Consider the following 57671-nt stretch of genomic DNA (forward strand, 5'->3'; position numbering starts at 1 on the left):
GCTGAACAATTGGCTGACGATGCAGCAGAAAAGTTTCGTAGTGCCCAAGCACAGCAAGTAGAAGCAGAAGCAAAATTAGGCCGAGCAAGAGAAGGGGCGCGGTTAGAGCGAGATGGAGCCTTTGCCCTACGACAATGGCAACAGTTTCCAAATGTAGAGTCGCTGCTGGTGGCTATGAAAACTGGGCAAAAGCTCCATGAGGTTGAGAAGCAATTGGATGCTAATGAGACTTACCCCGCCTTTAGTCCAATTCTGGCTTTAGACAGTGCTCTTCGAGAAAATATGCCTGAAATTCATCAACTTTCGGGCCATACAGCCAGTGTCATAAACGCCAGCTTCAGCCACGATGGCCAACGCATCGTCACCGCCAGCGATGACAACACCGCTCGTGTGTGGGATGCCGCCTCGGGAGACCAACTCGCCGAGCTCAAGGGCCATACAGACATTGTCATAAACGCCAGCTTCAGCCACGATGGCCAACGCATCGTCACCGCCAGCGATGACAACACCGCTCGTGTGTGGGATGCCGCCTCGGGAGACCAACTCGCCGAGCTCAAGGGCCATACAGCCTGGGTCATAAACGCCAGCTTCAGCCACGATGGCCAACGCATCGTCACCGCCAGCTATGACAACACCGCTCGTGTGTGGGATGCCGCCTCGGGAGACCAACTCGCCGAGCTCAAGGGCCATACAGACATTGTCATAAACGCCAGCTTCGGCCACGATAGCCAACGCATCGTCACCGCCAGCTCTGACAACACCGCTCGTGTGTGGGATGCCGCCTCGGGAGACCAACTCGCCGAGCTCAAGGGCCATACAGACATTGTCATAAACGCCAGCTTCAGCCACGATGGCCAACGCATCGTCACCGCCAGCGATGACAACACCGCTCGTGTGTGGGATGCCGCCTCGGGAGACCAACTCGCCGAGCTCAAGGGCCATACAGCCAGTGTCAGAAACGCCAGCTTCAGCCACGATGGCCAACGCATCGTCACCGCCAGCGATGACAACACCGCTCGTGTGTGGGATGCCGCCTCGGGAGACCAACTCGCCGAGCTCAAGGGCCATACAGACATTGTCATAAACGCCAGCTTCAGCCACGATAGCCAACGCATCGTCACCGCCAGCTCTGACAACACCGCTCGTGTGTGGGATGCCGCCTCGGGAGACCAACTCGCCGAGCTCAAGGGCCATACAGCCAGTGTCATAAACGCCAGCTTCAGCCACGATGGCCAACGCATCGTCACCGCCAGCGATGACAACACCGCTCGTGTGTGGGATGCCGCCTCGGGAGACCAACTCGCCGAGCTCAAGGGCCATACAGCCTGGGTCAGAAACGCCAGCTTCAGCCACGATGGCCAACGCATCGTCACCGCCAGCGATGACAACACCGCTCGTGTGTGGGATGCCGCCTCGGGAGACCAACTCGCCGAGCTCAAGGGCCATACAGCCTGGGTCATAAACGCCAGCTTCAGCCACGATGGCCAACGCATCGTCACCGCCAGCTATGACAACACCGCTCGTGTGTGGGATGCCGCCTCGGGAGACCAACTCGCCGAGCTCAAGGGCCATACAGACATTGTCATAAACGCCAGCTTCGGCCACGATAGCCAACGCATCGTCACCGCCAGCTCTGACAACACCGCTCGTGTGTGGGATGCCGCCTCGGGAGACCAACTCGCCGAGCTCAAGGGCCATACAGACATTGTCATAAACGCCAGCTTCAGCCACGATGGCCAACGCATCGTCACCGCCAGCGATGACAACACCGCTCGTGTGTGGGATGCCGCCTCGGGAGACCAACTCGCCGAGCTCAAGGGCCATACAGACATTGTCATAAACGCCAGCTTCAGCCACGATAGCCAACGCATCGTCACCGCCAGCTCTGACAACACCGCTCGTGTGTGGGATGCCGCCTCGGGAGACCAACTCGCCGAGCTCAAAGGCCATACAGACATTGTCAGAAACGCCAGCTTCAGCCACGATGGCCAACGCATCGTCACCGCCAGCGATGACAACACCGCTCGTGTGTGGGATGCCGCCTCGGGAGACCAACTCGCCGAGCTCAAGGGCCATACAGCCAGTGTCATAAACGCCAGCTTCAGCCACGATGGCCAACGCATCGTCACCGCCAGCTCTGACAACACCGCTCGTGTGTGGGATGCCGCCTCGGGAGACCAACTCGCCGAGCTCAAGGGCCATACAGACATTGTCATAAACGCCAGCTTCAGCCACGATGGCCAACGCATCGTCACCGCCAGCTCTGACAACACTGCCCGCGTGTGGAAGTTTAATGATTTGGATAGTCTCCTAACCCTCGGCTGCAATCATCTAAATTCTCATTTTGTCAATCATCCTGCGGATTTAGAAACACTTTCCTTCTGCCATACTTCAGCCCGTAGGCTAGCAGCTGCTCCCGCCTTACTCAAAGAAGGTGATAACTTAGCCGTCCAAGGTCAAGTGGTCCTAGCTGTAGAACGCTATCAAACAGCATTGGATTGGAATCCTGATTTACAAATTAATCCCACGCAACGTGCCCAGCGCCTTAATAGTGAAGCTGAAACTAATAGAAGAGGCGGAGGTGTTCGATAACTTCGGCGACATGTTACTGAAGCAACATATCCTATGAGTGAAGCATCCACCTACCAATACACTGTCGGCGGAGCCCTACGCCAGGACGCCCCCACCTACATCTCCCGCCAGGCTGACGAAGACCTCTTCCAAACACTGCTGAAAAGAGAATACTGCCATATCTTTAATGCTCGCCAAATGGGCAAATCCAGCCTACGGGTGCAAACCACCCAGCGCCTAAAAGTCCAAGGCATAGCCTGCGGGGTCATTGAAGTTAGCGCCATAGTCGAACACGGCATGCCCTCCGAAGCCTGGTATCTTGGTGTCATCCGTCGCCTCAGCCGTAGCCTGGGCATCAAGTTAAAAGTTATCCCCTGGTGGCAAGCGCGAGACGGTCTGACACCAATTCAGCGCTTTAGCGAATTCATCGAAGACGTTCTCCTAAAAGAAATTCAGCAGCCCATCGTTATCTTTATCGACGAAATCGATAGCCTGTTTCAGTTCGACTTTAGTGACGATTTCTTTTCCCTCATTCGTTACTTTTACCAAGAACGAGCTGAGCATCCTGACTACCGCCGCCTCACCATCACCCTCATTGGTGTTGCTACACCATCAGAGTTAATTTCAGCTCGCGATCGCACCCCCTTCAACATCGGCACCGCCATCCAACTCAGAGGCTTTACCCTAGAAGAAGCCAAACCCCTCAGCACCGGTCTGGCACACCTATCAGAATATTCAGAAGGACTCATTCAGTGCATCCTCCGCTGGACAGGCGGGCAGCCATTTTTAACCCAAAAACTATGCCAACTCATCGTCAGCGAAGCCGACATTGAACCTCGGGCCTATCCAGCCCCCTACGTTGATAAACTCGTCGAACGAAAAATTATCCAAGACTGGCTACAGCAAGACACCCCTGAACACCTCAAAACCATTCAAGATAGACTTCTCCATAGTTCCCGTGCCCAGAGACTGCTAGAAGTTTATCGAGACATACTACAGTCGCGCATTGTCTTGCTCGACGGCAGCCCAGAACACAACGAATTACAGCTGACGGGTCTTGTCGTCAAAGAAGGAGCCTATCTGAAAGTCGCGAATAAAATCTATGCCGAAATCTTTAGACCCTGGTGGGTTGACCGCCGCCTCACATCCCTATGTCCTTACCAAAAAATGCTAGACAAGTGGCTTTCTTCAAAGTGTGATGCTCGGTGGTTACTCAATGAGCAAACATTACAAGAAGCCAGAACCTGGGCCGGCACCCAGAGCCTAAGCGAAGAGCATCATCAGTTTTTGATGAGCAGCCAGTCCCATATTTATGAACAGACCATTGCCCGACAGGAGGCGATTCGCAAACGAGAGAAAGAACAAATGCTGAAAGAAGCAGATGCGATCGCAACCCGTCGCATAGCCAAACTCAAACAGCAACTCACCCTGAGCCTGATACTCTGTGGCCTTTTAATATTATCCGTAATAATCCTACTTGTGGCCCGCTAAAACGTTAGGAAGCAAAATCAATTAAATTCCAATTTGTAAATGTACAGGAAATGTACAGACGTTCCATGGAACGTCTTTCAATACTATTGCTTTGTCTTAGGCAACTGCCCCTGCGGTCTCAGCCTACGCTCACCCTGGGCAAGAGCCTTTTGCACTTCAAACAACTGTTCCTTATCTATAGCCTCTACAAAGATCCTCAACAAAAACAAACTAGCCCCATCTGATAACGTCTCAATACCGTCGGGATAAATTACCAAAAATTTCTCCTTTTCGCTCTCACTCATCCCCAAGGCAATACTTTTACCATCTACATAAATCTCTTTCCGCCGCCCAACAACCTTCGACTTAATCTCAAACTTTTTATCCCATATCTGCCAGTTAATCCATACTTCTTCCTGTTCCTGCAGACCTGGATCAAAGCCATAACGACCAACAATATAATAAGTCGGCTCCTGAGCAACAGGATCCAAAGCCTGCATTTCAATTTGGCATAACAACATGGTGATTACTCCTCAAAACAAATGGCTAACAAGCCTTGACAGATCTTGACTAATACAAAATCCTGGTTACCTGTCCCCGATATCGAAGGGCAACCATAAGGATATGGCCCTATGAGATTATCCACTTTTAATCGGGGGTAATGCATTCGGATTTGGTATGGGAATGGATAATCCTGTAGGGGCTGTGCCTTGTGCGTTCGACTGAGCGTTCGACTGAGCTCACGCCGAAGTCTCAAGCTGAAGTCTCACGCCGAAGTCCAGCCCAGCCCCCCAAAACCTATTGAGCCGCCTCTTGCAACTCGGCAGGTCGCACGGTCAGATTCTTCATTTGATCACCCCGCATTACCTCGAATTTCAACGCCTGACCAATCTTGCTACCCTCAACAACATCTTGCAACTGTTCGGCATTAGTCACAGCGGCATCATCGATTTTGACAATCACATCACCACGCCGCAGTCCACCTTTCGCCGCAGGGCTATCTGGCACCACCTGCACAATCAACACACCTTCCGTCTCAGGCACCGTCAGCACAGAGTTCGGATCTTCATTGATCTGCTTCGCCTGCTCCACAGTCAAATTGGTCATCTGGATACCAATAAATGGGTGAGGCACCCTCTTACCCTGAGCCAAAAAGCTTTGAATTTCCTTCGCCTTATTGATGGGAATCGCAAAGCCAATCCCTTCTGCATCAGCCCGAATAGCGGTATTAATGCCGATGACCTCTCCCTGTTCATTGAGCAAAGGACCACCGGAATTCCCCGGATTAATGGCCGCATCTGTCTGCACAAAGTCCAGACGCTTATCTGGGATACCCACCTGAGAGCTAGAACGGTTAAGCGTACTAATAATCCCTAAAGTAACTGTATTATCCAGACCTAGCGGGTTGCCCACAGCAATTGCCCAGTCGCCCACCTGTAGCTGGCTAGAATCTCCTTCAGGGGCTACGGGTAAGTTATCGCCTGTAATCTTAACAACTGCTAAATCAGAAGGTTCGTCAGTTCCCTTCACTTCGCCATCAAAGGTACGGCCATCCCGCAGGGTAATGGTGACCTTGTCCGCGCCGTTCACTACATGGGCATTGGTCAGCACCAAACCACTGCCGTCGACAATAAAGCCAGACCCTTGCCCCTGTTGACGATATTCCTGGGGTAACTGAGGAAATGCATCCTCGCCAAAGAAACCACGGAAAAACGGATCGTTAAAAAATGGATCAGGCCCACGGGTAGCAACCGTACGTTCCGTATCCACACGAACAACGGCTGGACCCACACGATCAACCGCCGCTGCAACAAAATTATGGGGGCTATCTGGAATCCTTGAAGCCTCTACTAGCTGCGCTGCAGGCGCTCCCACTTCAGCAATGGTTGGTGGGATGATCCATTTAGAAAATAGCCTCAACGAGGTTAATGTCAATGCCACACTGAGGACAATAACTAACGCGTAGTTCCTGATCTGACGCATGGGACGTGCTCTCAATTCAACGGGGTGCGGTCTGACCGTCCATGGTCAAACCTGGTTTAAGTCTTTCTTCATAGTTTGCAACGTCTTTAAGACTTTGAAAGTCAGGATAACCCTACAAAATAAGGAGTGATGTCTTCCAGATGCAGTCACACGCAATGCTTCCGGAGCGCTGAACTGTCCCTTATGGAGAAAGATCAGAATAAGGCTTTAAATGCAACATTAAGTCAGATGCTCAAACAACAAAAGAGCCAGGCATAGCTATGCCTGGCTCTTTTGTACCTAGAACAGATATAGTATCGAATCCGAATTCATTAAGCTCGATTAAAAATGGACAATCCTGTAGGGGCACCCCCCTTGTGAATGCCCTTCGGTACCGGGCGCTATTAGTCAGGATGTCGTATAAGATCTGCCCTTACGGGATTATTCATACAATCAGGTTTGCTAAATTCGGAGCCTTGGCACCTGAAACCTAAAATCCAGGCGTCAGCAATTGCCTCTTACTCACTACTTCTCAGCATTATTTAACAGCTTCAAAATTTGAGCTGTAACCGCCAAACTCTCCTCAAACAGCACATCTTCACCCCAGCGTTGTAGCTGCTGTTCTAATAACAAATCAGAACGTTGGTCAGAGATAGCTGTTACTTCTTGGATATAGCAAGACTGCGCACCCCCACCAGACTCCATTCGCATACAGCCTGCCGTCTCAGAGCAGAGAATGGTGCAGCAGTTAGCATCAAGATTAGTCGATGACATCCGCAAGCCGGTCAAATCACCCAGCACTTCCCCCACATCAGCCACCGGAATAGCAGCTAATTCCACATCAATGGAGCGGCCATGGTTACCTTTGAGGGTAATGCGTCGTAAATCGTAGTCGCCGCCTTCTAATTGATAATCTTCAGGCTGCCACTGTAGACGACTGGCTAACCAGCCAAGATACAGTAGTGCCTGGGCGGCATTACCTTTCTCGTAGTCGACACCCACCTGGTCCATTTCCAACAATGCCAACCGTCGCTCAGGTGGATCGAAGGAAGCGGCAGATAGTTCTTGCCACGGAGCCAGACGATACCAGTTTAAGTCAGCCACTTTAGTACCGCTGTCCACTAGCTGATGGATCTTTAGTAGCTCTGACTCAGGATTGCCATAGTAGCTGGAGTCTAAAATTATGCAGCTACCGAGAGAGGCCATGGACTGAAAGAGAAGCTGCTCTGGATTAGGGGTAGCTTTCCACCAGATAAATTTAGGCAGATCGTCAATCACTAAAGATTTAACCAGGTTATCCACCCGATCCAGCGCTTTCTTCGTACCTCGCAACGTAATGTACTCACAGCACACTAGACGACTGTTACTGCTTTTCTGAATCGGGCAATAGGCAGACACCTGGGCCGTAACGCCAGTATCTTCATCGCCAAAGGTGGGGCAAAGGGTAATCACCCGACAAGGGTTTTGGGCCGCTAGGGCTTCGTTAAGGCTAAAGCCCCGCAGGTCGGCATTTGTATAGCGACGCAGCTCAGGAGATAGGGCCCGAAACTCATCGCGCAGACGCTGTAAAGTTACTTGATCCACCCGGTTGGTAATGGGTAAGCCATAGGTTTGCTGGGCGATCGCGATCGCACGTCTTGTCTCTGGCCCATGCTGCCCATCAATAGGCTTGGTATAAAAGCCTAGAGTTGCCAACAACTGCTGAATCTCTTCTGGCTCATAAATGATGACATTAAACGTCGTGGCTCGCGTCGCTACACCGGAAGCATCAGCAGCATAGTTATGCCATATCTCCCGAAGCTCGGCTTCAATATCGTCAACTGAAATGTCTTTAGGCTTTTGTAGCGTAACTAGAGAGGTCACCATGGCTTTAACCGCGCAATTGAATAGTAAGGTCAGGGGGTGGAAGTTTTGAGGTTTGAGGTGTTGGGTCCTAGTTATTGGTTATTGATTCTTTGGGTTGAAATGGCTAATAACTAATAACTAATAAACGTATAACTAAAGTCTTCGCCAACGACGACCGACTTTATTCAGCAAGAATTCGGCCTCTACTGGCTCCCATGTACCTGCTTCATATAACGGAATCTGGGCAGGATCGGCTGGGCTATCCCAAGCTTCTAAGACTGGTGTAAGCACCCGCCACGATTCTTCTACTTCGTCTCCTCGGGTAAATAGGGTTTGATCCCCGAGCATGGCATCCACCAACAAGCGGGCATAGGCATCGGTGCTGGGTTTACCAAAAGCTGCATCATAACGGAAGTCCATATCTACTGAGCGTGTCCGCAAAGAACTGCCCGGTGTTTTCACTTCAAACCGCATGGAAATACCTTCATCGGGCTGAATTCGCAAGGCCAGAATATTGTCATTCATCTGCTTTGCCGCCGACTGGAACATTAGGTGAGGCACCTGCTTGAAGTGTACTGAGATTTCCGATACTTTTTTGGGCATCCGTTTACCCGTACGTAGGTAAAATGGCACCCCTTGCCAACGCCAGTTGTCGACGCGCATCTCAATGGCGGCAAAAGTATGGGTCGTCGATTGTTCTAACCCGTCTTCTTCTTGGCGGTAGCCAGGTACAGGCTGTCCTTTCATCCAGCCATTGGTGTATTGCCCCCGCACAACACAACGATCCAGGTTAAGAGGATCGGCCAGTCGTGTTGCCTGCAATACTTTAACTTTCTCGTCCCGCACACTGGAGGCTGCCAGGGAATTGGGCGGTTCCATCGCCGTTAGGCAAAACAACTGCATCAGGTGGTTTTGCACCATATCCCGCAGGGCTCCAGCAGTCTCATAATAGCCAGCACGCCCTTCTAGACCAACGGTTTCTGCCACCGTAATCTGCACATGATCGACAAACTGCCGGTTCCACAATGGCTCAAAAATGGCGTTGGCAAATCGGAAGACCAGTAGATTCTGAACGGTCTCTTTACCGAGATAGTGGTCAATACGATAGACCTGCTCCTCCGGCACCACCGCTCTTACTTTTTGGTTCAAAGATTGAGCCGATGCCAGGTTACGGCCAAAGGGTTTTTCAATAATTAAACGCTGCTTGGTTGGGTCTGTCAGCATGCCCGCAGCCCCCAACTGTTGGGTGGCTTCAGCAAAAAAGCGTGGAGCAACCGACAGATAAAACAGCCGATTGCCTCGCGTATATCGTTTCTCATCCAGCTCAGCTAAAAAGACTTTCAGCTTCTGATAGCTCTCTGGCTTGTCAATATTACCCGGACAGTAAAACAGTCCAGCGGCAAAGTTCTCCCAAAGCATCTGGTTATGAATACCACCACCGTAGTCTTCAATACCCTGTTTTAAATGCTCACGGAAGAATTCGTGGCTCCATTCTCGACGAGATACCCCCACAATTGTTAGCTCTGGTGGTAGCCGACGCTCTTGGCGCATTTTATAGAGAGAGGGCACCAGCTTACGCTGGGTTAAATCTCCCGACGCACCAAAAATAACTAAAATCTGAGGCTCTGGAATACGATCTTGCTGGAGACCAACGCGGAGGGGATTTTCGAGGAGAGAAACCATTTGGGGGTAAAGGGAAAATAAAAATGGTAGGAGCACCGCTTATGGGTGCCCTAGGCTGCGAAGTGGGCACCCACAAGGGGGATGCCTCTACGTTTATTGTTATGCAGGCGACAGCTGCTTAACCTTCATCACCAATGAATCCATCAGCTGGTCAAAGGGTTTAATAAACTTATCGATGCCTTCAGCCAGCAGCTCATCCATCACCTGCTCAAGGTCAATGCCCACGGTGGGAAGAGTTTCAATTACTGCATAGGCAGCATCCACATCACTTTCAAGGCGGCTGTTCACATCACAGTGATCGGCACAGGCTTCAATGGTCTGGGGAGGCAGGGTATTTACAGTATCTGGACCAATCAGCTCATCTACATACATGACATCGCTGTAGGCAGGGTTCTTAGTGCTGGTGCTAGCCCACAGTAGGCGCTGCACGTTTGCACCGTTAGCAACCAGTGCCTGCCAACGATCGCTTTGAATGATCTTTTTGTATTCTTGGTAAGCCAGCTTGGCATTTGCGATCGCAACCTTACCTTTCAAGCCAGCAATCTGATCCCGCTTACTCTTATCGGACTCCGCCAGTTGATCAAGGGTATTGTCAACCTTGCTATCGATGCGGCTCAAGAAGAAACTAGCCACCGATGCCATGGCGCTAATGTCATGGCCATCCGCCAAGCGACCTTCTAGACCCCGAATATAGGCCCAGGCCGTATCGATATAGCTCTGTACTGAGAACAGTAGCGTCACATTGACGTTGATCCCATCGCGGATAGTCTGCTCAACGGCCTTTAGCCCCTCGGGTGTACCTGGGATCTTAATCATCAGGTTGGGACGCCCAATCGCAGCTGCATAGCGACGGGCTTCAGCAAGGGTGCCTTCAGCATCATGGGCTAGATTGGGGGGGACTTCTAGGCTGACATAGCCGTCCAAACCATGGGAGGATTCGTACACTGGCTTAAGCACATCGCAGGCCCGTTGGATGTCATCAAAGACCAAAGTCTCGTAAATTTGATCAACGGACTGACCAGCCCGTACCCCCGCTTCAATTTCTTGATCGTAGATTTCATTACCTGCGATCGCTTTTTCAAAGATCGCCGGGTTAGAGGTAATCCCATGTACATCTCGACTGTCAATTAGCTTGACCAGCTCGCCAGAAACAAGCAAATCTCGGCTCAGATTATCCATCCACACACTTTGACCATGGTCTTTTAGATGCAGAATTGGACTGTCATTCGCTGTAGTCATAGGGTAAATATCCTATATGGGTGTTTCGTGTTTTCAAAAGTTTTGTTTGTACAGAAAAAATTCCGCTGTCGACAGCAAGGAGTTACCAATTAAGCTTGGCCAATGGCAGCGATTTCAGCTTCACGCTCGCGAAATCGATCCTGAATAAACGATTTCACTAACGCCACATCTTCTGTACTGCCCAAAACTAAAGGCGTACGCATATGTAACCGATCGGGAAGCACATCTAAAATTTCCTGGGTTCCCGTTGAGGCCTGTCCCCCCGCCTGCTCTGCCAAAAAGGCCAGTGGAGCCGACTCATAAAGCAAGCGCAATTTACCATCCGGGTTTTTCACAGTGCCTGGATACAGGAAAACTCCGCCCTGGGTCAAAATACGATGAAAATCTCCCACTAACGCACCACTGTAGCGAGCTGAGTATCCCTCATGGCGGTGTACGTAACGAATATAATCTCGGATAGAATCATCCCACTGCCAGAAGTTACCTTCATTTACACTATAAACAGGCCCATGGGCAGGAATTGTAATGTTCTCTTCCGAAAGGATAAACTCTCCCAGGCTGGGATCAAGGGTAAACATATGCACCCCTGTACCGATGGTATATACCAGTACCGTACTTGGGCCATAGAGAATATAGCCTGCCGCTAACTGTTCTCGTCCTGGCTGCAACAGGTCTTTGCCCGTTTGCCCTTCATCATTACCCCGTTGCTGGCGAATGGCAAAAATTGAACCAACATTGAGATTGATATCTACATTGGATGAACCATCAATGGGATCGTATAGCAAGGTATATCGCCCAATGGGACAGTTCTCAGGAATATAGAATGGAGCCTCCATCTCTTCAGAAGCTAAGCGACAGACCAAACCGCTTTGCTTAAAGACATAAATAAAGACGTCGTTGGCGTAGACGTCCATTTTCTTAACCGATTCCCCCTGTACATTTTCACGCCCGGTAAACCCGAGGGCATCTTCGACTAAGCCCGCTCGCGATAAGTGCCGAGCAATCAGCTTGCCAGCCAGGGCAATGCGATTCATCAAAGCGCTTAGATCTTGAGCATCTGGCCCAAAGCTTTGAAGTTGCTGCAATACATGGCGCGACAGCGTCATTGAGTCACGATCTAACGTGGCCTCGTGAGATGGTTGATAGGTTTCAACCATAGAACCTCCATTCCCTCTTGTGATTGAGGTGGGTGAGCGAATGAAGCATCTATTGGCCATCGGGACAACATCCGAGTAATTAAGAAATTATTTGGATCGCTTACCAATGCCATTAGATACTTCTATTGCCCATGTTAGAAACCTGATCTAGGAAATGAAAAAAACTTTTAGATCAGTTACAGAAACACTCCTAAATTTGTCATCCAAGGTGCTTACAAAGTTTTAAATAGCTTTAAACAAATAAGAAATAGATGAGTCTGGCCTGAGTCACATTTCATAGGTCTAACAACATTCACCCCCAGGGATCATTTATTCATTACGAAACGAATAGGGCGATAAGCAAATGTACGTAAAAACAAGTAGGTAATTACATCTACTGCGCCGTTTACTATAAATCTTGTTACTACTGTAAGCATTTACACCGCCATCGCTTTCACAGCAACTTTAGGATAAAAACCCGTGTCATTAGGGTTACATTTCATCGATAAGTTAGCTGTGATTAGAAAGGGGGAGTTGTAATAATTACAACCTTCTTTTGTCAGGCTTCAGCATTATCAACATTATGGGCTATTCGGGATGGCAGCAGCCCGCTAAATATGTCTTACAGTTAGTGGGCTGGTTAGGTATTTTTACCCTAAGTAGCCCTCCTGCCTGGGGGCAACTACAACCTACAGGAACAACAGCTATCACCACGGCAGGGGATCAGATTCAAATCACTGGGGGTACTCAGTCAACAGATGGAACAAATCTCTTTCATCAGTTTGAAGCGTTCAATGTAGCCACTGGCGAAACGGTTACATTTGTTGCTCCTGACTCAGTGGAAAATATCCTAGGGAAGGTTAAGGGAAATCAAGCATCCATTATTGATGGTGGCTTAGCTGTTCCAACCAGTGCTAATCTCTGGTTACTCAACCCAGCTGGCATCCTCTTTGGCCCCAACGTTCATCTCAATCTCAATGGAGATTTCACGGCCACAACGGCTGACACCATCGGATTTGATCAGGGCTGGTTCACCCATGGTGCAGATCCTCAAGCGTTAGTCGGCCATCCTAACAGTTTGGCATTTATCTCTCCCCCCGCTCATCTGATTAATTTAGGAAACCTACAGGTCGATCCTGGGCAACATATCCGTCTATTCGGGGGCAGTCTTACCAATGTAGGGACGATTACGGCTCCTGCAGGCACAGTTACTGTGGCTGCCGTGACAGATAGCAACCGAGTTAGCTTAAGCCAGGCGGATCAAATACTCACCCTGGAGGTTACACCCTGGGCTGAGACAGTTTCTGGTCCTAGCGTCACGCCTACCAGCCTGCCAGCCCTCCTCACCGGCAATAACATCGACAATGCCGATACCCTAACCGTCAACACAGACGGTACGGTCAGCCTCACGCAAACAGAAACCATTACCCCCTCAGCAGGACATGTGGCCATTACTGGCACCATCAGCAGTGCTGGTAATCAGGGTGGGCAAATTGCACTTTTAGGCGACCGGGTCTCCCTGGTCGATGCAGCCATTAATGCCGATGGGATCAACCAAGGCGGCCAGATCTATATTGGCGGTAATTATCAAGGCACAGGTCCTCTACCAAACGCAACGTACACGTGGGTAAACCAGGATTCTGAAATCAATGCCAGTGCCCTACAGCAAGGCCATGGGGGCCAGATAATTGTTTGGGCCGATGACGCCACGGTGTTTAGCGGCGGTGCCTATGCCCAGGGAGGACAGCAAGGGGGTAATGGCGGCTTTATTGAAATTTCTGGGAAAGAGCATCTAGGGTTCGATGGAGAATTTTCCCTCAGCGCTCCCCAGGGTGAATCAGGTACCATCTTATTTGATCCCGACAATATTCGCATTGTCAGCGGTGGTACACCTGCTGAAGTTGCAACAGAATCGCTTTTATTCCCCAATATCAATGCGACTGATAACGACCTCGGTACGTTAACCCTACACGCCAACACGTTAGAAAGCTGGAATGGTAATGACAACATTATTCTACAGGCCAATACCAACATCGACATTGATTTAGGTAGCAACAATGAACTGACGTTTCAACCAGGAACAGGCTCCATTACGTTTATAGCTGACGCTGATAACAACTTTATCGGTAGCTTTTTCATGAGTGGAACAGACAATACCTTGAAAACGTCGGGGCGAGATATCAGCATTTCAGGCACAATTATTACTCTCCAGTCCCTGGATACAAGAACAGGAACAGGGGCTGGCAATGTTAATCTTGCAGCTCCACTGCTCACATCTGTATCAGGTAGGCTAGATGCTGAGGACATTACCGTCAGAAGCAATGAGCTAAATTTAAATGGTGGCAACAACTCCATTAGTGGCACAACGTTATCAATTGCACCTGACAATCCAACCCTAGCCATTAACGTAGGACCCAGCACTAATACTTTATTCGATCTGGACCTTTTAGAAACCGATGTTTCAGCCCTGCAAGATGGTTTTACTAACATCACCATCGGACGCTCCGATGGGACAGGTACCATTACTCTCAATGATTCTGTTACAGATGGAGGCACAACTCCGTTTCAAGATCCTGTCACTCTCCTTGGGGCAAATGTTCTACGAGGTCCCAATCGGGTAACACCTTGGGTAATTACAGCCAGCAATCAAGGTCATCTCAATGACCTTTTTAATAACGGTCTGAGCTTCAAAAACATCGATTCAATTGTCGTTGGCAATGGTACCAATGATACGATTTCAGGGGCTGATGGCAATGACACCATCACATTTTCAGGGGTGGATGCTGGCACGTTTAATGGCATAAATTTTGCTGGCATTCAAACAGTTAATGGTGCCGGTGGAGACGATCGCTTTATTTTTGGAAATGGAGCTGTTATTAGCGGCATCGTTGATGGTGGGACGGGTAACAACACTCTAGATTACGGTGCCTACATTACAGATATGACCCTCGACCTGGAAACTGGTAATGCACCGGGTACTGGGGGCATCCGCAATATTCAAAATATAATTGCTGGAAGTGGTTCTAATACACTGCAAGGGACAAACACTGATGATGTGGCTACACTCACGAGTGCAGCCACTGGCACCTTAAATGGTACTAACTTTCAAGGCTTTGAGACTATTCTGTTAGGGGATGGTAACGATCGTTTTGTTGTCAATGGAGGAACGTGGACCACACTGGATGGAGGCTTAGGAACAGACACCCTAGATTACGGGTCTAGTGCCATTGGTGTCACCATCGATCTTGAGAATCAAATAACAACAAACGTCGCAGCATTCACCAATATAGAAGACTTTCGAGGTAGTGGTAATACTGATACGTTACAGGGAACAAATAGTAACGACGACATTACTCTCACTGGTACGGATATTGGCACTATCAACACCCTAGCCTTCAATGGCTTTGAAAATTTAAACGGTCAGGCCGGCAATGATAATTTTATCTTTAGCAATGGTGCCTCAATCACGGGCACCCTAACTGGCGGCGATGGCAGCGACACAGCTAATTACAGCGCCTACACCACCAATATTAATGTTGATTTTCAAACCAATAATGCAACCGGCCTTGATGAATTTAATACACTGGAATCCTTCATTGGCGGCAACGGTAACGACACGTTTAGGCTCAATGCAAATACCCCCATTGAGTTTATAAATGGCGGAATCGGTAGTAATACCTTAATTGGTGACAATGTTGACAGTACTTGGAACTTAACAGCTAGCAATACCGGTAATGGCACAGGAGTAGACAATTTCTCCAACATCCAAAATCTGATCGCAGGCAATCAATCCGACCAGATCAACATTCTTACCAACGGTGCCGGATTTACTGAAGATTTAGATGGCGGTGCCGGTCCACTTACCTATATAGGAGACACTATCAGTCTAGGCACGGCCCTTGTAGGGACTGAAGCATTAAATCTTTCTCCCTTGTCAACCTCCAGAGATATTCAACTAGGCGGTTCTGATACCCCCTCTGCTCTGACAATTTCCACAGCTGAATTAGCAAGTATCTACAGTGGCTTTACAGCTATTACCATTGGTCATGCGGAGGGTAGTGGCACCATTACCCTAGGAGACAATATAACCCTACTTTCTCCCACTACGATTATCTCTCCTCAAGACAATGGAAAGATTGATACCCAAGGCTTTAATCTGACAGCACCTGACCTTACACTATCAGCGGCAAAAGATATCACAACTGCTAATCTCACAGCTCCAGGAGGTGTGATACTCAACAGCGGTGGAGCTATCAGGACTCAAGATATTTTGACCACGGGCCCTCTGGATGGTGGTGATACCATCGTTAATGCAGCAACAACAATTACCTCACAACAGATTGACACCACTGGCACTACAGGGGGCAATGTCACCCTGAATGCAGCAGATACTATTCAGGTTCAAAGCATTCGAGCCGAGGGAGATAGTGCAGGCGGCAATGTGGATATTACCACCGACCAATTCTTTCGAGCCACCAACAGCTTTACCAGTTTAGACGGATACGTCGCCAGTATTTCCACAGCCGCCACCAATGGCACAGGTAACATTACTATTCGCCATGGCGGCAATAGTGCCACCCCTTTTCGAGTTGGTGATAGCAGCATTCTAGGCAGTGATGCCCTGATCACCAGTGGTGAATTTAAAATTGCCATAGATAACTCGTATTTAAATAGCTATTCCCTTGGCAATATCACTTTTCTAACCCAAGACATCTTAGCACCTCCCACTCCCCCCACTCCTCCCACACCGCTCACCCGTAATCCTTCTCCCACAGTTAACTCCCCCCTAAGTACTAACCTGCCTACGGTTATTGAACTACCTACAGCTAATTCCCTATTTACTACCGATTTGAGATCTCCGCTCCTCGACAGCCGCGCTACCCCCTTAGATGAAGCAACGTCTTCAGTGGGTGCCAATGATTCTAACAGTGCGCTGTTTGAACGTTTAGAAAATTCATTTTCCGATCAGTTTAAGTCTCACTTAAATCTATACGAGCGTGTTAGCATCTCATCCACCAGCCTGGCCTCGGCCCAAGCAACCCTTGGTAATGTTGAAGAGATTATGGGGGTAAAGCCCGGTGTTCTATACATATACTTTTTGCCATCGGAAGAGAACACTACAGCAGCATCCGAGTCTAGTCCCTTAAACCCCAATAATGATGAATTGGGACTCCTTCTAATCACCCATACAGGACAGACCATACGACGAAAAGTTGAAGGGGTTACCCGCAGTGACGTAATGGCCATAGCAGAGAATTTTTACGCCCAGGTAACCAACTCCATATCTGTCCCATCCCAATACTTGCCCCCTGCTCAACAGCTATATAGCTGGTTGATCTCGCCCATAGAAAATGAATTACAAAGCCAAGGAATCCAAAGCTTAGCCCTGGCCATGGACACAGGTTTACGTACTCTACCCGTTGCCGCACTTCACGATGGGAATGAGTACTTAGTTGAACGTTACAGCTTAGGGGTGATTCCCAGTTTTAGCTTGACTGACTTTAATCCTGAAAATTTTCTCTATTCTCAACTGGAGAACACTCACCTGCTAGCCATGGGAGCGGCGCAGTTTCAATCACAACAGATTCTACCCGCTGTACCTGAAGAACTAAACATTGTTACCGAAGCATTTCATGAGAGTGAGGTATTTCTCAATGAAAGATTTACCCTCAATAATTTGCAAACCCAAGTTGCCCGCAATCAGTATGGGATTGTTCATTTAGCGAGCCATGGTGTGTTTGCCCCCGGTGAACCACACAATTCCTATATTCAACTGTGGGACCAGCCCCTACAGTTGGATCAAGTCCACACCTTAGGCTTACAGGATGCCAACATTGCCCTGATGGTATTAAGCGCTTGCAACACGGCTCTGGGCGATCGTGAGGCCGAATATGGCTTTGCTGGCTTAGCGGTGAATGCGGGGGTACAAACCTCCGTTGCTAGTCTCTGGCCCATCAGTGATGAGGGAACGCTAGGGTTAATGACCTATTTTTATGACAATCTACAGGAAAATTCAGTGCGAGCCAATGCCCTACGCCAGGCACAGCTAGCTATGTTACGAGGTGAACTGTCGTTTGCAGATGGGACATTATATGGTTTTGATGGGGAAGCATTAGCGCATTTTCCAGAACTGAAATATCACGGACGTTGGGATTTTGACCATCCTTTTTACTGGTCGACATACACCCTGGTGGGCAGCCCCTGGTAGAGATATGCTTTATATTCTAGAGAAATTCTTCAAGGTCTGAAATTTGCCTTAATTTTATAGCAGAAATTTTAAAAGTATCATTAATCTCTAATCTCTACAAGACCTATAGAATTGAGAAATAGTTCGATTTTCAGAAAATTGACTTTGAAGAAAAATCATATTTCTCAAAACGACTTAAGAGGTTATAAAGCACCTAAAGCTGTTTCTACTTCAAGCAAGGCTTTTCGAGTTTCTGTAACCCTCTCTCTACGTCCGATTCTTTCGAAAATATCTAAAGCATCACTAAGTTGTTCTAAAGCTTCTTTCAGTTTCTTCTTCTTTTTACGTATCGATGATTCATTCTTAGCTAATCGCCTAGCAATTAAACCATATCCACGATAACACCATGCAATGGTATGGTCTCTACCAATATATTGAGCTATCTGGAGTGCTTTATCAAAACGTCGTTTGATCTCCTCAAGAGGCTTCTGACCTAGCCAAATTTCAACATGACCTAAATTAGCTGCACTAAATGCTATAAATGCATCTCTGTTTCTCCAGTTACTATTTTGTGCATCATCTAAGACTTTAGAATATAATTTTTGAGCAATCTCATAATATTTTATGCTCTCATCTTTTTGATTAATAATGTTATTCCAATGACCTCTATCAACAGCCAAATCTCCTTGATTAGAGTCAGTAATTGAAATAGTGTACTCCGGCTCCTCTGAAGACCAAGTCAGGCCATGTTCCTGTAGATACTGTGTCAGTAGTTGACGAGCCTCATCATGATAATTGTTTGATTGTTCAAAGAGATTATTGATATCTCCAATCATTTCAGGAATTGTAAGTTGTTTATATTCCTCTACAGCCTCTATCGCCTCGCCATGGGCAATTAGAGCACTCAATTGAAGGTTTTTGGCCTGATAAAGCTTATAAAAAACATTATCTGTTGCAACTTTTTTCAAGCTTGACTTAGCTTTTTTTCGCCACTGCTTAGCTTCTTCATAGTTGTTTTGACGACTGCAAACCCACCCTGCTCTGAAAGCTAATCTCCATGAGATTTCAGGATTCCTATCTGTTGAATCATCTTCTAGATTAAATGCAGAACTGCATATCTGAATACGGGTATCCCAAAAACCTCGTTCAAACAGAAAATGATGTAATGATTCGACAATTTTAAACGTATTTGCAAAATCTCTTTGAGCTTTACACCAATCAAATGTAGCAATACAGTTCTTTAAATCTTGCTCCAGTTTATTGTATTTTGTTAATTCTAGGCCTGGACGACCTAATTCCTCCATAAGTTCGGTAAAGTAATCAACGGCCTTACCATATATTTCTTGTTTTAAATTTGTGTTGCTGTTTATCTTTTCACTTGCGAAACTACGAATTAGGGGATGAATAGAATATCGAAACTCATCGCCACCCATTTGCTCACGATGAGTATGTAAAAGTGACAACCTTATTAGATGATCAATTTCAGAACGAAATTCTTCTTGATCAGTATCACTAATAATTTGAATAGCTTGTTCTGAAGCAGGTGCCGCAAAAAATGTCATCCCCATTAGAATTCTTTGAGCATTATTGCTAACAATTTTCCATGAGGCACCAATTAAGGTTGTGAACATTGCCTCTACCTTAGAGACATCTGCTGATAATGCTTCATCTGGACTTGTTCCTCGACCAGTTAGGCTATTAATAATTACATTGAGAGACACATTTTCGGAAAGAAGGCCAATTATCACCCCCAATGCAAGTGGCAAACCACCAGTCGCACTATAAATAGCCTTCACTGTATCCGTTGTAAAAGCGTGCTTCACTCCTTTCTTTAGTCTTGCTCGCTCCAGCATTCGTCGTGTTTGCTGACGTGTTAAACCTTCAAGCGTTATCAAACAAGAAGCTTGAGGATAAAATTGTCTTGTTGTGATAAGAATCTTACTTGGATAAAAGGTTTTATCACCTAAAAACTTATCAATTCGATCATCTCCTATTCTTTCAAAACTATCAATCACTAATAGATATCGTTTTTTTCGAAGTAAATCATTGACCTGTTCTTGCTTCTGAGCTAAGGTTAATTGATCAGAACGATAATCAAGCTTTCTCAATACAATATCCAGTAAATCAGCTAAATCAATCGGCGACTCATTTGCTGAGGCCCATATAACTTTCTCAAACTTATTTTTAATATTTCTAACAATTTCAGTTGCAAGCACAGTTTTACCTGTGCCACCCATACCTTGAATAACAACAGTTTTGACCCATCTTTCTCTAGATTTTAGTGGTTCTTCAATAGTTTCACGCTGTTCTGGTCGATCAATAAATTCCACAGGTAATTCAGGTATCCCGTAAGAATCTTTCAAGAAATCTTTCTCTGCTTTATTACTCTTTTGATCAACATCTTGATTGACTTGTTTTAATATTTCAACTTCATCTCGGAGAGCTAAAAAATCTAAGAATATCTCTTTGGGAAGACTCTTAACATCTTCTGATGAGTCAATCAGCTTCTCTAGTTCCTTTAATTTTTGCTCTTTTCGCTTTAAAATTTCTGCTTCAACATTTTTAATATCATGACTGTTAGCTTTACCCTCTATCAATTCCCTCCTTTTCTTGAGGATCGGAATACTAAAGTCTGGCCAATCTTCCATTTGGATAGAATTACAGCCTAACTCAAAAGCTTCTTCGTAACTCCAACCATTTCCTAAGGCATCATAAAAAGCTACTGAGAAAGATATAGCAGCTTCATCATCAATATCTTTACTCATGCCAATCACATAATCTATGTGCTGACTAATAGCATCAGCCTGTTTCTCTGAATAACAGGCATTTAGTAGCACGCACTCAACCCCCCTGCTAGAAAAGAGCTTAAATAAACTTTTCAGAGCTTTAGATGAAACTAACTGTATATCGCCTAACTCATCTTCTAGTACAATCCCATCCTCGTGAACTCCATGTCCAGAAAAATGAACTATTTGTGGGTTTATGTCTAGTAAATGCCTACGAAAATCTTTTGGCCTTACAGCCCATCTTGAAATTAAATTAAAGCTATCTCTATGAAGTGAACGCTTAAGCCCTTCTTCAATTTCTCTCACTTCTTCTCCTAAGCGCAACTCTGAAGATTTCTTAGGATGAGCTGCCAATACTAAGATCTTTTTAGATGTAGAATGGCGATTCATGAGCTTAAAACGAGCATTATATTGGATTTAGCTTAGCGTTCTTCAAATGAAGCGTGTCATAATTTCAATTATAACTTTCATATTCTGAAACATATTTTTATCATGTCCCCCTTTTTACATGACTATTTGTAAGCTGTAGCAGTTTGGTCCACTACCTGAAGAGGTTGCTATATAGCAGAATGGCACTGACGTAAAAGTCGCGGAAAAGGCCTCAGACATGATGATCTGAGAAGCTTACAACCTGGAAGCCCCAATATACTACTGCCTTTACTATGCCGAATCGTGTGGAGATTCTCAAGCAAAAGTATCAAGATAGTCTCGGTCTGCCCTTTGCTCAGATCTTGAGTAAATGTGAAATGGGTGTGACTTTTTCCCAGAATGTAGCAACCGCGTTCAGTGCTTAAAGTTAAACTGATGGCTTGATTCGACCTACGTCCGTGCCATTCGGATGTAGCATCTTTTTCTCGCCCCAAACTACGACATCCAGGACTTTGTAGCATAAGTTAAAGATGTAAGAATGTAGCATATTCCCCCTTGAATGGATATATCAATGCGTCCTATGCTCTATTTGATTCCAATAGTTATCGCTTGCTCTAACGTCTCTATAAAAAGACATCGCATTGCTTAAACGCGATGTCTTCAAGGATCATCAAAGATGTCAAATTAGTTGATGATTTCACTACTCTACAGAGGGCAGAAACAAATCCTATAGGGTCAAGGACTGAGGATTGTTTTCAATTAGATCCGCCAGGTCTTTTAAGAAGGCAGCACCATCAGCACCATAGATAATGCGGTGGTCACAGGTCATATTTACGGTCATCTGCTTCTTAACACCGATCATGCCGTACTCGTCAGCAACCACGGTGGGCTTAGCGCCGCCAATGGCCAAAATTGAACCAGTGCCAGGGGGCAAAATAGCATCGAAACTGTCAACACCAAACATCCCCAGGTTAGACAGGGTAAAGGTGCCAGTAGTGTACTCCTCAGGCTGTAGTTGCTTACTACGGGAGCGAGCAACGAGGTCTTTCCAAGCGCGGGATAAAGAGTAGATATCCATCTGATCAGCGCCGCGCAGAACTGGGGTAATCAGACCGCCATCGGGCATAGCCACGGCCACGGCAACGTTAATACTGCCGTTGTATTGAATACCGGCGTCGGTATAGCTGGCATTGACGATGGGGTGCTTAGTTAGGGTGACCGCAACAGCTTTTGCAAGCAGACCAGTCATGGTCACGCCCTTAGGCTTGATCTGCTGATACAGCGCATCTAGGGCATTAGTGGTGATGCTGTAGCTGACGCGGAAGACAGGTACGGTCAGGCTAGCGTTCATGTTGCGAACGACGGCCTGCTGCATGGTGTTAAAGGGAGTCACCTGACCAGGTACCGGCGGGGGTGCAGTGGGTGCAGCGGGAATCGAAGCAGCGGGTGCAACAGCGGCGGCAACGGCAGCAGGTGCAACGGCAGCGGCAGCAACGGGCGTAGGTGTTTGACCGGCCGCTTTTTCAACATCCTGAGCGACGATGCGACCGTGGGGACCAGACCCCACTAGGGTTTTGATATCAACTTTGAGTTGCTTAGCCAGCTTTTTGGCACGGGGTGAAGCGATGAGGCGGCCACTGGTGGCGGTGGTGGCGGTAGCAGCAGCACCATTATCGTTTTGTGCAGCAGGCGCGGTGGCGACGGGTTCGGGGGTAGGAGCTGGAGCAGTGGCTGGGGCAGCGGCAGCGGCAGCGCCTTGCTTTTTGGCTTCTTCAATTTCGGCGTCGGTTTCGGCTAGGAGTGCGATCGCACTCCCCACTGGCGCAACACCACCAGCTTCTACAACGATAGTGGCCAGATACCCTTCATAGAACGATTCGACGTCCATGTCAGCCTTGTCAGACTCAACGATGACAACGGTTTCACCCTTTTCTACCTTGTCACCAGGGCTTTTTGTCCAAGAAACGATCTTGCCCTCAGTCATGGTTGAGCTAAGGGCGGGCATGAACACTTCGCGAATCATTGGAAAATTCCAGGACGGATGGACAACAAATAAATTAACGAACCGTAAAGGCGCGCCAGCATCTTATTCTAAAAGACTTTGTGTCATTAAATTAAATGGACAGCAAAATAAAAAACCAACCGCGAAGTCACGATTGGTGTCGAATATAAATTTTATGTTTGTGCGTAGGCTGGAGCTTACTTCTCTCTTTGGATTTAGGGATACACACCTAATAATGGGTAAGCCCCAACCTATAGTTCACCGCGAATTTCTTCAATGACACCGTCACGTAGTAGGATTTCTACTTGCATTTTTTTGACGAGGTTATCGCCAGTGGACACCTTGAAGAAACCATCGATCTGGCCTTGGCTGACTTCTTTGTTGAGTTCTAGGGTTTGAACTTGCTGTAGCTGCTGTAAAACCTGGTTCTTTTGCTGAAGTAGCTTGTTTTTGTCTTCGTTGATTTTATTTTGTACAGCGGCCATTTGTTTTTGCACAGCTTCGTTGGCTTCTTGCTTTTGTAGCTCAGTTACCATGCGCTGGCCTTGCATTTCGAGTTGTTGTAGGCGACTGTCAATGCCGTTGATCTGCTTTTGTAGTTGATTTTGGGCTTCTTCTTTCCAAAGTGGGGTAACGACGGCTTTGACGTTGATGACTCGTTTTAGGAGTAGTTGGGATTGCGAAGCGTCCATGAAACTATAAATAAAGACTGGTTTTAGTGATCAATTTCACTAGGTATATTACCCTCTCCGGTAGGAAAGGGGACTTTTGCAAGATTTTCTATGGGTTTGAGGGACTCGGGGAGGATATTTAAGGGGTTGATTGGGGGCCATCTGTGTGTCCTTTCCGGAAGTAGTTAGGATCTCGTTTAGGCAAACTGGGGTTTCCCTGGGTAGGGCCGGGACGCCACCCTACGACCCAACGTATAAGGGTATCCCACATTGCGTAGACAGACGTTACGGCGGGGTCGATTTTGTAGATTCTGACCTGCATATCTTGTAGGGGCATCCCCTTGTGGGTGCCCTGGAATAACCTATAGATTCTTTGGATTTTCTCTATCGCTCCACATATATATCTTAGGGACATCCCCCTGTGGGTGACCCGGGATAACCTATACGATTTTTCAACCCCGTGATGGCATGATTCTGTAATTACGCAATCACGGTAATTATTAGATATCCCCTATTTGAATAGCCCATCGATAACGTCTTGATAGTTGCGGGTAACGACCGGACGCTTGATTTTCATGGTTTGGGTTAGCATACCGTTCTCCATGGAGAACGGTTCGCTTAACAGCGTAAAGGGGCCAATGCGTTCATCGGGGCGATGGCCAGGGCGGGCTTTGACTTCGCGGGTAAGTTCTTGTTTAAAGAGGGTTTGGACTTTAGAGTTATTCAGGGACTCGACGGGGTTGGCTTCGTCGATGGTAATGTCCTGGGTGGTGGCCCACTGGCTGAGGGCTTCTAGATTGGGAACGATCAGGGCTCCAAGGACTTTTTGGTCTTGGCCGACAAGCATGATCTGATCGATGTACTTGCTGCGGGCACAGGCGTTCTCGATGGGCTGGGGTTCGATATTTTCACCGCTGGTGAGGACAATGGTATCTTTGGCACGACCGGTGATGACCAGATCGCCGTTGGCAGTAATTTTGCCAAGGTCACCTGTGTCGAACCAGCCGTCGGGATCGATGGCTTTGCTGGTGGCGTCAGGATTTTTGTAGTACCCCTGCATGATTTGGGGACCACGGACTAGTACAAGGCCTTTCTGACCCTGGGGGACGTCTTGACGGCTGTCTAGGTCGACAATGCGGGTTTCGGTGCCGGGTAGGGGTTGACCGTCGGCCCCTCGCAGGTTTTGCCAGGGGCGACGTACGTGGGTGATGGGAGAGGTTTCGGTGAGACCATAGCCACCGAGAATGGCAACGTCGATGATTTCATAGAAGTCTTCCAGGTGATCGGCAATGGAACCGCCACCGCTGACGACGAAGTTAATGTCGCCGCCTGTGGCTTCGCGGATTTTTTTGTAAACCATGGAGTCGCCCAGCTTATGGAAGGGTAAGAGGACGGCGCACTGAATGCTGGCCATGGCTCGGTCAAAGGCGCTGGGGCTATAGTCGAGGCTAAGGTTCTCGGCAATGCGCTTGGCGGCTATGTAGCGCTGGCTCTGGTGTAGAAAAAAGTTGATCAGTTTTTGCTTACTTTCGGGTTGCTCGCGAAACTGTTTTTGTACGCCTTCATAGATGGACTCCCACAGTCGAGGGACACCCACCATGTAATTAGGTTTGTAGGCTTTGAGGTCTTTTTTGACGTGGCGAATATTGGTGTACACCTGTTGTACGCCCTGGGACAGGGTGAAATATTCAAAGGTGCGTTCATAGCAGTGCCAGATGGGCAGGATACTCATGACTTTGGAGCCCGGCTTGGGATGCACGACACTACAGGCCCCTGAAATTTGGGATAGTAGGTTATCTTGACTGAGCATGACGCCCTTGGGTCTGCCGGAGGTGCCAGAGGTGTACATTAAAGTGGCGAGGTCGGTGCGATCGCATTTCACAGCTTCCAGCTCCACACCGACCCCCAGCTCCATCAGCTGTGTAAAATTCAGCAGTTTGGTCGTCGTCTCTAGCTGAGGCGTTTCATCCGACAGCAGCCCAATAAACCGTAGATTTTTATCCCCAAGGCAGTCGGCTAGCTTATTCAAGGTGGCTTGATCCTGCACAATCATCGCCACAGCATCACTATTTTCAAGGATGTAAGCGAGTTCATCTTTATCAGCTTGGGAACCGCGCACAGCATCCACCGCTCCAACGGTCATGATTCCCTGGTCAGCCACTAGCCAGCGGGGCTGATTATCTGAAAAGAGAGCAATTTTGTCCTGGGGGTTAATGCCCAGTGTTTGTAGACTGGCAGCAAACTGTTTAATTTGTTCGTTTAACTCACCATAGGTCAGCTTTAGCTGGGGGGTACTGTGGGGATCTTCCAGGGCGATTTGGTTGGAAAAGCGCTCAGCAACGATGGGCCAGATGCCAGCCACCGACTGGACATGACTGTAGTCAATCGCTTGGGCAAGATTACTTTGTTCCTGGGGCGTAAGTGTGGCAGCAGTCATAAAAACGTCCTGTAAAACGGTATCTAAAAGTGCCTTGGGTGAGTTTAGTTTAAAGGTATCAACTCAAATCAGAACGTTTCCCCCAGGATAATGCTCAGGAATCAGAAGCTAGGAATCGGGACATCACTGACTTCTGATGCTTGATTCCCTACCTGGTCAGAGTTTTTCAGTTTAAGTTGATATCCAAATTTATTTAGAACTAAGAACTCAAAATTAAACTCACGTGGATTTTATAATTTCATCGATAAACTCTGCACCCATAGCCTTACATAGACCAGTCCGGCAACTGTCAAAGTTGACAATGGGCCATGACAAGCCACCATGGTCAGGCTAAACATCAGAAGTTAAGTTAAGTAACGAATCTTTCGTTCCTGAAACTATGCGCCCTTTATTTGTTGGTCCGCTAACGGTTGAAACCCTGGAAGTACCTATTCGGGATTTACCTGAGCGACTCCAGGGCACGGTCATTGTGCAGCTATCGGATTTTCACTACGACGGAAAGTGCCTGGCTGAAAAAACATTGGCCGATGCGATCGCAACCGTCTCCACCCTCAACCCCGATTTAATCGTCTTCACAGGCGATTTCATCACCGCCGAACCCGACCCTATTTATCCACTGGCCAAGCAGCTAAGTCCCCTCGCCAAAGCCTTTCCCACTTATGCCATCCTGGGCAACCACGATAATTACTGGCCCATGGCTCGAGGCATCGTCACTAAGGCCCTAATCGACATCAATATCAGAGTCCTTTGGAATCAAATCGACTATCCCCTCGGAAATGACCTCGCCTTGGTCGGCCTAGCCGACTACTACAACCGCGACTTTACCCCAACTGTCCTAGACCAGCTACCCACCACATTGCCGCGCATCGTCCTCTCCCACAATCCCGACACCGCCGAACACATGATGCCCTGGCGCGTCGATCTACAGCTATCCGGCCATACCCACGGCGGTCAAATCATCCTACCCGGCATCGGCAACGTCGCCCGTCACTGGTTCCAGTTCCGCAAGCGACTGCCCACAATACTCCGAAAAAGCAATATCCCCTACCTGAGCGACAAATGCGCCAGCGTCGTCGACCACTGGGAATGGGCCATGGGCCTGCACAGAGTAGGCCAGAATTTACTCTATGTAAATCGTGGCCTGGGCAGCTATGCCCCAGGACGGTTGTTTTGTAATCCAGAAATTACGGCGATCACTCTGGTCTAATGTTTAGTTTTGAGTCCTAAATTTTGAATTTTGAGTGAGTTGCCTGAAACAGGGTATTACCAAGCCAATGGGCATTAACTCAAAACCAAGGAAGGAAAATTACTAAGGCCCAATTTTTGAATGTAAAGACGTTCCAGATTCTATTAATCGCTTACTCCTAATGAACTCAAAACTTTCCCTCTCCAAAATCTTAAGGAACCCCAACATTACCCCCTACCAACTTTCCGTTTACTCAAGAACTCCTCTATCCTAGGTAGAACAATTTCTTGAAGCTGCCGAGCCAATGCACAACTTTCTGCCGATTTCCTATTTTGAGGGTCAGTTTTGTCCATTTGAAGATGCCAAAATTTCCATTGCCACCCATGCATTGCACTACGGTACAGGTGCCTTTGGTGGCTTACGCGGCATTCCCGATCCTCAGAATGAAAATCGGGTCTTGCTATTTCGGTTAGATCGCCACTGTACCCGCCTAAGTAAAAGTGCTCGATTGCTGAATTTTGATTTACCGGCGGACAAAATTCAGCATGTAATTACAGAATTTGTAAAGCACAACAGCCCCAAAACATCCTTCTACATTCGGCCCTTTGTATACACCTCAGACCTGGGCATTGCCCCTCGACTACATAACGTAAAAAAAGACTTTTTCGTCTATGGTCTGGAACTTGGGGATTATCTCTCACCAGAGGGTGTCAGTTGTCGGGTTAGTTCCTGGTATCGCCAGGAAGATCGCAGTCTGCCGTTGCGAGGCAAAATTAGCGGCGCTTACATTACCTCTTCCCTAGCCAAGACTGAGGCCGTCGAAGCAGGCTTTGACGAAGCCATTTTGATGAACTCCCAAGGTAAAGTCAGCGAAGCCTCAGGGATGAACATTTTTATTGTGCGCAATGGCAAACTAATTGCCCCCGGTTTTGAGCAGGACATTCTAGAAGGTATCACCCGTGACAGCGTACTCCAGGTCGCTCAAGATTTAGGTATCGATGTCATTGAACGCCCTGTAGATAAATCAGAGTTGCTGATTGCCGATGAAGTATTTCTCAGCGGTACTGCAGCCAAGGTAACCCCAGTACGACAGGTGGAGAATTACACGCTATCAACAGTGCGACCCATCACCGATAAAATTCGCGAAAAACTCTCAGCTATTACAGAAGGACGAGACCCACAATACAAAGACTGGGTATTTGGCATCGACCTAACCTGATCTTCCTAAAGATAATTACCTCTGGTCCCCAAGAATAAGCAATCAGTTAGGCCCCACCTTTTGATGTACAGGCGTTCTATGGAACGCCTCTCCAAACAATAATTTTTTCCTCATAAAATCCTCGTCCCACCATGCGGTCGGCCATGCGGTCGGCAATACTGAGAAGAGTTTGAGACCGTTTTGTCACTGGCGTTTCTGCCCAGCTATCTTTAGCAGCGTGAGTGTCATTTAGGGCCAGTCCTACATCGGCTGCCATAGAGTATAGAATTTGGCAGAGATTTTTACCATTTACTAGGACAGATTTTCAACATACTGAGCTGTGTGGGCGCAATCCGCTGGTCACTAATTAAAGTTGTCGTAGTGAACATGAAAGCCAGATATTTTTGTTTTTTTGACAACAGATTGCACCATAATACTCAAGATTTTTCATAATTGATTGACTGTTTTTATGTCAGACTAAGGCGAAACAATCAATAGAGCTTGTTTTTTGATAATACTGGCTACGCTATAACAGGCCTTGAATAAAACACAGCGAATGGTAGAACTTGTTTAGGGTTGGAGGTACTGTTTGTGTGGTTTGACTGAGCTACGTGACGAGTATTACCAATGCTGCTCATTAACAAACTTTTCTGCTGCTTCCAGTGATTCAAAGGTTTCGGGATAGCGATCTCTAAGCACAGCAGACAAACAGTTGAGATCGCGGTCTTTATAAGTCGTTAAAGCAAAAGGCAAAGCTGCATTGAAAATCAGAGGAAAGTCATCTGTGAAATTAATGCTATCAAGGATTAACAAACTGAAATATGGAGAAACATTACTGTAGACCTGAAACCAGAAAAAATTGATGAATTTGGTTAAACAAGGACCTCCCTACAGTCCTTTGATTTGCTAGCAGGCCATACCCACAGCCAATTCTCTTACCTCAAAATTCAGATTTTGTAGCCACCAGTGGACACATAAGCCCATGGTCTTGATCCGTCATAGTGTCCAGCGAGCAGTTGTTAAAGTACTTAAGTTGCTAGTTGAGCCAGATCAGAATTCTGTCTCGACCCAGCAATCATCTGCTCAGGACATCTACTACGATCTTTCCGTTCCCAGTAGAATTCGCGAGGCGGGTTTCGGTTACTAGTGTTAGCAATCGAAACCCACCCCGCCTTCGCAATAGCCTTCCCACGAAGAGAAATTTTTATTAACCACAAATAATTTCAAGACTCCACTACGCACCTCCAACACCCCTAGGAATCACTTCATCCCCTCCTGAGGAAGTGTATTTGCACTAATAAAACTTGGAATCCTTAGGTGGCAAGGTATTGCTAACTTTTTGAGGCTCAACGTGAAATCCCTATAAAGTTTCCAGCCTTTGCCCGTAAAGCCCTTTAGCCGGGTTGTGTCAAACCAAACAGTCTGCGTTATTCCTTGCATAAGTCATGAAAACCGCGCTCCACTGGCTATCTCACACTATCTTCTGGGTCTGGAACATTGCCTTTATTGGCTTTATCTATTTCTGGCTACTGCCAGTGGCAGGACTCCCCATCCTCGAAGCCGCTCGCATGGGCGAAATTCCACCCGCCTTTGTCGCTAGCATTCTTGGCATGCTGGTGGTACCCCCAATCTGCACCGTGGTCGGCGGCAAATGGCTGCGCAAACATCCGATATTACTGATGCGGTTGTTTTACGGTGTGGAAGTGCCCCTATTTGGCCTGTGCCTGCTGCGGTTATTCCTTATTCGTGACACCACCCCAGCCAGTGCCCATATCCTAATAACGGTGCTAGCTGCCATTGCCATGTTTGCCATCGAAACTCTGGCTGGCTATGCCGCCTACCGACCGCGATTGGCCTGGGCACAAATGATTGGCCACAGCTTAATCCTGTTCACTGGCCTGTATGCAGGCACACTACTGCTGCTCTACACTGTGCCTGCCCTATGCGTTCTGATCTACGGCACCATAACGGGACTATTAAATATTGACTGGTGGTGGTGGTTACAAGAAATAGGCCGGATGCTAAGCCAGCCTCACTTAATTCTTGTCGGTTTTCTCTTCCTCGTATTATGGGGTTCAAGCGCCTTGGTGCTTGTTTCCATGCCCTACGTTTTCGTCAATTTTTATGCGCTCTCCTGGCATCGCATTCGTAAAGCGTTTACTAAACAGCACGGCCATGGCTGGGCTGTTACTGGCGTTGTCGTTGGCATCAGCTGTTTGCTCTTCGGGCTATTGCAACTGCCCCAGCCCCAGGCCCAAGCCTTTAGCTTGTTAGATGGACCTGCACCGCAAACTCCAGCTGACCGTTTAACCCTGGTCAAACAGTCAGAAACTATTCGCAAGGGGCTAGTACACGGCTATCTGTTCCGCTATCGCTATCTCGGTACTGCTGAAGAAAGCAATCAGCTGAGGGAAATGTATAAGGCGGTTTTTGATATGCCAGAAACCGATGCTCAGGTATTCCAAGACTTTCATAATGCGCTGCTGTCACCGTTTTTGTATAAAGGCGATCGCAACGATGATGCCAAAGCAGAAGCGCTCTACACCAGCTTTTTTGATACGTCCATTCAAAAGGCAGAACGCACCGAAATCCGTAACGCCCTCCAAGCAACCGCCAACCGAGACGAAACCCAGGCTGGTGTGCTTAACCTGGACCAAAAGGTCATTCGTCTGGCAGAACAGACAGTCACTGTAGAAGAAAATGGCGACTGGGCTGAACTTGAAGTTTACGAGCAATACGAAAACAAAACTGCTGACGCCCAAGAGATTTTCTACAGCTTCTCATTACCGGAAAGTGCCACCATTACGGGTCTCTGGTTGGCCGAAGCGAAAGATGGTTCTCGCTTTCCCTTCACCGTATCGCCCCGTGGTGCTGCCCAACAGGTCTATAAAGGTGAAGTTGAACGGGCAGAAACCCAACGGGCAGAAGACCCGGCATTACTGGAACAAGTTGGTCCCCGTCAATATCGTCTGCGTGTCTTTCCGATTCCTGCTGCCGTATCTACAAAAGAACCTGGTGAGCTACACCTATGGATGACCTATCAGGTACTCCAGCAAGACGGTGCCTGGCCTTTGCCCCAGCTCACCGAAAAACGCAATATCTTCTGGACTGACAAAACTATTCATCAGCGGCGGGGCAAAAACGTCCTGGTGAGTGAAGATACCTGGTTTGAACCCACCCTTCAGGCTAGGAAGAAGGCCAAACCCACGGCTCACCAGGTGCAGCTAGCGGAAGGCTATCAGGTTACGGCAACACCGGTAGCCAAAACTGTCGTACCAGGCGGAAAAAGAATCGCGGCTATCTTAGACACTTCCTACAGTATGGATAACGGTGCCCATGCTGAAGCCTTGCAACAGCTTGAAACGATCCAAACGCAAAACACCATAGACTTTTATCGGACAACGGCCACTGGGGAGACCTTGACACCTAGCGACGATCTCAACTCCTTGGACCTGATTGTTCCCTACGGCAGTCTGCAACCGGCAGAGATGCTGCAACAGTTTGAGGCACAGCGCCTACCAAAAACTTACGACGCTATCTTGTTGCTGACCGATGCAGGCAGCTACGAGCTAACGGAAGAGGAGCTTGAGCTACCCAAACTGTCTGCGCCCCTGTGGTTAGTGCACATGGGCCATCAGCTACCCTCTGCCTATGACGACAAACTGTTAGAGGCCATCCAAGCAAGCGGTGGCGGAGTGGCCACGGATGTTACCGCTGTGCTACAGCGTTTAGACAAAAATGTGATCGATGGTTATGAATGGTCTGTAACAGCCAGTGATGGCACTGATCAGACAGATGAGTTTGCCCCTGTGGCTGCACGGCAGATGATTCTACAGCGCAGTCGTACGGCGGATATGACCCAGTTGGAGAATTTGGATGGGGTACACGCTGTTGCAAAACGGACTCAAATCGTGACGCCTTATTCTTCCATGCTCGTCTTAGTTAACGACCGTCAGCGAGAGCTGTTGCGTCAGGCTGAGGCTGCTGCTGATCGCTTTGACCGTGAAGTGGAGGATGGTCAGGATGATCTGACGGATCCGTCTAACCCGCTAAATTCAGTCTCTGTACCTGAGCCGGGCTCCGTAGTGGGCATGGGAATCATCGCTGCTGGGTTGATTTTGCTAAAGCGCAAACAATCGGCTAGCAAATAGCGCAAAGGAACGATGTGGTGGCCTCATCACGTCTTGACTATGGAAGGTCTTGAAAATGGCGTTTGCAACTGTAGGTAGTCGTTTGCGATCTCATTCATTCACTAGCGCACATTTACCACCCCGTGGAGTTCCCCTATGAGTCGCCTCCCTGACAATTCAATACAGAGCCCAAAATCACAAACTATCGCTGATACCATTGTCCAACGGTTGAATCAGCTACCTTTACAAAGCCAGCATCAGGTTTTGGATTTTGTGGAGTTTCTGCTGCAGCGCCACAAATTAGATGAGGCAGTGCAACCATTGAATGATGATCTAGAGGAAGACCTAACGCTTTGGGAAGCTGCCACAGATGAGGATTGGCTTGCTTTAGAGGCTCAACTCAGTGTTCAGAAGGATAAATAGACGTTGATGGGCATTGGGAACTTATGGGTATTCGGTCTACTCTGGTGAGGCTGACTATCCCAATACTGACGTTCTATGCCAATTATTCGTGTTGAGATTTTGCCTGGTAGAACCATTGAGCAAAAACGGGAGTTGGTGAAGGTGCTGACTCGCGAGACTGCTCGCATTGCGGGCTGTAGTGAGCAGTCTATATATGTTGTTATTGAGGATGTGAAGAAGGAGAATTGGGGTGTCGGTGGGGAGCTATGTTCGGATAAGTTTCCTGATTAATAGAAGCGCCGGGCTTCGACTCCGCTCAGCTCTCGGATTATGACTCGACTCCGCTTAGCCCTCGAGTGTCGACGTTGACTGAGCGGAGTCGAAGTCAACGTTCCACAACTCCTTATTCCTGCCATAATACTAAGGTTTTACTCGACCTTTTTAGCGCACCCATGGCGACCTTCTTACTTGAAGTCGGTACTGAAGACCTCCCAGCTAGTTTTGTTAGCGATGCTCTTGAACAATGGAAAGCGAAGATTCCTGCGGAGTTGGAGGAGCAGTTGCTTAGTCCGGAGAGCATTGAGTTCTATGGCACGCCACGGCGGTTGGCATTAGTGCTGAACGGGATACCTGAGCGTCAGCCTGACCGTGAAGAGGAAGCCAAGGGTCCATCTGTGAAGGCTGCTTTTAAGGAGGGGAAACCGACTAAGGCGGCTGAGGGGTTTGCTCGCTCCCGTGGTGTCAGCATCGATGATTTTGAGATTCGTGAAACTAAAAAGGGTGAGTTTATTTTTGTCACTCAGAAAATTGCTGGGCGGGCGGCTACTGAAATTCTGGCTGAGTTGATACCTCAATGGATTCTGGGTCTAGAGGGTAAGCGGTTTATGCGCTGGGGTGATGGTGATCTGAAGTTTCCTCGTCCAGTGCGCTGGTTGGTGACGCTGATGGATGACCAGGTGCTGCCGATTACGCTGACAAATGGGTCTGAAACGTGTCGTAGCGATCGCACCTCCCAAGGCCACCGCGTCCTCCACCCTGAACCGATTACTCTAGAGAGCGCCACTGGCTACGTTGACGCCATGAAGTCCATCTATGTGGATGTGGATCCTGAAGAGCGTCGCCAGAAAATTTTGGCTCAAGTGGAAGACGCGGCGAAGTCAGTCAGTGGCGAAGCTATTGTCAACCCAGGCTTGCTGGATGAGGTGATTAACCTGGTGGAGTGGCCCACCGCTGTTGTTGGCAAATATGATGAGGAGTTTCTAGAACTGCCCTCTGAAGTGGCCATTACCGAGATGGAAAGCCACCAGCGTTATTTTCCGCTGAAGTCGGGCGATAGCTTACTGCCGAATTTCATCACCATTTCTAACGGTGACCCAGAGAAATCAGCCATTATCGCTGAGGGTAATGGTCGCGTTATTCGTGCCCGCCTGTCTGACGGGATGTTCTTCTTTAATGCTGACCGTACTCAAACCCTGGCGGACTACCTGCCTAAGTTAGAGATGGTTACCTTTGAGGAACGGCTGGGTTCCGTGCGCCAGAAGGTGGACAGAATTGTGGGTGTGGCGAATGCGATCGCAACCCAACTCAACCTGGACGCTACCCAAACCGAGCTTGCCAATCGGGCTGCCCTGCTCTGTAAAGCCGACCTCGTCACCCAAATGGTGGGCGAGTTTCCTGAGCTGCAAGGCATCATGGGCGAAAAGTATGCCCGCCACAGCCAAGAACCAGACGCCGTTGCCACGGCTATTTCTGAGCATTACCTACCCAAAGGTGCAGGGGACAGCCTGCCCCAGACTTTAACCGGTCAGGTGGTGGGCCTCGCTGACCGAATTGACACCCTGGTGAGCATTTTCAGCCTGGGCATGAAGCCAACGGGTTCCTCCGACCCATTTGCCCTGCGTCGTGCCGCTAACGCTGTTGTCCATATCATTTGGGCGGGTGAGCTGAGTCTAAACCTGAGTGCATTGCTCAAAGATGTGATTGTCAGCTTTGCTGCCGACCGTGATGGCGTCAATGTCGATGTCGATGAGCTACAGCACGAGCTAGAGGATTTCTTTGCCCAGCGTGTACATACCCTACTGCAAGACGATGAGGCCATTGACTACGACTTGGTCAATGCCGTCGTCGGTGATGGGGACCTTGACTACCGTCAGCGCATGCTGAGCAGCCTTCTCGATGCTCGCGCCCGCGCCCGTTTCCTTGAGGAAATCCGCACCAATAGCACCCTCGCCAGCGTCTACGAAACTGTAAACCGGGCGTCTAAGCTAGCCACCAAGGGCGACCTAGACACCGCTACTCTGGACCCCGCAGGTGTTGTTGATGCCAGCCTTTTCCAATCCCCTTCCGAGACAGCCTTCCACGAAACTCTGCAACAGCTAGTGCCCCAAACCCAAGCTGCTCAGGCAGAGCGTGACTATCAAAAGTTAATTGACGGTCTTAAGAAAGCGGCTCCGGTGGTGGCTGAGTTCTTTGATGGTCCCAATAGCGTACTGGTTATGGATGATGACGCTGCCATTCGCCAAAATCGACTGAATTTGCTGAGTCTACTGCGCAACCATGCCAGGGTACTGGCGGATTTTGGGGCGATTGTTAAAGGCTAGGGAATAGGGACAGGGAGGGGAGTGATTCCCAGTGAACAGGCTTCACAGAACTAAATCTGCTTCATAAGTTTTAGGGACGCATATCCTAGTTAATGTAGGCAACGTTGAACTGTAACGCTTTAGCAGATTAGAGCAGGGCCAAAAAATTTCCTTTATTCTTTACGGCCCACTCTCTACTGCCCACTCTTCCATCTAATCTGCTACATTTACTGACTTGAGATAGCAGGGAATCAACCATGGAATCAGCCAAGCTAGGTCAGTCCGAATCGCAGCCCATTGCCTATGTCATCGGCCTAGGGCTGTCTGGCGTGGCTGCAGCCCGGTTATTGAAAAAAGAAGGTTGGCACGTTGTGGTTAGCGATCGCAACAATGGCGAACGCCAGCTTGCCCAACAGGAGACATTGACCGCTGAAGGCATTGACGTCAAACTGGGTCACACATTCCCTGGCGATGATCCAATGGATCTGGCAGTCGCCAGCCCAGGTGTCCCCTGGGATGCACCTGGGCTAATGAAGGCTAGAGAAAACGGCATTATCACCATTGGTGAAATGGAGTTAGCCTGGCGGGCTCTGAGCCATTTGCCATGGCTTGGTATTACTGGCACCAATGGTAAAACGACCACCACCGAACTTGTCGCAGCCATTTTCAAAGCCGCCAAACTAAATGCCCCAGCCTGTGGCAACATTGGCTACGCGGCCTGTCAGGTTGCCCTCGATCCAGAACCTGACTGGGTACTGGCAGAACTCAGCAGTTATCAAATCGAAGCCTCCATTGGTCCTAAACCTAAAATTGGTGTTTGGACCACATTTACCCCCGACCACCTGAGCCGCCACAAAACCATTGAGAACTACTATGGGATTAAAGCTTCTCTATTAGAACGCAGCGAAAAGCGCGTTCTCAATGGTGACGATCCTTGCCTGCGAGAAACCCTGGCCAATCGTTGGGAAAATAGCTATTGGACAAGCATTGATGGTCCCAATGCCATCATGCCCTTAGTTCCCAGTACCTACATTGACCAACAAGGCTGGGTGATCCATGAAGATGAGAGAATTCTTGCTGTAGATAGCCTCAAAATGGTAGGTCGTCACAATCTGCAAAATCTTTTGATGGCTGTTGCGGCTGCCAAGCTTGCGGATATTCCCAATGAGGCCATAGCAAGTGCGATCGCAAACTTCTCTGGTGTCGCCCACCGGCTAGAATACATCACCACCTGGGAAGGTATAGATTTTATCAATGACAGCAAGGCTACCAACTACGATGCGGCAGAGGTAGGTCTCAGCTCTGTTAATAGTCCCGTCATCTTGATTGCAGGCGGTGCAGCCAAAGCAGGAGACGACACAGCTTGGCTAGAACGCATCCAGGAAAAAGTGGTTCAGGTGCTCCTCATTGGTGATGCCGCACCTCAGTTTAGCCAGCGTTTAATTGATGTCGGCTACGGTCGCTTTGAAGACGTTGGCACCATGGAAAATGCGGTGCAACGTAGTAAAGAAATTGCACTGGGCCTCAAGGCAAAAGTTGTTTTACTGTCTCCCGCTTGCGCAAGCTTTGACCAATATACAAATTTTGAAGCCCGTGGCGATGACTTCAGAAATCAATGCGAGAGATTTTTGAAATAACAAAACAACAATTTACACCCCGTGTAGGGACGTTCCATGAAACGCCCCTACACGAGATTAATTTAATCATCTGGGTCGTTTACCTGCATCAAGGCTATAATCGCCCCTTGCGGATCTTTCACCGTTGTAAAACGCCCCGGTTCAATATCGATGGGGTCCATCAAGGCTTCTCCACCCAAACGATTCACAATTGCTAGAGATTCATCCAGGTCAACAACATTAAAATACACCGCCCAAGTCGAAGGAATCTCTGGAGGCAGCTTTGCCTTATCCATGTCAAACATGCCACAGTTATCGTGGCCCTTCACCTTAGTTGAAATGTAATTGGGTGGTTTTTCATCCACCTCAAGATCCCAGCCAAAAACAGCCTTATAAAATTCCGCTGCCTTCTCTGCCCCTCGGGTTTGCAGTTCTGTCCAACAGAAGGTGTTGACCTCATTGACCAGACCGGCACCATAAAAGTCTTTGGCTTGCCAAAGACCCACAATGGCTCCCGTCGGGTCTTTTACCATGGCCATCCTACCTGAGTCCATAATGTCACAGATGGGCATTTCAACTGTGCCACCATGGTCTTGCCAACTTTTTACAGTTGCCTCTATATCATGGGCTGTGATGTAACTACTCCAATGGGGCGGGACCTGTTGCATATTATCGGGTCTGGCAAACAGCGCGGCTACAGGGCGCTCACCCTTGAATGCCATGGAATACACACCACCTGTGTCCACCGGCATATCTTGAAACTTCCAGGAAAACAATTCTGTGTAGAACTGTTTAGCAGCTTCCTGGTCGGTGGTCATCAAATCGACCCAGCTGAATACACCATTCTCGTAACTGTCTCTGATACCCATAAGTGTCGTCTCCGGACTCAAGACAATACAAATATACTAATCATAATTCAAGCAAGTGGCTAGGTCCCCACATTACAAAATGTAGAGGCGTTGCATGCAACGCCCCTATATATAAGGCAACGCCTCTACTAGGGCTGATGGTGCTCATGCCAATGCTGCGCAATCTCCACCCGCCGACATACCCAGACGTCTGGGTGCTGCATCACATAGTCCAAAAATCTTCCGAGAGCAGCAGCCCGTCCCGGTCGCCCTGACAATCGACAGTGTAGTCCTACACTCATCATTTTGGGTGCCGTCTCCCCTTCGGCATAAAGCACATCAAACGCATCCTTTAGATACGTAAAAAACTGATCGCCCGAGTTAAACCCCTGATAGGTGGCAAACCGCATATCGTTGTTATCCAAGGTGTAAGGAATCACCAGATGGGGACGACCATAGTCCTGATTCCAGTAAGGCAGATCGTCTGCATAGCTATCAGCATCATAGAGAAAGCCCCCTGTTTCCACCACCAGACGCCGGGTATTCGGGCTCAGTCGACCTTGATAAAAGCCTAGGGGACGGCTACCGATAACCTGAGTGTGAATTTCAATGGCTTTGCGAATATGTGCCCGTTCAGTGTCTTCGCCCACATATTGATAATCAATCCAACGATAGCCATGGCTGGCCACTTCCCAGCCTGCCTCCACCATGGCTTTGCCAGCGGTAGGATTACGCTCCAGGGCCATCGCCACCGCATAGACCGTCACCGGCAGGTTGCGCTGGGTAAACAACCGATGCAATCGCCAAAATCCCGCACGACTGCCATACTCATACATGGATTCCATGTTGATATTGCGCACCCCTGGTAGTGGAGCTGCCCCCACGGTTTCAGATAGAAAAGCTTCAGAGGCTGGATCGCCATGCAGGATACAGTTTTCGCCTCCTTCTTCATAATTGATAACAAACTGTAGCGCTAGTCGAGCGTTATTGGGCCATTGAGGATGGGGAGGATTTTGACCATAGCCAATGAGATCACGGGGATAGCCAGCAGACATATAGCAGCAAACCTCGATAGTGAATAAAGGTTAGCCAGAATATTAGCGTAAGGAGAAAGTAGAAACGGATTCTGTATAGATTGTGTACGCAGGCAACCGGGCAACAAAGCCCATAAAGATTCCGTGGTGGTGTCCCAGATTGCATGGCAAAAGGACTATCCTATGGCAGTGTTTAGAAGCAACGCCCCGAGGAAACCCCTATGAGTACTATTACGACTGAAAAACAGCAGTATTTAACCTATTTATTGACTGATGGCGATTCCCAGGTGGCTGTAGTACCAGAGCGTGGGGGCATCGTCACTAGCTGGCAAATCCAGGGAAAAGAGGTCTTCTATCTAGATACAGAACGATTCAAAGATCCTAACCTCTCGGTGCGAGGTGGTATTCCATTACTATTTCCCATTTGCGGCAACCTGGTAGACGACACCTATACCCTTGCAGGCGAAACCTACATGCTTAAGCAGCATGGCTTTGGCCGCACATCGCCGTGGGAAGTAACCCAAAAATCCACCGATGATGGAGCTAGTTTAACCATCACGCTCAAAAGCAACGATGAGACTCGCGCTGTTTATCCTTTTGATTTCCAGTTAGACTTTATTTACACCCTTAAAGGCAATACATTGGAGCAGCGTTTCCGTCACACAAATTTGTCTGGCCAGCCCATGCCTTTTTCGACGGGCACTCACCCATATTTTGCAGTAGCCGATAAGACCAAGCTCGTCTTCGAAATCCCGTCTACCGATTATAAAATCAAGGGTGGTAGAGATGTATTTGCTTATAATGGTCGATTTGATTTTGATCAAGAAGAGATTGACTTTGCTTTCATTAATCTTGAAGGACAAACAGCCACTGTAAAAGATGGTGATACTACATTAACCATCTCCTATGACGAGAATTATTCCACCCTGGTTTTCTGGACCGTAAAAGGAAAAGATTTTTATTGTCTAGAGCCTTGGAGTGGTCCTCGCAATGCTATCAATACCGGCGACTTTTTGCTAAGTGCAGCCCCCCAAGAAACTGTGGAAACTGTGATTTCTATGACCATTAGCTAGAGGGTATCAGGAGTTAGGGGTCAGAGTTCTAGTAGCTCACTGAACCCTGACCCCTAACGCCTAAGTCTGCAAGCTGCCATCTGACACCCATCCGAATTCATTAAACCTGATTAAAATGGACCATTCTGTAGGGGCACTCCCTTTTGGATGCCCTGCGATACCGAGCGCTATCAGTCAGGATTTTGTATGAGAGAAAATTGTAAGTGGTGACAGTCGTTATCAGCAGTACTCAGCTTAATTGCCTGGTGTAATAGGAGCTAGGTGAATAGCCCGGTTAACGCTTGCTTTATGCTCAAAGGGTGTGAATGTTCTAACCATCTGTCTTGCAACTGAAGAGTATTTAAGCAACGTTTCATCTACGCTATGTAGATCCATGATATAGACCTTATTGCCTAGCTGTCGGGCAATGCGTTCCCCTTTTACCGGCTTACCCCTATTATCATTGCCGTACCAAGCTTTGCACACAAAGCCTTCGGGTGGAGGAGTGCAAGCACTACCATCGCGGTATCGAACATGTTTAAAGTCGGGTACATCTTTTAGGACATATTCGCTGAATTCATCTGTTGGTATAGGACTTTGAATAGTTGTTACATTAATTGTCCCCGTAAAATGACCATCTAATGATTTAAAAACTACTTTGTCTATGGTGTCAGATTTAATCTCTTCCACTGTGTAAGATTTGGGAATGACGACTTGATATAAGTTGTGAGGGTGATTATAAAGCGTTGAAGAATTAGATATTAGTTGTGGATTGTCTATGGGTGATTCGGTGTCGGGAATTTGAGCATCACGATCCTGGGTATCGGGAATCTCAATAGTGGGGATATCAGGATTATTGATAGTTGGGTTAGAAGAGACGTTTGTGAATAGTGCGATCGCACCAACGATAACCCCAACACCTGCAATACTCCCCATTAACCACAGAAAGTTAATCGACTTAGACTGTGGTTTCTCCTCAGGAGACAATAACGGTGAGATTTGCTGAACTACAGGTGCTGGTTCAGGCTGAGGGGCTGGCGTTGGTTCAGGTGAGGGGGCAAATTTTGCCTCTATCGGCGCTACATCCACATTTTCTAACCCTAAGACCTGTTTAAACCGATCGAGTTCGCTACGGGTTATTTGGGTAATCGGTTGCTGCTTTTGAACGGCTTGAGTAAACGCAGTTTCATATTGCTGCAAACGTTGTTGATATTCCTGATAAGGATGCAGGACTTCTGCCTCAATGGTGGCCGCCTCATCAGCTGAAATGCCCAACTGCTTTTGTAAGACATTAAGGGTGGAGCGACCAATGGCTGAGATCTCACCACGGCTAGCAAACTGTTCTATTTCTTTGCGATAGCGCAGTTTAGGATCATTTATCGGTGCTTGAGCCACATGAATTTTAAACCCTTCTTCTACGATGTAGATTTTGGGCCTCATTGCTGGAGCGGCTTCTTGCACCTTGGCGCTGGCATATTCATGGAGCTCATCAATGGAGATAAACCCATCATTGTCAGTGTCGGCTGCACCAGTTTGAATGCCTTCGATAATAAATCGGGTATAAACCGATAGGGTTTCTTGATCTTGTTCAAAGGAATATTGTGTTGAAGAAGAAGACGTGAGAACGGCCCGACCTTCTCCACCTAGCTGGGTTTGCAGGTCAACCGTATCATCACTTTTAGCCTGCATCCCTTCCGCAAAGGCCCCACTAAAGCAACAGTCTAAAATAATGACTTGCCGTTTACAGCGGCTATTGTCCATGATGTCGTGGAGAAAGCTAGCTGGCACTGCCGTGGCTTTCACCAGCTCGCCCCTAGCATTTTTACGGGTTAGACGGGTAGCAAAATACAAGCGGCCCCTATCGTCTTTAATGCCATGACCCGAAAAAAAGACTAATGCCAAGTCTTCTTTTTTTCGGCCTGAAAAAATAACTTCAACCGCTTCCTGTAACTCTAGGGGGTCAGGATTTTCAAGGACCTGAATTTCATCAAAATTTCCCTGCTGCTCCAGGACTTGTTTCATGGCAGCAGCATCCTTAACAGCACCAGGGAGAGGGGCCAAGCCAGCTTGATACTCACTGACACCTACAATTAAAGCGACCTTAGCCATACTTACGCTCTCTCCCTATGTGATGCTAGCCATTAGGCTGCGATGAATGCCTGAGCCTGTTGAATAGCAGCTTCTAAGTCAGCCCGATTGCTGGCACTGACCTTGAGCTTTTTACCGTTGCCTTCCACTTCCAGCTCGATAGTCTTTCCACCTAGACGGTCGCGCAGAAAGTCGAAGGCTTGTTTAGCATTGGCTGCATTGACTTCAGCAGTGAGGACACCCACTAAAAAGCCACCCAAAGACTTATTTCCAGCCGGTGGATTAGGATCCTTTACACGGGCAACGACTACATCTTCCAGCTCTCGGATTTGTGGCAAGAGCTTATCCACTTCCTCGTCCCGTTCTTCGTTGTCTAGTTCGGGGTCATTAAAAATAATGGTGTACTTAACAGTGGCGTCTGACATGGGTTGGCGTGAAAATTTATTTAATTTTCTAACCCCCACTTAAGGGGTCTCAGGTTTATACACAAAGCATAGTGTGCATTCCCTATTCCCATGTAGAGCAGAGTGAATCTTTGTAGATTGTCTATTGGGTAGATTTCACTTGCGATCTCACTCTACAAATCCTGGTATCAGCCAATCCTAAATCTACGCCCTTGTTAAGCTGGCTGTTTCTGGTAGTAGAAGATGGAGGCAGGGGGATAATTGCTAATAGTTCCAGGTTTCTTTACTTAGTGGCTCACGCTTAAGGATATCGCGGCGCATTCTCCAATTTGGGAGGAACTTATCCATAAAGCCCTTGAACCGATCATTGTGCTTGCGCTCCAGAAGATGAACCAGCTCATGGACAAGCACATACTCCAGGCACTCCACTGGCTTTTTGGCGAGTTCCAGGTTAAGCAGAAGGCGTCGCTTTTCGATATTGCAGCTGCCCCAGCGAGTCTTCATTTTCTTTACACCCCAGGCGGTGGTTTGTTTGCCGATGATAGGTTCCCAATAATTGAGCAAATTGGGAATACGGGCTTTGAGCTGCTGGCGATACCATTCGCGTAACACTTTGGTGCGATTGGCTGTCGTTGTGCCTGGGTTGATAAATAGCTGCAGGGTGCTGTTGTTTTTGATAACGATTGCATGCTTACCCCTGCGTTCAATGACTTCGAGGCGGTAGCGTTTGCCAAAGAAGAAATGGCTTTCTCCGGTGACCATTTCTCGCTCTGATTGGCGGGGTTGGGCTTGGAATTTGGCTTGTTGTTTTTTGATCCAACTGAGGCGAGAGATGACGGCTAGTCGAACATTGTCATCAGTAATGTGTAGCGGCACTGAGACTCTGACCTGACCATCGGGGGGATAAACGCCCAGGTGCAGGTTCTTGATGGGTTTGCGCACCACCTGAACGGGGATATCCAGAATTGTGATGGTTGCTGCGGTTTGTTTCTGGATCTGTTTTTGGGCTTTTTTGGGGGCCAGCTTACTGATACTCACGTTGGTTCTTGACGAGTTCTAAGACGTCATCGGCGTTGTAATCACCGACTTCTTCTCGAAGGACATTTTTAACCTCTCGCTCTTTGAATCGATTGCCGACCCAGTCGGCTTTCTTGGTGTAGCGTACCGCAGTATCGATGCGGATCACCAGGGCTTCATCTTGTCCTAAGTTGTCGTAGAGGGAGCGTTTGGCGGGGGTGTCTATGGAGTCTGGATAGTCAGTAGCCGCATCAGCGGGTGGTTTGACCTGGCGAGCCAGATTTTTTACTTTTTCCAGGTATTCCTGGTAGTTGATGGCTTGTTTGCGGCGTTCTTCGATCAGGGCATCGAGCAGCTCTGACATACGGTCGTAATATTTGGGGTTGATGGGGCTTTCGTCAATAATGACGCGCCGCATATTATTTTCGATGGTTTCAGCGACGGCGTCTTCGTCTTCGCGGATGCCTTTGGGGAGTTGGTCGATGGCTTCGGCTCCCCGTTGAACGATGAGGTCGATCAGGCCCAGATCGTCGAGGTCTGAAATGACTTCACTGGGGTCGGCCCGGATGTAGGTGTCTAGTAAGCGACGCATGGCGGGCTCATACTGCTTCATGTCGATGTAGTCACCGCTGGCTTTTTTGATGGCTTCGCGGACTTCATCGTAGTGGGTAACTTCTTGCTTGATGGTGGCGGCTTCCTGGGGGGAATAGCCTGCTTCTGCCATTTCGTTGGCCAGGTTGGTGTAGGCCCGCACCAGGGCAGCGACGGCCTGATAGAGGGCTATTCGTTTGGGCTCGCTAGCGGCTAGGGCTTCTTTATCGGCGGGGTCTTCGCAGAAGTAGCGAATGTAATCGACGGTGTCGCGGGGTAAACGAACCGGTTCGCAGATAGCTTTGACCTTTTCGCGCATTCCTTCGAGGCGTTCGCGACCCTTTTCAATGCGATCGCACAATAACCCATCAACATCCTCCGCATCGAAATTCTCAAAAGCTCCGCTGGTGTAGTCGGTGATGGCTCCTTCCAGGGATTTGAACAGGTCTTTGTAATCGACGATATAGCCGTATTCCTTATCCTCACCGTCCAGGCGATTAACACGGCAGATGGCCTGGAAAAGGCCGTGGTCCTGCATTTTTTTATCGATGTAGAGATAGGTAGCAGAGGGAGCATCAAAGCCAGTGAGCAGTTTATCCACCACAATCAGCAGACGCATCTGGCCCGGTTCGTTTTTGAACCGTTCCTTGACCTGCTTCTCAAAGTCCTCAGTGCGCTTCATCGCCTTATCTTCAGGCTGGTTGAAATAGTCAGCCAGCATTTTGCGATAGATGGCATACTGGTGCAGCTTTTCCGTTTCCCCTTCGCCGGTTTCTTCACCCTTGATATCAGCGGGTCCTGGTTTATAGCTGGTGATAATGGCGCACTTGCCCGCCAGGTCGGTTTTGCTAAATAGCTCGTAGGTTTTACAGGCCTGGTAAATACTGGAGCACACCAGCATGGCGTTACCGTAGCCATCCACCAGACGCTGTTTGGTCTCCATATCCATCAGGATGTCATTGACGATCATCTCCAGGCGGGACTGGCTAGACAGCACATTGCGCAGGGTGCCCCACCGTTTTTTTAGCTGGGATTTAGCCAGTTGAGACAGGGCACGGGTTTTAGCTTCAAACCATTGGTCCACCCGTTGTTGCGATGTCAGATGCTGGTCGATGTCGCGGGCTTCGTAGCGCAGGTCAAGAACCACACCATCGCTAACGGCTTCGTCAAATTTATAGGTGTGGATGTAGCTACCAAAGATTTCCAGGCTGGTTTGTTTATCTTTTTTGAGCAGTGGCGTCCCGGTAAAACCGATAAACATGGCTTCCGGCAGCAGGGCCTTCATCGCCTTGTTGAGTTTACCGGACTGGGTGCGGTGGCATTCATCCACAAACACAAACAGGTTGCCCTTGGGGTTAAAGTTGCTGGGCAAGTTGGCATTGAGTTCTTTAACAAACTCATCAGTGCCCTGGTTAGCGTCCGACTCGCTGCGATTACCGAATTTATGGATCAAGGAGCATAGCAGCCAAGGGATGGTGTCGTTAAGGTTATTCAGCAGGTCCGCACCGTTGCTGGTGCGATAGATGGCTTCATCTACGCCTAAGAAAACTCCTTCGATTTGTTCGTCTAGCTCGGTGCGATCGGTGATGATCAGCACGCGGGCATCGGTAGTATTTTCCCGAATCCATTTGGCTAGCCACACCATGGTCAGGCTTTTGCCAGAACCCTGGGTATGCCAGATGATGCCTCCTTCCCGGTCCTGCACCCGCTGCTGGGCGGCCTTGATGCCAAAGTACTGGTTGTGGCGGCAGGTCTTTTTGGTACCGGCATCAAAAACGGTGAAGTCGTGGATGATTTCGAGGAAGCGGGCCTTATTACACAGGCGTACCAGGGCCGTATCTAGGGCATTGCTGGTGATGCTTTCGTCGATGGTGGGCAAATATTTTTTACTTTTCGGGTCGGTTTTAGGATTGTAGTCAGGGTTTTCCTCTTTCCAGGTGAGGTAATACTTTTCCGGGGTTTCGATGGTGCCATAGCGGAGGCCCTGGGTATCGTTGCCCGCCATCACCAGCTGCATAGTGGTAAAGAAGTGGGGAATAAATTCCTTCTTTTGGTTATCCAGGTTTTGACGGATACCTTTGGCTACATCCACACGACCCCGTTTGAGTTCGATTACCCCGAGGGCGATGCCATTGACGTAGAGCACAATGTCCGGGCGTTTGCCATAGGTGCCGCCCTTAACGGCGACTTCTTCGGCAATGGCAAAGTGGTTATTGTCAGGATTTTCCCAGTCGATCAGGGGAATGGTTTGGGTTTGTTCCCCTGCCCCAGCTTTTTCTTTAACGCCGTAGCGCAGCAGGCTGTAGACGGCTTTATTGGCATCGTAGAGGTTTTGGCCATCGCCGAGGGCAGCGGCCTGATCGAGGGTGCAAAGGGCTTTGGTAATTAGGGCATCGCTGATGCCCTGGCGTGTGAGCCATTGGCGGAGCACATCGGCTTCGATGTTGCGGTTATTAGAGCGTTTTTCCCAGTTGCCAAGATAGTCATACTGAAGATAGTTGCGAAATAGCGCAACGACTCGGTTTTGAGTAATTCGCTCCAGTTGGCCGATAGTGCTCACTGTAGTGCTTCCTTTTCGTCCAAAAGTTCTTGATGGATTCTACATCCGTTCACATGGTCTTGTTTTATAAACTCTGGCTATCGAGATGAGGCAGCAAGCTCGAATGAGCTTTGAATTGTAAGGTCTATCCAACTCTAAGAAGTAATACTTTTATCAGGCTATGATTGACGATACCTGACAGTGGTTAACTAATCTTAACTGCTCTTTAAGACTGTATTTTATAGTGTGTGCGGTTTATCGTGGATCCTGTAATTTTAGCTGCGCTGATTGGTGGTATTTCTACAATTCTCTCCCCTATATTAGTCATCTTTGCCAAAACCTGGATTGACGAGAGGCCTTTCCAATCCATACCTATTAGAAGAATCAGAGCTATCCAAGGAACTTGGAGAGGAGTCGCAAAGTTCAATGAAGAAGAGCATGGTCGTGAAATTAAGCTTGAAGGTACAGTTAAGACTATTAGACGAAAATGTTTAGGGTACTTTCGAACTGAAAATGAAACAGGGGTGATAGGTCATTTTCATCTAGAAGGTATTCCATTAGACTATCGCTATTTCAAATTTGACTATAGGGATAAAGACCAACGTATTATTCGACACGGCTCCATGATTCTTATGCTTTCTTCGGATGCAAGGCAGCTAAATGGCCGATTTATAGGCTACTCAGTGGCCATAGAGGATTTAATTTTTGGAACAGTAACACTTGATCGAGTTTGATTAGCAATGGTCCAAGACAGCAGCAATTCAGAGGCTTTATCCATGGCTTTTCATGAAGCTGGACATGTATTAATTCATGAAATTTTCGATTGGCCTTATACCGATGTATCTGTTGCAGAAGTTGGAAAAGAAGGTGTTAATTATTCCTATCCTGATCCTCAAAAAGACTCTCCAGCCCAAGAAAAGCTAATTTATGCCTGTATTTGTTGCGCTGGAGCCGTAGCAGAAGATAAATTCAATTTTCCTGCCGATACACCAAGAGAAGACTTAGGAAAATCGTTTTACTTACGCAATACTGAGGGTTCTGATTACGAAAAATATAGTGAATTGAACTTGCCGCCAATGAGTTCAGAAAGAATTATGGATGATATTGTGATCGATATGATTCTAGAAAACTGGGATTCCGTTTCAGAAATAGCTCAGGCACTACATGCAAAGAAACGTCTTTCTAGCAATGATGTAAAACAAACATTAGTCAAAGCAAACTTTATGAGAAGCCAGGAATCCTGTATGCAGAGTCTTTTAGACATCCAAAAAACTCTTGGTATTTGAGCATTATTGTTGCCAAGCTACATTACTCTGACACCCAACGCTGCAGACATACTCTTAAGGCTATGACCAATATCTGGATGATTTATAGCAGTCGAATTCTTCCGGTGAGGAGTTCTTGCATCATGCCTTGTTTGATGGCCTGGGTTTTGGTGCGGCGGGTTTCGAGGGCGGTGATTTCGGTGTCGATGTCGGAGAGGACTTTTGCGATCGCTTGTTGTTCTTCAGCAGATGAAGGAAGTGGAATCTTAAATCCTCCAATTCCTTTCACTGTTAACTGAGGTTGAGCACTACCAAAAACCGATCTTTCGATTTGAGTCTGAACAATATTTGAATTTAGAGTTAGATAGAGAAAAGCATTCTCCATACTCTGATTTTCATTTCTAAGAATTACCATCCCAGAATTAATACGGATGTTCTCATATGAGATTGAATTTTCAAAAAAAGCTAAATTTCCAACAGTCCCGCGTGTTGTTAAAACAATATCGTGCCTCAGTAGCTTGCCTTTTCTGAGTAAGCTATCCTTTTCTTCTGTGATAAAAGAACACTCAGAGAAACGAAATCCCTCCTTGGTTACATTACGAGCACTCAAAAATAGACAATAACCATCACTGTAAAAATCACTATCACTTGGATAATTGCTGCCTCGATCTCCATCTATAATACTCACAATTTCATCCAGCCTAAGCTCATCCCAATCTTCAGGAATGACTCCAACCTCAGTTTGCTGATAGCCCTCCGGCACCTGAGAATTATTAATTATTAGTTGTTCATTATTAACTGCTCCCCCGAACCCTGGCAGGCGTTTTTTGCCGGTGAGGAGTTGCTGCATGGTGGCGGTTTTGAGGTGGCGCTTTTTGGCAATGAGCTTGTCTAGCTTGGCGATTAGGGCATCGATGTCGGATAGGGTAGTTGCGATCTCGCGTTATTCCTCAACATCTGGAACAGCGATCAATATGGGATAGATAAAATTTCGATTGAGAGATTGTTGCGCACCCCCAGAGTTATAATGGCTAAAATCCAGAGAATCCAGGAAATAGAAGGAAAATAGTGGATCATTACCATGAAGGTCTGTGGAATATAATCCTGTGTTGTGTGGCCAATAGTTGCTTTCACAGTAGTGAACTTGGCCAAAAGATGCTCCACTTCTACCCAAAATAAGTCCAGGACCTTCAATAAGTGCCTCGTCATGAAAACCATTTTGACCGGCAGCACCCATGACGGGAATATTGCCTGGACGACGTTCACGAGCAGTTAAGTCATACCCCCTTTGAAGAGAAATAAAGTCACCAAGTGGCTTAACTTCCCAATCCTCAGGAATCACCCCAACCTCAGTCTGCTTATATCCCTTGGGCAATTGATAATTATTAATTGATAATTGATAATTTGACATGTCTAAATTCTCCCTAATTGTTAATTATTCATTGTCAATTATCAATTCCTTCCAACAACCGCTGCCAATCCTCATCCGTCGGCAACATCCCCTCATACTCCTTCGGCACCTGAGGATACAGCTGATACGTCGCCACCCCAATCGGATTCGCCTTCGACTTCAAACTAAACTCCACCTCTAGCCGATCCTTCTCAGCGCACAAAATAATCCCAATCGCCGGATTATCATCTGGGGCACGTTCCTGATCATTCAGCACTTCCAGATGAAAATCCATCTTGCCCGCATACTCCGGACGAAAACGCCCCGTCTTTAACTCAATCGCCACCAAACACTTCAAAAAGCGATGGTAAAACAACAGATCCAAAAAATACTCATTCTCCCCTAGCGTCAGCCGATACTGGCTACCAATAAAACAAAACCCATAGCCCAGCTCAATCATAAAATCCTTAAGCCGAGCAATCAGATTCCGCTCCAGGTCTCGTTCATGTACTGCTTGGGTGAGGCCCAAAAACTCCAGATCATACTGCTCCAAAATCTCTGTAATTTCAGAGTGACCCTGCAAAACTTGGCTTTTTACTGTCGTCAAAAATTCTCGATATGCCGAATCAAGAGATGGCAAGATGATACTCATAGCTGTATCACTCCCCCTTCTCTTCTTCTATTTGCCAAACCTGCGTCAGCTCCCGCCGTAACTCCTCCTCATTCGGCAAATACAACTGATACTTCTGCACAAAAAGCTGACTATTCATCTGATAAGTCGCATACTCCACCAGCAACTCATCCTTACTACGAGTCAAAATAATCCCAATCGGTGGATTATCCCCCTCAATATTCTCCTCATTGGCAAAATAACCCATGTACAGATTCATCTGGCCAATATCCTGATGCTGCACCTCATTAATCTTCAGATCCAACAACACAAAACATCGCAAAATCCGATGATAAAACACCAAATCCACACGATAATGAGTATTGTTAATCGTGACGCGATATTGCCGCCCCACAAACGTAAACCCCTTACCCAGCTCTAATAAAAACTGCTGTAGATGATCACACAGAGCCGTTTCCAACTGACTCTCTGACGGCAAATAAGGCTCAGGAATTTTGAGAAACTCAAACACATAGGGGTCACGCAGGATATCGCTAGGCTGCTCTACTAATTGTCCCTGCTGCGCCAGCTTAAGAATTTCATCTCTGTTTTTACCTGCTGCTAGCCGCAAAAATAACGCCGTTTCCTTTTGTCGTTTAAGCTCTGCTACAGACCAATTTTCAGAAATCGCTTGCTTCTCATAAAAACTCCGTTCCAGGTCATCCTCAACCTTGAGAAGTTCCACATAATGCGACCAGCTCAATTGGTCAGACGGCATCTGACCAATTGGATAACGCAGATATAGCAACCGCATGTAAACTAAATTGCTACGGCTAAACCCTTTGCCTAGCCTTGCTTTTAAGTCTTTACTTAAGGAGCTAAGCAACTGCTGTCCATATTCGGACTTCGTAGAGCCTCCCTGTTCAAACTCCACGATGTATTGCCCAATTTGCCAATACGTTTCCAGCAATTGAGTATTGACTGCCCGCACCGCCTGAGTACGCCCCTGACCATACACCTCAGCGATCTGTCCCAGTAGTCGTTGGTAGTTATCCTGTGGCTCTAGTGTCATGTCACCCCCACTCCACCCCCATCTTCTTCAAATGCTCCGCCACCTTGCCCGATAACGCAGCCACCTCCTGCTCCAACTCCGGCAACGGCTCAGCATAGCGCTCCTCCAAAACCTTCACTCGATTTGCCAACTGCTGCGTCACCCGCTCAATTTCTGCTGACACCGAGCCCTGTAGCGTAGCGTGCCATTTATCCTCCACCACCAGCGTTTTAATCTCATCCTCACTCAGCTTCGGATACTGACCAAAAACTGCCTTATCCAATGCTTCCTGAACATCCTTCACCGCCTTTTTCGCCTTAGTCTCCTGTTCAAACAGCGTCTGACACTTCTTCAATACAGCCTGTTCATCCTTAGAACTGGCATCTCCTTTGATCTCTTTTAGCCTGACTGTGACAGTCTTTTTCGTCACCTTGCCCGCCTCTGTCTGAGCCTCGGCCAGCAGACCATCCTCACCGCTGTGCTCCTCAATCAGCGCTTCTACTTCCTGACTAATGCCATCCAGCTCCGCCTGTAGCTCATCAATATGGGCCTGCTTATCCGCAAAATAGCCAGACACTATCAAAGCCGGTGGAATCAGATCAGCCTTATATTTCTTTTTAGCAATCACCAGATCCGGCGTTTCCTTGAGCTTTTCTCCCTTCTTCTTCACCACCAGCTCCCGCAGCGTATTCCCTGCAGCCCATCCATCCTGCACCAGCAGATAAACATCATCCTGCAGGGTCTCCTCCCAGTAGTCCATCAGGAGCTGGTAAATGTCGTAGCGATCCAGCAGGTCCGCCTCAGTAAAGCGATGAAGTAAATCCTCCGATAAGGTCTTAATCAGTAATTTGGGCTTATCACCAACAACAATCCCCTTAAGGGCAGCCCCATGGGCCTGATACCAATCGGTGTAAATAGCCAGCGACCGCTCCGCAAACGCCTCAAACTCAGGATGTTCTTTAATTATTAATTGACAATTATTAATTATTAATTGCGAATACCCCTCCCGATCTGCTGTGAACAAATCCTGTCGCATTCCTGGAAACACCTGCCAATAGTCTTCCAACGCATCCAAATCCCCATTGGGAATACCCCCATTCAGATGAGCACTCAGATCATGCAAATCCTCCGGCTCACTGGCATCAATGTAGCGAGGAATATTCAGGTTGTAGTCATTCTTCTTAATTTCACTAAACGGCACCATACGGCTGTAGCGGTCCAGCATCGTCTGGTGGTTAAACACATCCACAATCTTGTGAATATCCTGACTGCGCAGCCGGTTCTTATTACCATCCTTCATAAAGCCCCGACTGGCATCCACCAAAAAGATGCCCTTGCGCTTAGCCGCCTCGGCCTTATCTAACACAATGATGCAGGCTGGAATACCCGTGCCATAAAACAGGTTCGGTGGCAGCCCGATGATGCCCTTGATATATCCCTGCTGCACTAAATTCTGCCGGATGCGGGCCTCAGCATTGCCCCGAAACAGCACCCCATGGGGCAAAATCACCGCCGCTTTGCCCGTACTCTTTAGCGACTTGAGAATGTGGAGCAAAAACGCATAGTCGCCATTTTTGTCCGGCGGTGCCCCATACTCAAACCGTTCATACTCATCTTCTGCGACGTTGACCCCATTACTCCAGGACTTATAGGAAAAAGGCGGATTCGCCACTGCAAAATCAAATGTTTTGAGGCTGTTGTCCTTATCCTTCCAGTAGGGATCTGACAGAGTATTGCTATTCCACAGTTCTGCCGTAATGTTGTCGTGCAGAATCATATTCATCCTGGCCAGCACCCAGGTGGAATAGTCCATTTCCTGACCAAAGATGGACAGCCCTCGGGGCGCTTCATCCGCTACTTTAAGCAGCAGCGAGCCTGAACCACAGGTGGGGTCATACACCGTCTGGTCCTGACTCGTCTCAGGGGTGATGCCCACCACCTTTGCCAAAATGCGGGACACCTCCGCTGGCGTGTAGAACTGGCCTTTGCTCTTTCCCGATTCCGTCGCAAAGTGCCGCATCAGATACTCATAGGCATCCCCCAGCAGGTCATCCCCATCAGCCCGATTTGCCCTCAGGTCCAGTCCTTCAAAAATCCCCACCAGGTTAGAGAGGCGGTCCACCATCTCCTTGCCCTTACCTAGCTTGTCCTCATTATTAAAGTCATTCTCGGCGGTACCAAACAAGGACTCCAGACCGTTTTCACTGGCAAAGGTGGCAATGACTTTATTGATGCGATCGCCAATTTCCTTATCCCCCTTCAAGGCCACAATATCCTCAAAGGAACCGCCTTCTGGTACTACCAGCAACGCATCCGGGTTTCCAGCGTACTTGTCCGACACATATTTCATGAACAGCATCGTCAGCACATAGTTCTTGTACTGGGAGGCATCCATGCCACCACGTAGTTCATCACAACTAGCCCACAGGGAGCTATACAGTGCAGTTTTCTTGACGGCCATTCAGTCATGCATTCAGATAAAGCTTTTAGACTTTAACAGAATGTTTTATCAACTCAAGTACTTGCAATTAAATGACATCTCATGTTTTTGTTGCAGTATTTTCAGAGCTTGCACTAAGCCTTTTTGAATTGTTTGACAGTGCTTAAATATTGATTGAGAAATGGCAACCCACCAATGGCAGGCAGGAAATAGCGAGAGGTGCACAGAACTCCCAAGGCAGCTCCGGTGGCCGCACTAAAATAGGGTGCATAAAGAGCAACTAAGGCGGCATCACGGGTGCCGACACCGGCAAAGGTGAGGGGCAACAAACCAGCCAAAATTGCTAAAGGCGAAAGGGCAAAGCTGATCACAGGTGGTGCCCAGGCATTCAGCGCCAGGATAAAGAGCCAAATCTGCAATAGGTGCAGAAACCAAACAAAGATGGACATGCCAGCAATGCGGGTGAGCTGGGTAGGATTACCCCAAAAATAATCATGCATTTCGTCCCAGGAATCTTGAAACGAGGCTAGCTTTTCGGCAATTTTTTTAGGGGCAATGCGGCGCATTGTGGTGAATCCTATTCTGGCAAACCTTTTGGACCCCAACATCAAAAGACCAAAAATTAAACCGCCGAGAATGCCCGCAGTCATGGTCCAAAAGAAGGCATCTTTCTGGGGGTAAAGGATGAGGCCAAAAGCACACCACAGTAGCAGCGATAACATGTCGCAGGCTTTTTCAAAAATGACGATGGATAGAGATAGGGTGCCGCTGAGATTACCCCTCTCTTTCATAAAGTAGGATTTAGCAATGTCTCCCATTTTTGAAGGCAGCACCATGTTGAGTACGCTGGCGGCCAAGATTAGTTTGTTGGCCTCCCAAATGCTGAGTTTTGCCTGTACAGGAATCAGCTGCTTTAGCCGCCAACCCGTGAAAAATGTAATGGGGATGACCATACCCAGGCTCACCACCATCCAGAAAGGATCGCACTCTCGGAAAACTTTAATGAGCTCGGGAAAATTGATCTTGTTGTACAAGATCACCAGGATGAGGGTGCTAACAAAAATAGATATAAAACGTTTCATATGATTTTTATGTGGAGAGATGTTCCATGGAACGTCTGTACATTAGATGAAAAATCAAGCCTACAATTGCCGTTCAACCTGGAGAGGTTGAGCGGCAGAAAGAGAATGCACCTCATTAGTTAAATCTTTCCAGGGTTGCAGCTGACCTGACTGAAATGTACGGCTCATGACGACATAGATAGAGGTCTGGTCACTACCGATACCAGCGGTGAGAACATTGTTCCAGCCGCTGGTAGCTATAAGCTTATCTATGAGCATCCAATGACCGTCTTGCCATTGAAACACTCGCTGAAATCGGAATGGAGCGTCATTTTTGCCGGTAATCAGCATCTTTTGCAATAGCTTGCGAATTAGATTAGGGAAAAATCGACCAACCGTTAGCATCACCACCCGCAGAATCATTAGATTTAGGGGGGTCATTTGCTTTTGTTTAGCCCAACCTAAAGGGCCTTCGATGGTGATTTGGTTCTCCTGGATGTCGTATTGATAATCGCCGACTAAATGACCAACGGCATTTTTTATCTTGCCGCTGTCTTTTACCTGTAATGAAAACTGGGTATCTGAAAGGACCAGCTTGTTATTACGGAAAAACTTAAAGGCTCCACCTTTATTTAGGGCCAGGTAAAGCTTTGTGTCGGCTCGCTGGTCGATCAGAATGCGGGCATTGGGGAACCACACGCGCCCCAGATGTGGGGGCTGCGTCGGTGGGCGAACATCGACAAAATCTTTCCAGGTCAGCAAATAATTCCAGGTGTGGTGACCAACAATGTGGTCATCGGCATAGCAAGAGCCACACCCATTTTGCAGACCTTTGAGAAAGCGGTCGTTGAGACTCAGGGCTTCAGGCATCCAGCGACCCACTAGCTCGAAGCCGTGGGGGAAATAGTTGTAGGTGTTGCGGCTGGTGTACTCACCGCCATAGGAGCCATCGGGGTGGACAAAATGGCTAGCAAGACGGACACCGTTTGCGATCGCATCCCTTAACCGCTCATCGTTGCGATCGCCCAGGTCATACACCCGTGCCAAACAAGCAATCGTCAGGGTGTGATATCCCGGATCGCAGCCCTCATACTCCTGGAACCATCCCTCAGAATCCTGCCAGGACAGCACCTGCTCCAATCGTTGCTGAATTGCCCCCTGCCATTTCTGCGTATTCAGTACCCGAGAAGCTAGTTCTAAACACAGCACAATCAGTGCCTGGTGATTGGTCAGACGACCGCTTTCTTGGTGGTGGGCTAACCAATCAGCCCGAGTTTCAAAAAATTTGAGAGCTTGCTGATTCTCCAGTTTCAACAATCGATAGCTTTCTAAACAGGCTAATAACGAAAACGCAGCTGCCCCACCCGCTCGCTCAAAGGGGAAATAATCATCACAGGACCCATCTGGGTGGGCACTCTTCGCCGCAAACAAAATTCCTGCTTCTACCCAGGTCTTAATATTGGGCTGCTGATAGTAAGGATTATCCGGCAGTGGCATATCGTAGACCAATGCCAGGGGCCATACAAACTCCTGGGACATGCCACTGGGAAAGTCAATAATCTTGTATTGCCAATAATTGCGATCAAAGCAGCCATAGTTAGGACTGTGGGGGTTACGGTCCTGCAATGTCAGAATTTTAGGAATTTCAGCGAGGGCGGCTTTAGCAAATAAGTCTTTCATATAAGCGGGGGAATAAACATAGGGTGCGGTTGAGGCACAAAACCCAACAAGGCAAAGAAATCCAGGAGCGCAGGAGGGTGGGCACCGTCTACCAAAAAGAATAAAGCGTTATCTCATTTCTTTCTCCCGATGCTTGTTCATGTGCTCCTCAATCTCCGACCGTCGCAGACGCAGCTGAATATCTTCCAACAGCTTCCGGTTAGCCGACATCAAATCGGCAATCAAACCAAAGATCCAGCACTGAACGCCAATCAAAATCAAAATGGCTGAAAAAATCAGACTGGGCACATGACTGCGCCCGGTTTGCTCAAACTCAGTGAGAAACAACCAGATCCAGCGAACACTCAGTAAAAAGCCCAGCCCAAAGGGAATCGCCCCCAGAATCGTAAAAAACGACAGGGGACGATAGGTGATAAAGATGCGCAGAATCGTAAATAGAGACCGCTGCACATAGGACGTAATGCTTTTAACCAGACGAGAGGGCCGCAGATAGCCGTTGGTACGAATAGGGACCGATGCAACCGCCATACCCTTTTGCCCAGCTTGAATGATGGTTTCTAAGGTATAGGTATATTCGTTAAAGACGTTAAGCTGCATGGCCGCATTGCGACTGATGGCGCGAAAGCCGCTGGGAGCATCGGCAACGGGGGTATTGCTGGCTACCCGCACAGCCCAGCTACCGAGGCGTTGCAGTATCTTTTTGATGGGCGAAAAGTGTTGGATTTCCATGATCGGACGTTCGCCGACCACAATTTCAGCCTCACCATGGAGAATTGGCTCAATGAGCTTAGGAATATCCGCTGCACAGTATTGATTGTCAGCATCGGTATTAACGATGATGTCGGCTCCAGCCTTGAGGCAAGCATCTAACCCAGCCATAAATCCACGGGCCAGTCCTTGGTTATGGTCAAAGTTGACAACGTGGTCCACCCCCCACTCTTTGGCGACATCCACCGTGCGGTCAACACTGCCGTCGTTAATGATCAGCCATTCAACGTGATCCACACCAGGCACCTGCCGTGGCAGTTCCGACAGGGTAACCCCCAGGGTATTTTCTTCGTTGTAACAGGGAATTTGAATAATAAGTTTCATAGGAGATGCCTGTGATGCTTGCCTAGAAGGGGATTTGGCT

At 48.0% G+C, this 57671-nt stretch carries 40 protein-coding genes and 1 pseudogene (2 of these 41 cut by a window edge); 14 read left to right on the forward strand and 27 right to left on the reverse strand.

Annotated elements, in window-relative coordinates; genetic code table 11:
* A protein-coding gene (locus U2F10_RS07195; RefSeq protein ID WP_499871489.1) for an AAA-like domain-containing protein crosses the window boundary here: on the forward strand, positions 1-2592 show its 3' portion. Its footprint begins 1815 nt before the window's first position; 2592 of the gene's 4407 nt are visible here — the last part of the coding sequence; its start codon lies beyond the left edge, outside the window; it ends in the stop codon at positions 2590-2592.
* Between the two features lie 33 nt (positions 2593-2625).
* A complete protein-coding gene (locus tag U2F10_RS07200) occupies positions 2626-4062 on the forward strand; it encodes an AAA-like domain-containing protein (RefSeq protein WP_499871491.1) in 1437 nt (478 codons plus the stop codon).
* Between the two features lie 83 nt (positions 4063-4145).
* Here U2F10_RS07200 and U2F10_RS07205 read toward each other — a convergent pair whose 3' ends face one another.
* The 6 genes from U2F10_RS07205 to fbp all read right to left on the reverse strand — a co-directional run bounded on the left by U2F10_RS07205 (position 4146) and on the right by fbp (position 11927).
* Positions 4146-4562 (reverse strand): hypothetical protein, encoded by a 417-nt coding sequence (locus U2F10_RS07205; protein ID WP_006519597.1) that lies wholly within the window; start codon positions 4560-4562, stop codon positions 4146-4148.
* 277 nt (positions 4563-4839) lie between these two features.
* The gene (locus U2F10_RS07210; RefSeq protein WP_499871493.1) at positions 4840-6024 is read right to left on the reverse strand and encodes an HhoA/HhoB/HtrA family serine endopeptidase; all 1185 of its coding nucleotides are present in this window, start codon (positions 6022-6024) and stop codon (positions 4840-4842) included.
* Positions 6025-6528: 504 nt separating this feature from the next.
* Positions 6529-7869 carry a glucose-6-phosphate dehydrogenase assembly protein OpcA gene (gene opcA / locus U2F10_RS07215; protein WP_163669127.1) on the reverse strand — a complete coding sequence of 447 codons (1341 nt, stop codon included), beginning with the start codon at positions 7867-7869 and terminating at the stop codon, positions 6529-6531.
* A gap of 132 nt (positions 7870-8001) precedes the next feature.
* Positions 8002-9531 (reverse strand): glucose-6-phosphate dehydrogenase, encoded by a 1530-nt coding sequence (gene zwf, locus U2F10_RS07220; protein WP_163669125.1) that lies wholly within the window; start codon positions 9529-9531, stop codon positions 8002-8004.
* A gap of 99 nt (positions 9532-9630) precedes the next feature.
* Positions 9631-10770: a transaldolase gene (gene tal, locus U2F10_RS07225; protein ID WP_499871495.1), complete on the reverse strand. Its 1140-nt coding sequence runs from the start codon at positions 10768-10770 to the stop codon at positions 9631-9633.
* 89 nt (positions 10771-10859) lie between these two features.
* Positions 10860-11927, reverse strand: coding sequence for a class 1 fructose-bisphosphatase (gene fbp, locus U2F10_RS07230; RefSeq protein ID WP_163669121.1), 1068 nt, complete (start codon positions 11925-11927; stop codon positions 10860-10862).
* Positions 11928-12489: 562 nt separating this feature from the next.
* Between fbp and U2F10_RS07235 the strand changes: the two genes are divergently transcribed.
* Entirely contained in the window at positions 12490-18114 is a 5625-nt protein-coding gene (locus U2F10_RS07235; protein ID WP_499871497.1) for a CHAT domain-containing protein, read from the forward strand.
* A 182-nt stretch (positions 18115-18296) separates the two neighbouring features.
* On the opposite strand, the gene U2F10_RS07240 is transcribed toward U2F10_RS07235, so the two are convergent.
* On the reverse strand, positions 18297-21269 hold the full coding sequence (locus tag U2F10_RS07240; RefSeq protein WP_499057399.1) for an NB-ARC domain-containing protein: 2973 nt from the start codon (positions 21267-21269) through the stop codon (positions 18297-18299).
* 272 nt (positions 21270-21541) lie between these two features.
* Between U2F10_RS07240 and U2F10_RS07245 the strand changes: the two genes are divergently transcribed.
* Positions 21542-21673 (forward strand): hypothetical protein, encoded by a 132-nt coding sequence (locus tag U2F10_RS07245; RefSeq protein WP_284681998.1) that lies wholly within the window; start codon positions 21542-21544, stop codon positions 21671-21673.
* 302 nt (positions 21674-21975) lie between these two features.
* On the opposite strand, the gene U2F10_RS07250 is transcribed toward U2F10_RS07245, so the two are convergent.
* The 3 genes from U2F10_RS07250 to U2F10_RS07260 all read right to left on the reverse strand — a co-directional run bounded on the left by U2F10_RS07250 (position 21976) and on the right by U2F10_RS07260 (position 26358).
* Positions 21976-23271, reverse strand: coding sequence for a dihydrolipoamide acetyltransferase family protein (locus tag U2F10_RS07250; RefSeq protein WP_499871499.1), 1296 nt, complete (start codon positions 23269-23271; stop codon positions 21976-21978).
* A 230-nt stretch (positions 23272-23501) separates the two neighbouring features.
* On the reverse strand, positions 23502-23942 hold the full coding sequence (locus tag U2F10_RS07255) for a YlqD family protein (RefSeq protein WP_163669113.1): 441 nt from the start codon (positions 23940-23942) through the stop codon (positions 23502-23504).
* A 490-nt stretch (positions 23943-24432) separates the two neighbouring features.
* On the reverse strand, positions 24433-26358 hold the full coding sequence (locus U2F10_RS07260; RefSeq protein ID WP_499871501.1) for an AMP-dependent synthetase/ligase: 1926 nt from the start codon (positions 26356-26358) through the stop codon (positions 24433-24435).
* Between the two features lie 379 nt (positions 26359-26737).
* Here U2F10_RS07260 and U2F10_RS07265 point away from each other — a divergent pair, with 379 nt between their 5' ends.
* Both U2F10_RS07265 and U2F10_RS07270 read left to right on the forward strand, forming a co-directional pair.
* Positions 26738-27565, forward strand: coding sequence for a metallophosphoesterase (locus U2F10_RS07265; protein ID WP_163669109.1), 828 nt, complete (start codon positions 26738-26740; stop codon positions 27563-27565).
* A 283-nt stretch (positions 27566-27848) separates the two neighbouring features.
* Entirely contained in the window at positions 27849-28763 is a 915-nt protein-coding gene (locus U2F10_RS07270; protein ID WP_163669107.1) for a branched-chain amino acid transaminase, read from the forward strand.
* 76 nt (positions 28764-28839) lie between these two features.
* Here the strand turns inward: U2F10_RS07270 and U2F10_RS07275 are convergent.
* Together U2F10_RS07275 and U2F10_RS07280 are read right to left on the reverse strand one after the other, a co-directional pair.
* Positions 28840-29040: pseudogene (locus U2F10_RS07275) on the reverse strand (hypothetical protein); the annotation flags it as partial.
* A 323-nt stretch (positions 29041-29363) separates the two neighbouring features.
* A complete protein-coding gene (locus U2F10_RS07280; RefSeq protein ID WP_163669102.1) occupies positions 29364-29555 on the reverse strand; it encodes a hypothetical protein in 192 nt (63 codons plus the stop codon).
* Between the two features lie 632 nt (positions 29556-30187).
* On the opposite strand from U2F10_RS07280, the gene U2F10_RS07285 reads away from it, so the two are divergent.
* The 5 genes from U2F10_RS07285 (at position 30188) to murD (ending at position 37490) form a co-directional block, all read left to right on the forward strand.
* On the forward strand, positions 30188-32893 hold the full coding sequence (locus tag U2F10_RS07285) for a TIGR02921 family PEP-CTERM protein (protein WP_499871502.1): 2706 nt from the start codon (positions 30188-30190) through the stop codon (positions 32891-32893).
* A 135-nt stretch (positions 32894-33028) separates the two neighbouring features.
* A complete protein-coding gene (locus tag U2F10_RS07290) occupies positions 33029-33295 on the forward strand; it encodes a hypothetical protein (RefSeq protein WP_499871503.1) in 267 nt (88 codons plus the stop codon).
* A 75-nt stretch (positions 33296-33370) separates the two neighbouring features.
* Positions 33371-33565: a 4-oxalocrotonate tautomerase gene (locus tag U2F10_RS07295; RefSeq protein ID WP_499057383.1), complete on the forward strand. Its 195-nt coding sequence runs from the start codon at positions 33371-33373 to the stop codon at positions 33563-33565.
* Positions 33566-33726: 161 nt separating this feature from the next.
* Positions 33727-35874 carry a glycine--tRNA ligase subunit beta gene (gene glyS / locus U2F10_RS07300; protein WP_499871504.1) on the forward strand — a complete coding sequence of 716 codons (2148 nt, stop codon included), beginning with the start codon at positions 33727-33729 and terminating at the stop codon, positions 35872-35874.
* A gap of 236 nt (positions 35875-36110) precedes the next feature.
* The gene (murD, locus tag U2F10_RS07305; RefSeq protein ID WP_163669092.1) at positions 36111-37490 is read left to right on the forward strand and encodes a UDP-N-acetylmuramoyl-L-alanine--D-glutamate ligase; all 1380 of its coding nucleotides are present in this window, start codon (positions 36111-36113) and stop codon (positions 37488-37490) included.
* A 62-nt stretch (positions 37491-37552) separates the two neighbouring features.
* Here the strand turns inward: murD and U2F10_RS07310 are convergent, their stop codons facing one another.
* Together U2F10_RS07310 and puuE are read right to left on the reverse strand one after the other, a co-directional pair.
* Positions 37553-38338, reverse strand: a complete 786-nt coding sequence (locus tag U2F10_RS07310) for a VOC family protein (protein ID WP_163697382.1) — start codon at positions 38336-38338, stop codon at positions 37553-37555.
* Positions 38339-38466: 128 nt separating this feature from the next.
* Entirely contained in the window at positions 38467-39372 is a 906-nt protein-coding gene (puuE, locus tag U2F10_RS07315; protein WP_163697385.1) for an allantoinase PuuE, read from the reverse strand.
* Positions 39373-39572: 200 nt separating this feature from the next.
* Here puuE and U2F10_RS07320 point away from each other — a divergent pair, with 200 nt between their 5' ends.
* Positions 39573-40424 carry an aldose epimerase family protein gene (locus U2F10_RS07320; protein WP_499865312.1) on the forward strand — a complete coding sequence of 284 codons (852 nt, stop codon included), beginning with the start codon at positions 39573-39575 and terminating at the stop codon, positions 40422-40424.
* Positions 40425-40658: 234 nt separating this feature from the next.
* Here U2F10_RS07320 and U2F10_RS07325 read toward each other — a convergent pair whose 3' ends face one another.
* The 4 genes from U2F10_RS07325 to U2F10_RS07340 form a co-directional block, all read right to left on the reverse strand.
* Positions 40659-42512, reverse strand: a complete 1854-nt coding sequence (locus U2F10_RS07325; protein WP_499057378.1) for a caspase, EACC1-associated type — start codon at positions 42510-42512, stop codon at positions 40659-40661.
* A gap of 32 nt (positions 42513-42544) precedes the next feature.
* The gene (locus U2F10_RS07330; protein WP_499871506.1) at positions 42545-42916 is read right to left on the reverse strand and encodes a hypothetical protein; all 372 of its coding nucleotides are present in this window, start codon (positions 42914-42916) and stop codon (positions 42545-42547) included.
* A 243-nt stretch (positions 42917-43159) separates the two neighbouring features.
* On the reverse strand, positions 43160-43891 hold the full coding sequence (locus U2F10_RS07335) for a M48 family metallopeptidase (protein WP_499871620.1): 732 nt from the start codon (positions 43889-43891) through the stop codon (positions 43160-43162).
* Positions 43892-43919: 28 nt separating this feature from the next.
* Positions 43920-47063 (reverse strand): type I restriction endonuclease subunit R, encoded by a 3144-nt coding sequence (locus U2F10_RS07340; protein ID WP_499871507.1) that lies wholly within the window; start codon positions 47061-47063, stop codon positions 43920-43922.
* A 239-nt stretch (positions 47064-47302) separates the two neighbouring features.
* On the opposite strand from U2F10_RS07340, the gene U2F10_RS07345 reads away from it, so the two are divergent.
* Together U2F10_RS07345 and U2F10_RS07350 are read left to right on the forward strand one after the other, a co-directional pair.
* Complete coding sequence (locus U2F10_RS07345) at positions 47303-47776, forward strand: hypothetical protein (RefSeq protein WP_499871509.1); 474 nt, start codon at positions 47303-47305, stop codon at positions 47774-47776.
* Positions 47777-47818: 42 nt separating this feature from the next.
* Positions 47819-48328, forward strand: coding sequence for a hypothetical protein (locus U2F10_RS07350; RefSeq protein ID WP_499871510.1), 510 nt, complete (start codon positions 47819-47821; stop codon positions 48326-48328).
* 82 nt (positions 48329-48410) lie between these two features.
* Here U2F10_RS07350 and U2F10_RS07355 read toward each other — a convergent pair whose 3' ends face one another.
* The 9 genes from U2F10_RS07355 to U2F10_RS07395 all read right to left on the reverse strand — a co-directional run.
* Positions 48411-49157 carry a restriction endonuclease subunit S gene (locus tag U2F10_RS07355; protein ID WP_499871511.1) on the reverse strand — a complete coding sequence of 249 codons (747 nt, stop codon included), beginning with the start codon at positions 49155-49157 and terminating at the stop codon, positions 48411-48413.
* A gap of 93 nt (positions 49158-49250) precedes the next feature.
* Positions 49251-49718, reverse strand: a complete 468-nt coding sequence (locus tag U2F10_RS07360) for a restriction endonuclease subunit S (protein ID WP_499871513.1) — start codon at positions 49716-49718, stop codon at positions 49251-49253.
* Positions 49719-49752: 34 nt separating this feature from the next.
* Entirely contained in the window at positions 49753-50349 is a 597-nt protein-coding gene (locus U2F10_RS07365) for a PDDEXK nuclease domain-containing protein (protein WP_499871514.1), read from the reverse strand.
* Between the two features lie 7 nt (positions 50350-50356).
* Positions 50357-51379: a PDDEXK nuclease domain-containing protein gene (locus tag U2F10_RS07370; protein WP_499871516.1), complete on the reverse strand. Its 1023-nt coding sequence runs from the start codon at positions 51377-51379 to the stop codon at positions 50357-50359.
* Position 51380: 1 nt separating this feature from the next.
* Positions 51381-53819, reverse strand: coding sequence for a type I restriction-modification system subunit M (locus U2F10_RS07375; RefSeq protein ID WP_499871518.1), 2439 nt, complete (start codon positions 53817-53819; stop codon positions 51381-51383).
* Between the two features lie 113 nt (positions 53820-53932).
* Positions 53933-54880 (reverse strand): lysylphosphatidylglycerol synthase transmembrane domain-containing protein, encoded by a 948-nt coding sequence (locus tag U2F10_RS07380; protein ID WP_163669080.1) that lies wholly within the window; start codon positions 54878-54880, stop codon positions 53933-53935.
* A gap of 60 nt (positions 54881-54940) precedes the next feature.
* Positions 54941-56539, reverse strand: a complete 1599-nt coding sequence (locus U2F10_RS07385) for a hypothetical protein (RefSeq protein ID WP_163669078.1) — start codon at positions 56537-56539, stop codon at positions 54941-54943.
* 108 nt (positions 56540-56647) lie between these two features.
* Entirely contained in the window at positions 56648-57631 is a 984-nt protein-coding gene (locus tag U2F10_RS07390) for a glycosyltransferase family 2 protein (RefSeq protein ID WP_163699191.1), read from the reverse strand.
* Positions 57632-57653: 22 nt separating this feature from the next.
* Positions 57654-57671, reverse strand: partial view of a hypothetical protein gene (locus U2F10_RS07395; RefSeq protein ID WP_499871519.1) — the 3' portion only. It continues 1500 nt past the right edge of the window; only the last 18 of its 1518 coding nucleotides appear in the window; its start codon lies beyond the right edge, outside the window; it ends in the stop codon at positions 57654-57656.

The sequence above is a fragment of the Leptothoe sp. EHU-05/26/07-4 genome, assembly GCF_043421015.1.
GTDB lineage: Bacteria > Cyanobacteriota > Cyanobacteriia > Phormidesmidales > Phormidesmidaceae > Leptothoe > Leptothoe turfae.

Excerpts from the sequence above, each read along its gene's own strand:
- U2F10_RS07200 (WP_499871491.1), top strand. The coding sequence starts at position 2,626 with ATGAGTGAAGCATCCACCTACCAATACACTGTCGGCGGAGCCCTACGC.
- U2F10_RS07205 (WP_006519597.1), bottom strand. The coding sequence starts at position 4,562 with ATGTTGTTATGCCAAATTGAAATGCAGGCTTTGGATCCTGTTGCTCAG.
- U2F10_RS07210 (WP_499871493.1), bottom strand. The coding sequence starts at position 6,024 with ATGCGTCAGATCAGGAACTACGCGTTAGTTATTGTCCTCAGTGTGGCA.
- opcA (WP_163669127.1), bottom strand. The coding sequence starts at position 7,869 with ATGGTGACCTCTCTAGTTACGCTACAAAAGCCTAAAGACATTTCAGTT.
- zwf (WP_163669125.1), bottom strand. The coding sequence starts at position 9,531 with ATGGTTTCTCTCCTCGAAAATCCCCTCCGCGTTGGTCTCCAGCAAGAT.
- tal (WP_499871495.1), bottom strand. The coding sequence starts at position 10,770 with ATGACTACAGCGAATGACAGTCCAATTCTGCATCTAAAAGACCATGGT.
- fbp (WP_163669121.1), bottom strand. The coding sequence starts at position 11,927 with ATGGTTGAAACCTATCAACCATCTCACGAGGCCACGTTAGATCGTGAC.
- U2F10_RS07235 (WP_499871497.1), top strand. The coding sequence starts at position 12,490 with ATGGGCTATTCGGGATGGCAGCAGCCCGCTAAATATGTCTTACAGTTA.
- U2F10_RS07240 (WP_499057399.1), bottom strand. The coding sequence starts at position 21,269 with ATGAATCGCCATTCTACATCTAAAAAGATCTTAGTATTGGCAGCTCAT.
- U2F10_RS07245 (WP_284681998.1), top strand. The coding sequence starts at position 21,542 with ATGCCGAATCGTGTGGAGATTCTCAAGCAAAAGTATCAAGATAGTCTC.
- U2F10_RS07250 (WP_499871499.1), bottom strand. The coding sequence starts at position 23,271 with ATGATTCGCGAAGTGTTCATGCCCGCCCTTAGCTCAACCATGACTGAG.
- U2F10_RS07255 (WP_163669113.1), bottom strand. The coding sequence starts at position 23,942 with ATGGACGCTTCGCAATCCCAACTACTCCTAAAACGAGTCATCAACGTC.
- U2F10_RS07260 (WP_499871501.1), bottom strand. The coding sequence starts at position 26,358 with ATGACTGCTGCCACACTTACGCCCCAGGAACAAAGTAATCTTGCCCAA.
- U2F10_RS07265 (WP_163669109.1), top strand. The coding sequence starts at position 26,738 with ATGCGCCCTTTATTTGTTGGTCCGCTAACGGTTGAAACCCTGGAAGTA.
- U2F10_RS07270 (WP_163669107.1), top strand. The coding sequence starts at position 27,849 with ATGCACAACTTTCTGCCGATTTCCTATTTTGAGGGTCAGTTTTGTCCA.
- U2F10_RS07285 (WP_499871502.1), top strand. The coding sequence starts at position 30,188 with ATGAAAACCGCGCTCCACTGGCTATCTCACACTATCTTCTGGGTCTGG.
- U2F10_RS07290 (WP_499871503.1), top strand. The coding sequence starts at position 33,029 with ATGAGTCGCCTCCCTGACAATTCAATACAGAGCCCAAAATCACAAACT.
- U2F10_RS07295 (WP_499057383.1), top strand. The coding sequence starts at position 33,371 with ATGCCAATTATTCGTGTTGAGATTTTGCCTGGTAGAACCATTGAGCAA.
- glyS (WP_499871504.1), top strand. The coding sequence starts at position 33,727 with ATGGCGACCTTCTTACTTGAAGTCGGTACTGAAGACCTCCCAGCTAGT.
- murD (WP_163669092.1), top strand. The coding sequence starts at position 36,111 with ATGGAATCAGCCAAGCTAGGTCAGTCCGAATCGCAGCCCATTGCCTAT.
- U2F10_RS07310 (WP_163697382.1), bottom strand. The coding sequence starts at position 38,338 with ATGGGTATCAGAGACAGTTACGAGAATGGTGTATTCAGCTGGGTCGAT.
- puuE (WP_163697385.1), bottom strand. The coding sequence starts at position 39,372 with ATGTCTGCTGGCTATCCCCGTGATCTCATTGGCTATGGTCAAAATCCT.
- U2F10_RS07320 (WP_499865312.1), top strand. The coding sequence starts at position 39,573 with ATGAGTACTATTACGACTGAAAAACAGCAGTATTTAACCTATTTATTG.
- U2F10_RS07325 (WP_499057378.1), bottom strand. The coding sequence starts at position 42,512 with ATGGCTAAGGTCGCTTTAATTGTAGGTGTCAGTGAGTATCAAGCTGGC.
- U2F10_RS07330 (WP_499871506.1), bottom strand. The coding sequence starts at position 42,916 with ATGTCAGACGCCACTGTTAAGTACACCATTATTTTTAATGACCCCGAA.
- U2F10_RS07350 (WP_499871510.1), top strand. The coding sequence starts at position 47,819 with ATGGCTTTTCATGAAGCTGGACATGTATTAATTCATGAAATTTTCGAT.
- U2F10_RS07355 (WP_499871511.1), bottom strand. The coding sequence starts at position 49,157 with ATGCAGCAACTCCTCACCGGCAAAAAACGCCTGCCAGGGTTCGGGGGA.
- U2F10_RS07360 (WP_499871513.1), bottom strand. The coding sequence starts at position 49,718 with ATGTCAAATTATCAATTATCAATTAATAATTATCAATTGCCCAAGGGA.
- U2F10_RS07365 (WP_499871514.1), bottom strand. The coding sequence starts at position 50,349 with ATGAGTATCATCTTGCCATCTCTTGATTCGGCATATCGAGAATTTTTG.
- U2F10_RS07370 (WP_499871516.1), bottom strand. The coding sequence starts at position 51,379 with ATGACACTAGAGCCACAGGATAACTACCAACGACTACTGGGACAGATC.
- U2F10_RS07375 (WP_499871518.1), bottom strand. The coding sequence starts at position 53,819 with ATGGCCGTCAAGAAAACTGCACTGTATAGCTCCCTGTGGGCTAGTTGT.
- U2F10_RS07380 (WP_163669080.1), bottom strand. The coding sequence starts at position 54,880 with ATGAAACGTTTTATATCTATTTTTGTTAGCACCCTCATCCTGGTGATC.
- U2F10_RS07385 (WP_163669078.1), bottom strand. The coding sequence starts at position 56,539 with ATGAAAGACTTATTTGCTAAAGCCGCCCTCGCTGAAATTCCTAAAATT.
- U2F10_RS07390 (WP_163699191.1), bottom strand. The coding sequence starts at position 57,631 with ATGAAACTTATTATTCAAATTCCCTGTTACAACGAAGAAAATACCCTG.